We start from the raw sequence: 56,475 nt of genomic DNA on the forward strand, positions 1-56,475 counted from the left end.
TCTGCCGTGGCCACCGTGCGGATCTGGTCGGAGCTGATGAGCTCGATGATCGAGCCCTTCGCCTCGTCCCGGCCGTGCCGCTTGCTCAAGCCGCCGATCTCGTCAGCTGCAAGCACGAGCATCACCCAGGCCGTACCGCTGGGAAAGACGAACCGCGTGTTCGACCGCAGCAGCTCGACCGCCGCCGGGATCGCCGTCTCTCTCACCACGGAGGCCAGAAGCTCGTCGGGCTTCTTCTTCCGTTCCTTCTTCTGGCTGACCGCTGCCGCTCCCAGAATGCCCATTGACGCTCGACCCCTTCGCTAACAAAACACAGTTCATCTGGTTTATGAGTATCTTATCGCCGCCCTATAAGAGTAGGCAATCATAGGGCATTAAAGGGCTATTGACGCACGAGTCGACTCGTTCCCGCTGTCCTCGACCGGCTCATCGCACCGCGCTGACCTCGACGTAGGCGTCGGAGCTCAGCAGGTTCTTGTCGTCACTGACCAGGTCGCCGACGACGTCGATGCGGATCCGTCGTTCCGAGGGGTGCTCGTTAAGGAAGGTCGCCACCGCGGTGGCGACCTCGTCGGTCAGCTTCGCCACAGCCGCACGCGCACCGCCGGCATCAGAGTCGGTGTCGCCCTTGTCCTCGATGAGGTACTGCAGGACCCTCGCATCGACGTCGACCCGCACGTTGTGCTTGACGAACACCTCCTGCACCATCTGGCGCAGCTTCTTCCGCACGATCTTTTGCTGCGTCGGCAACGACAGCGGCTGGAAAGGCACGATCGCGTCGATACGGCCCAGCAGCTCGGGTGGAAACCGGTTGTCGCCCGTCGTCGAGGAGACAGAGCGGCGGATGAGCTTCTCGTACTCCAGCAGTTGCTTGCCCGACCCGGTGTCGTCCGCCGCGTACTGCGCGATGTCCCTGTAGATCTCCGAGCCCGCGTTCGTCGTCAGCACGATGTAGGTGTTGAGGAAGCTCACCTCGCGGTTGTTGTCGTCATTGAGTCGGCCGTCGTCGAGCACCTGCAGCAGCACGCGCGTGACCATCGCCGAGGCCTTCTCGACCTCGTCGAAAAGCAGCACCGCATGAGAGAGATCCCACACGCGCTTGGTGAGCTCAGAACGGAACGCCGCGAACGACGAGTCCTCGGCGTACTCCGTCATGTCGAACCGGATCAGGTGCCGCTGGTCGTCACCGAACAGCAGTCGCGCCAGCTGCTTCGTGAGCTCCGTGTTGTGCGTGACCACGAACTGGCCGGCCTGGTAGAGGTGCTCGTCATCGGCCACGTAGACGCACGAAGAGCGCTCCTGATGATCGAGCTTCTCGATCGACTTGACGCCCACCATGTCAAACTTCTTCACGCGCTCGCGCCCCGACGTCTCTCGCGCCGCCCGCGCAGCGATCTCACGCTTGCGCGGGAGCTCGAAGAACTGCACCTTGTCCGCGTTGCCCACCTTGACGTGGACGTCGTACTCGACCAGCTCGCGACGATCCTCCTTGGTCCGCCGCCACGTCTTCACAGAGTTCGAGACGCCGAGCGAGAAGAGCACGTTCTGCAGATCCTCGGCCAGGTCCTTCGAAGAGGTCGAGTACGACACGTTGAAGCGCCCAGACGTGCCGTCGATAGTCCCATCGGTATCGAACAGGCCCCGCACCAACGCCCAGCGCTGCTTGACCGAGGCGTGCTTGTACGCCTCCGGGATACGGCGGTCAGCGGAGTAGGTGCCCACGAGTTCCGGGACGGAAGCCAGAACGTCCTTCGTCTGGTGCAGAGCCTCGCCCCGGCCATTGGGATGCGCCCATCCGGCTGGGAAGTTCCAGCTGTAGCCGTTGCCTGCCTGCTTCGGCTCCGACCCCAGCCACTCGCCGACCGTCCACACGGTCTGATCCGCGTCGTCCGCGGCCGAGGACAGCGTCAGCTGCGACTCCGTAAGGCACCCATTGCCAATGAGCACACCGAGGACGTAGGGGTCGACCCCCAAGTTTTGCTCGGGCCATTCGACCGCCTCGTTGGCGGGAATGAAGAACTTGAGATGCTCGCGCGGGTCCCCGGCGTACGTGCGCACCACGCCACGCTCAAGCATCTCCAAGGTCGTCAACGTCACCGGCTCCACGTCCTTGCCGGCGTGCTTGTTGGAGCGCTGCTTAGCCGTGTAGACCGTCCACAGGTGCAGACCGCCGACGTCGAGCGTGCGGTCATCCCACAGCGTGACCTGGTAGACGTCCTGCATGCCCTGCGGGAAGTGACCGAGCACCTCGATCGGTCGACCGTGACGACCGAACACGAAGTCCCCGGGAACCAGATCCCCATGACGCTTCCACGCGACCGTGCCGTCCCACGAATAGACTGGAACACGCGTCGAATCGACGCAGAGCTTGCCGACGCCCGTGGAGCCCGTGAACAGCAGGCTCGCCATCGGCTTTCCCTTGTCGTTCAGGTCCGCCACCGACAGCTGCAGCCGTCTCGCCACCGCACGTGTCGCCAGGTCCTGGCTGAACACCTTCGTGTCCAGTTGCTGCTTGATCTTTGCGCCGTCGACCTTGAAGGCCACATTGACGCCGAGGGACTCCTGGAGTACATCCGAGAGCAGGTCCCGGTCCATCGGCCGATGAGTAAACCGGTGCCAGCCGACCATGGAGTCGAGCACGAGGATGGACTTGCGTGGCTGGGCGCTGGCCGGCATGTAGCGCTGGGTGTACTCGTAGATCTGCCGGAAGATGTGGTCGTCGTAGAACTCGTCGGCCACCCCGTAGCGCTCGGCCATCCCCTTGAGGATGGTGATCGTCGTCTCCTGGCCCGGCGGGTTGAGGTTGATGCGCTGCAAGCGCTCGACGAGCGGCTGGTTCGACGAAATGTGCTGGTGGAACTCCTCGTAGGTCGTCGCCGCGATGATCCTGATGCCACGGGTCCCCGAGGCGGCGAGGACCGGCTTGATCGCCTCGACGGCGGCGTCTGAGAGCTGGATGATCTGGTGGAACTCGTCGATGAAAAGGACCAGTTCGTGCGCTTCGTCCTTGACGAAGCGCTCAGCCTCGTCGAAGAAGCCCTTGAGTATCGCGGCCATGTTCTCGGCGTTGCCCGCCTCGGAGATCATGCGCGCCGGGTCCGCTTCGAGATAGAGGCGATCCGGATCCATGAACATCGTGGCCTGGACCAATGCGGTCTTACCCGTTCCGGCTTCGGCCAGCAGAAGCGCATTGCACAGCTCGGGCCGGCTCATCGAGGCCAGCAGCTGCATCGTCTCGTGCTCACGGCCGACGATGTCGCGCTCGGCCTTCTTCAGTGGCTCCGAGAGCTTGGACAGGAGTGGGTAGCGCTCATCGAGCTGTGCCTCGTGGAACATGCCGCGCAAGACCTCTCGACTGGACTGAAAATTCAACTGGAAAATCAGTCGAAATCCTATCACGAGTCGCATTCAATAGGGTATTGAATGGGGGATGCGAAAGGCCCCGGAGTCCACTCCGGGGCCTTTCGTTCCGTGCACTGGTCGCGGGTCGCTCACCCGTCGTACCCGGGCTCGCTGTCCTCCGGCGTCGGGGGCTGCTCAAACTGGTGGTTGAAGCGCTCGGTGGCGGGGGCCTTGTTGCTCCCCTCCGCGCCGGCCTTGCCCACCACCGCGCCCATACGTCCGACCAGGTCCGCGCCGAACGAGGGTGAAGCCTTCGGCGCGTCCGCGGAGGTGATCACCCCGGGAGCGGGAGCCGCTGGCTCCCGAGTCTGAGGCTGGCGCTCACGCACCACCGGGTTGAACCGCGATCCCGGCTTGCCCGGTGCCGGCGCCGACGGATAGCTGTGACGCGGCCCGCCGTGCGTTCTGGGCCCGGCCTGCGAATTCGCCGCTGGAGCCCGCAGTTTGCTGAAGGCAGGTGCAACTCTGCCGGACTGCTTGAAACCGCAGGTCAGAACGTATGCCGGGCACCAAAAAGTCCCCTGAAGTTCCAGGGGACTCCGGGCGTGTCGCAGGTCAGGGCTTCGGCCACTCCTCGCGGTAGCCGGTGAAGCCCTTGAGCGGTTCGGCGACCTCAAGCATCAGCTCACCGAGCGCCGTGGCGGTGGCGTTGTTGCCAGCGCTGACCGCCTCGCGGTAGCGCCTGACGATCGCCTTCACCACGGGCTCACCGGCGATGAACGAGGCGTTCTGCTCAAGGAAGTTGTCTACGCGGTCAGCCATGGCCCCATCCTGCCATCGGGGTACGGCAGAGCGTTCCCACACACGGGCACCAGGAGCAGGGGCGTGGCCGCGGGGGGGGGTGCCCCTATGTGTTTGGTCAAGGGAAACGGGGGTGCGGTGGGTCAACGAGCCGGGCAGCATGGCGGGGTGGCCGACCTGCTGTGGGATGACGTGAAGTGCTTCTTCGACCCGGAATTGATGGGGTCGTTGCCGGACGTGCGTGTCCCGAGCGCCTCGGTGGAGGACTGGCAGGCGGTCCTCGATCTTGTCGCGGAGAAGGGCTGGAAGTGCCAGTACTCCGAAGGAGAGACGGTGCTTCCGATGCCCCGGGCGGAGGCCGTGCTGTCCCGCCCGGCGGATGCCGAGTGCCCGGACCTGCGGGTCTGGCCGACGGCCGATGTGTTGGCGATCTTCCGTTTCCATGCCGACGATGAAGTCGACTTCGACATCGACCTGCGGGAGTTGCAGGGTCAGGACCGACTTGATGTGTTCTGCGGCTTCCTTCGGGAGATCGGGCGACGGTTGGGCAAGCCGGTGCTGATGGATCCGGAAGGCGACTATGGCCGTCCCATGCTCGGTTTCGACGTCGAGGCTGATCGTGTCGTTCTCCTCGCAGACCCGCAGGTCAGGTGACCGCGGCGGACGGCTGCGGTTCGTAGAAGGTTCCGTCGCGGAGCATGGCGAACAGGACGTCGGCCCGGCGCCTGGCGAGGCAGAGCAGGGCCTGGGTGTGGTGTTTGCCCTGGGCGATCTTCTTGTCGTAGTAGGTCCGGGAGGCCGGGTCGCCCAAGGCGGCGAACGCGGAGAGGAAGAAGGCCCGTTTGAGCTGCTTGTTTCCCCGTCGGGACGGCTGTTCACCACGCGTGCTTGGCCTTCAGCTTGGCGAACAGTTCGCGGAGCTTGGGCTCAGTGTTGGGCAGCCGCTTGTCGAACGCCTTCTTCCCGGCCGGGGTGACGGCGGTGGCGTGGTGTTCGCCCTTGCCGACGTCCAGGCCGAGGAAGACGTCGATGTCGCTGGTGTCGATCACGTGCAGGCCCCTCCATCACGCTTCGTCCGGCCTTGCCTCGGCACCGAGCTGCCACATCCACGTTACGGAGAGCTCTTCCAGCTCGGGTGAAGCCGGTGCTCAAGCCCCTCATCAGCGGTCCGTCGATGCCTCCGGACCCGGCGACACCACCCCCCGGATCATGAACAACAAGGGGGGGAAGTCATGCCGGGCCCGAAGGCCGGAGGCCCCATTGCGGAGCCGCGAAAAAGGTAACGGGGGGGGAAGTTGCTCCGCCCAGGCACCGAGCTCCGACGGCGAGGCGTTCTGCAGGTACCAGGCCGGCGGGGTGTACACGGGCTCGAACTCGTCCTCCGGCACGCCGCCGGGCCCACGCGGCTGCTGTCCGGACGTCTCGCGGCCGGTCACTTGGAACCCACCAGATTCTCTTCGGCGCCGAGCACGCGCGGCTTGCCGGTCGGGGACAGCGCCGCGAACGCCTGTCCCCGGTACACGTCGACGACGACGGGCCGGTCGGGTCGCGGACCGCCTCCTGCTTGCCCGGGACGATCGTCTCGCCGCTCATGTACCGGACGGCCGCGGGTGCAGTGCGACGCAGCGCGATCTTGTGGTGCAGCAAAACAGCTCCCTGTGTGTAGTGAGCCAAGTGGCCCGGAACGGAACAGAGGAGGGCGGCATGTCCGCCGCGTCGCTACCGCTGGGTGCTCGCGGAGCCCACTTGCTCCCACTCGCCGTCGATCACCTGCGCGCTCTGCGGGGTGAGTGCGGCCAGGAGCTGCCCCTGGTACGTGTCGTTGATCGAGTAGATCTCGCCGCTCCCGCTGGCGCCGAGGGCGATCTGTGCCTCGCCCGCATGGAGGTAGCCATTGGGGTACTGCGGCTTGACCACCGTCTTCTGGGTGTGCGCGGTCCCGGCGACAGCAAGGACTCCGCCGTTGGCCAGCCGCAGCGCGTACACCGTGCTGGAGGCCGGCTCCGCGGTGACGAACCAGCTGTCCGCGATGTTCTTTCCGGTCTGGTCGTCCTTGCCGGTGCCGTGCGACTTGTAGTGCCAGTAGCTGCTGATGGCTTCCTTGGTCTCCGCGGTGGAGGCCAGCTTCTTGCCCTCCTGCGCCCCTCCGGTTTCCCACAGGTCCTCGTACGCGGTGCGGAGCTGGTTCGGAGCCAGCGCACCGACCTGCTGTGCGGGGTCGACGCTCTCGGCCAGCCCGCGCCGGTCGACGGCGATCTTGGGCAGTGTGGTCTTCTTGCCCAGCCAGACCGCCCCGGACATCTTGTACGGGCCGCCGTCCGCCTTGTCGAAGACGAACACGCCGCGGGACTTGTCGCCGTCGGAGGAGGTGGCCGTCATGGCGAACCACGTGCCGTCGGCCGGGATGATGTACTGGCGGTTCTCGTACGCGAACGGGCTTGAGTGGGTCTTCTGCTTCTTCGCCGTCCACGTCTTCCACTGCTTGTAAACGCCCTGGTCCTGGGCGTAGGGAACCCCTGCTTCTACGGTGCCCAGCAGCTTGGCGTCCCGTGCGGCATTCGCGGCGTTGTTCACGGCCTGGAAGTGGTCGACCACCTGCTGGGCGGCCGCCTTGCTGATCGCTCCCTTGGGGGCGGGGGTGCGGCTCGCGCTCGGCGTCGGGCTGCCAGTGCTGCCGGCGCTGCCGGTGTCCGAGCCTGCGCTGCACGCGCCGAGGGCGAGCGCCGCGGCGGTGCTCAGGGCCGTGAGCGCCAGCGGACGCAGGTGGGCAAGGCGCGTGGATGGGGACATGCTGAGGTTCCTTCCGGGAACGGTGACGGTGGAGATGTTCTGTGCGGTGTGTTGCGTGCGGTGGACGTGGTTGAGGTTCAGGCCGGTGGCCTGCGGCGGCGGCGGACTCCGGCCGCGGTGGCGGCGAGCACGGCTATGCGACGTGCAGACATGTACAAACCTCCATAAAGGAGGTGCGGTTGGGGAGGGGTGTGCCTCGGCGAGAGGTAGGTGGTCAGGCAATGGACGCGATGTCGGGCGCCGGCATCGCCGAGGCCTGGAAGGCGGGGCCTGGCACGTGGTCAGGTCACGGCGCATCGGCCCCATCGCTCCGCGAGGGAGCGGTCTGGGGGCGCGTCGCGTCGGCGGTGCGCGGTGGTGCTAGAACCAGCTGGCGGCGACCCAGCCCTTCATGCCGTACGAGCCGCTGGACAGGGACTTGCCGTAGTACCAGCGGTTGCCGTACTTGTTCTTGGCGGAGCACTCCACCCAGAACTCGCCGGCGGAGTCGAGCTGGCCCTTCTTCTTGTAGGCCACGCCCGGGCCGGTGCGGATGGCCGGCCATTCCAGGTTGGGGCCCCAAACGGAGTGGTTTCGGTCGTTGCGGGTACAGCCGGCCGAGCCGACCGCGGAGGCTGGAGTGACCGCCGCGGCGATTCCGCCGAGCAGGACTGAGGTGGCCGTCGTTGTCATGACGGCGTTGCGGATGGCGGATCGCATGAGAAGAACCCTTCGGTTGGAGGTGTTCGTCGAGGTGCGGGGGCCGCTGGAGGCGCGGCCCCGCCCAGCGCAGCGGACGCGCTAGGGATCTGTGGATCAGCCGTGCGAAGCCGGCTGATCGCCCTGACGGGAGCGGTGCCGCGAGTACGTCGAGGCACCCATGGCAGCGAGGCCGACGGCGAGCATTCCGCTTGCGATGACGGCGAGTTCGCCAGGTGACATCCAGGGGCCTTTCGAATCAGGCTTGACTCGACCTCGGTCTCAGCCGACCGCCGGCTCGTCGACCTCGACCTCGGCTGCCTGCTCCTGCTTGACCTCGGGAGCAGGGGCCTGAGCCTGCGACTCCTTGGCCGCCGCCCGTGCCTCGCGGGCGGCGCGCATGGACGCGAACTGGTTGTCCAGCGTCTTGTCGTCGACCTTGAACTCGGAGGCCTCGACGGACTTGGTGTTGACCACCAGGCCAGTGCCGCGCGTCGCGGGCATCACGTTGCCCTTGAAGCCGTAGATGGTGCCGACCTCGTTGCCGTCCTTGTTCAGGATCGGCTCGGTGTTCGGACCCGCGGCCTTGATGATCTCCTCCATCTGACCGGTGGAGTACGGAGCGCCGTTGTTGTAGCGGACCTTGCCGCCCTCACCCTGAACCCGATCGGACTTCAGGTGCAGGTTCGTCTGCTCCGGACCGCGCGGATCTCGAGCGTCGAGCTGGACGTCGGCGTACTGGGACTTGCCGTCCTTGGTGACGCCGTTCTTGTAGACCTTCGCGATGAGGTTGACTCCGGTCATCGCGCCCTTGCCCTTGAGAAGTGCCATGATCTTTTCCTTCCGTTCGTTCCGACTGCCCTCTGACAAGTCGGCCGCGATCAGTCACATCGTCCGGACAGGGCATTGATCCCGCCGAACGCTCTTCACGCTAATACTGTTATAGAGCATTCGACAAGAATCACGACTAGTCTTTGTGTTCGCGTTGGAAGTCAGTCGAGATGGGAGGTGACTGCGAGTCGAATGCCATCCCGGTATCCGCTGTGGTCACAGCCTGATCGACCTGGGCCTGGACCCGCACGACGAGGCCGGCGTCCAGTGACGAAGCCTTGGACCGCCGCAGCCGCTCGGCCTGCTCGCGCTCGGCGCGCAGCTCCGCGATCCGGGAGCGCAACACAAGGGCGCTGGATTCCTCGTCCGTCGGCTGAGGTGTCAGCTCCCGGGAGACCCGTGTCATCGCCGCGACATCGTCCACTGGCAGATCGGGAATTGCCTCGGCCTGGCCGGACTGGTCCAGGTAGTCCATCGCCGCCAGCAGCAGCCGCCGGCGGTCCCTGGTCGTCTCGACGAAGGTCTGGTGTGCGTGCGGCCCGATCTCGACGTCGGTGACGAAGTCGTAGCCCAGGTGGTGCAGGTCCAGGGCCTTGACCTCGTCGAAGTCATACGCGGCACCGCCGACGATTTTGAAGTCCGTGCTGACCGCGTCCGTCTCCGTACTCGCCTGGTCCTCGGCGCTCGACCCCACGCGCAGCACCAGGCCGGAGGAAGCGAGGTCAGCCCGCAGGCCGTCCAGCTTCTGGTCGTAGGACTGCTTCATCGTCCGGATGCGCGCGTCCAGCACCGCCCGGCCGCGCTTGCCTTCGGTCAGAAGCCGGCCGCCGGGCTGATCGTAGATCGTCCGGCCCAGGTTCTCTGCCTCCTCGGAGTCTTTCATCCGCTGCAGGGAGGCATCCGCGCGCAGCGCCATGAGCGAGAGCAGCCGCTGGCCGTAGGTCGCCACGTCCTGCTGTTGCTCGTACCACTGGCCGGCGTCTCCGAGGAAGGGCAGGAAGTGCCGGTACTTGCTCATCAGCCGCCGGTGGTAGTTCTCCTCGAAGCGGTAGAAGTCGTAGAGCGGGCGCGAGTCCTCGGCGGCGACGCCGGCGTTCTCGGCCTGTTCCCACTGGTGCGTGAGGTCGCGGTAGACCCCGGCCTTCTCCCGGTGATGCTGCAGGCGTGAGGCGTAGCTGCGCAGTCGGAAGCCGAAGGAGACCAAGTCGGCCTCAGCATTCTCGTCTTCGCTCTGCCGGTCCGCGGCGAGCGCCGCCATCTGCTGGTAGTCCATCCCCATGACTTCGAGCATCGGCGTGCGCACCCGCAGCTCCGACTCCGGCATGGCCCGCAGCATCTGGTAGATGCCGTTGACGGCGCGCTCCATGATCTGCGTACGTCCCTGCTCGACCAGCTTCTGCCATTCCTCCGTGCTCAGAAACTCTTTCGCGCGGCGCTCGTTGGCGTAGTCGACGATGCGTTCCATGGCCTCCGGCATCGGGGACCCGGCACGGTCGAGTTGCTCTTTCACGAGTTCGGTCACCAGTTGGTTCGCCTTGCGCATGCGGGCGTCATTCGAGCCGGCGCGCCACAACGTTCGGTCTGCCGGCAGGCAGGCGAGCAGGAACTGCGGCAGGGACTCGGCGCGGATCCGCTCGTGCGCCCACCGCTTGATGAAGGTGGTGACGTTGCGCCGCTCGTAGCCGACGGCGCTGGAGAGATGAGCCACCGCCTGCTTCTCATCGAGCCAGGCGTCAACACCGCGGCGGAGCCTGGACTTGTGCCGGTCCAGGAGCTTGCCGCGCTGCGTACCGGTCTTCGTCACCTGGCCTCGGCCGGCGTCGACCATGGCCAGGTGGCAGTGCACGTGCTCGGTGTCGACCTGGATGACCCCGACGTAGCGCAGGTCGTCGAAGCCGCTGGTGCCTGAGCTCATCCGCTCCAGACCGTGCATGATCGCCAGGCGCAGCTTCATCTGGTCGATGTGGCCGCGGTAGTCGCCGCGAGCTTCGCAGTGGAAGTCCTGATCGACGATGCGGTGCTTCCTCAGGTACTCCTCGTCGAAGGACAGCACCGTCTTGAGCACGGTCTTGCCGTTCTCGAAGTGCTGTTGGATGTCGTTGCCTGCCGCGCGCAGCTGCTCGTCGGAGAGTGAGACCGAGCCGTAGCCGAAGGCCACGCCGCCGTCGCCCTGGGCCTGGCGCATCTCATGTTTCGCCGCACTCCGCGAGATACCGGCGCGCTCGACGGCCGACTCCCGCGCCATGTAGCGCATGATGAAATCGTCGGTGCGCAGGCGCTGGATGGGAGCCAGCGACTCGGTCGCCTGCTCGCGGGCCATGTACCGGGTGACGTAGTCACCCGGCGTCGCACCGCGCGATCCCTTGCCGCCGGGCAGCGGCACACTGAACTCGTTGACCACGATGATGTCCTGCTTCAGACCCATCGTCGCTCTCCCTCTTGTCTCGGTACCGATGCACTACGGCCCCGGCTGCTGTTCGCCCGCGGCCGGGGCCGTGCTCGTCATGCCTGATCCGTCCTCAGGACCCCAGGCTCTGCTCGCCGTCCTCGCCGAAGTCCAGATCGGCCGCACGCTGGGCCACGTGGCGCTTGCGCTCGTCCAGGCTCGGAGCGGGCTTGACCTCACGTCGTCGGGTCTCCTGTTCCTGCTCCTCCAGCTCCAGGTCGAGATCCAGGTTCAGGTCGCGCTGCGCCTCACGGGCCGGAACCGGGGGAGCGAACGGCTCCTTCTGCTCCTCGGCCCGGTGCAGAGCCCCAGCCACGCGCTCCCGGTAGAGGTTCTCCGTGGTGCCTTCGGTGCTCGCGCGCTCGGTCTGGTACTGCTCCCGTTCGGCGGCGATCTCCGCTTCGATCTGCTGCAGACGCGCGCTCATGCCGTCAGTGACCGGCGCTGCCTCAGGCACGAGCGCTCCGACGACCTGCTTGACCTCGGTGTCCAGGCCCAGCTCGTCCTCGGTGAACAGCGAGTTGATCGCGTCTGAACGTGCCTTCAGCCCGCGTGCATCGACTACGGCCTCAGCCCGCGGGACGCCGTCCGTGGAGTGGTCGGCGAAGTAGCCGGCGAGGTCGTAGCCGCTGGACTCGAGATCGATCTCCAGGCCTCCGATGTCGTGGATCTGGGTGAAGACCACGGGCGTATCGTCTTCGGTCTGCGCCCCCGACGGAGCGAGGACAAGCATGTCCGCCGTGGCCGGCAGCTCCCACTCGATCCCGGTGACCTGTTCGGGCACTGCGAAGCCGCTCGTGAAGTAGCCCTTGCTGGCGAGCACGACCAGCTGCTGGTCGTCGAACTCGTAGAAGGCGTCTACCTTCTCGCCCTGGCCGGGGGAGTAGGTCACCTGGGAGATGCCAAACGGCAGGACCTTGGCCGGGGTGACCGAGCGGAGCTCGCCCGTCATGTGTAGATAGGGGCGGTAGTTCTCCTCCTTGCCCCGGTGCTTGAGGTCGAGCGATTCGACCATGACGCCGAGCTCGGCGGTCACCCCCTCCAGCCGGTACGTCTCCACTCCTCGTTCACGCCGGACACGGCGGGCCCATACGTCGTTCATCGTCAGTCCTGCGGTGCGCATCACTTGCTCCTCTTGCGGTTGGTCTTGCTCTGGTTGGTGGTCCTGGTCGTGGACTTCGGTGTGACGTCGGCCCCGGTCGCCTCGCCCCGGGCGTCCCGGATCTTCGCGATCATCCGCGTTGCCCAGCGCCACATGCCGCGCATCACAACGATCTCGCCCGCGGCGAGCAGTGCGACCAGGAAGAGGAGCGGCATCAGCCACATGGCGATGGTTCCGTCCGCACTGAGCGCACCCCGGGATGCGCCCGACTGCTGGTGCAGCCATGCGCCCAGCAGCGGGATGATGACCGTGGCCGTGATGAACGCCAGCAGGTAGTCGGCGAGAAGGACGATGGCCCGGAAGAACCCCGCCCACACCACGACGGAGAACCTGCCGGTCTCCTTCTTCGGGGCCAGACGCCGCCATCCGGTGCGCAGCTTCGAGTCCTTCTGTTCCTTCGCGGGCTTCGCCGTGGTCTTCTTCGCTGTCGCGGCCGTGCTTGTCGGGGCGGTCGTCTCGGTCTTCTCCAGGGTCTGGGTCGACATGTTCGTGTCCTTATGTCTCGTCGGGGTCTTCTGGGGTGCGTGCTGAAGCGGTGGGCGCTTTGCTCACCCGGTCGGCTTGGGGGAGGGCTGTTCCTCGCTGGCGGCAGCGAGGGTGTCGCGGGTCTTGCTGGAGGCCCGATAGGCGTCCAGCGACATCACCGTGCCGTCGTGAGAGGTGGAGTAGGTGAAGACCAGGAACTCGCTCTTGGCAGCGCTGTTCTGATCCGGTCCGACGCGGACTGGATCGAGCCGGGCCACCCCCGTGTAGGAGTAGTTCAGGCCCTGCACCCGACTCACACCGATGTCCAGATCAGCGAGCGTGTACGTCGTCCCAGCGCCCTTCGTGGCTGCGGTCGCCGTCATCCACTCCGGCACGAACTCGGTGAGCACCCGGGACTTGTGGTCGAGGAAGTCGTAGCGCGCGTCGAGTAGTACCTGCTGCTCCTTGACGGTCCGGGTCGACGTCGAGCTGTCGGTGAGGCTGAGCAGGAGGGACCGGCCCGTCGCCCTGTCACGGTTCACCCGCTCGATGTCCATGCCCGGCAGCTGAACCAGCAGCGCCGTGTGCTGTGTTGCGAGCTTGGCCTGGGCGTCGCCGAGGTTGCTTTCGAGCTTTTGAACAACCGCATCGACCTGGGTGTCCGACGCGGCCGGGCCGTCGCTGAGCAGGCTGGCTCCGAGCGTGACCACCGAGAGCGCGAGCAGCGCCCCGGTACCGCCGAGCAGGATCTTCCCGGCGTGCTGGCGCAGCTTGTCCTTGATCTCCTCGTTCACGGTGCCTTCACCTCCTGCTTCAGGGCCTCGCCGGTGGCCGTCGTGTCGGTCTGGATGTTCACGAACGCCTTGCGGACCAGGTCGTAGTCGGCGCGGGCCCAGGCCAGCACCGCCGGCTTCTCGCCCGCACCGGTCCTGGTCTCCCTCGCCAGCCAGGTCACCGTGATGGTGCTGTCGTCGTTGACCAGGTAGGGCACCTGGGCGACCCACTCAAAGCCGGAGTTGAAGCTCATCGGGATCCCGACGCCGGCTGCCACGTCCCTGTCACTGGCGAGCAGGTACCACGGTCCCAGGTTCGCCTGGTGCACCGAGGGGGCGAAGTAGGGGATGAGGTTGCGCAGTGTCGACTGAGGCGTCGCCGTGTCGAGCGTGCCGCCGTCTGCTGCCACGCTGGGCGTCAGGTAGCGGTAGTTGTTCTGCAGCTTTGCGACCTGACCAGCCGCCGTCAGGGCCGCGGTCAGACCACGCTCGGCGTCGTCGGCCTTCGGCAGCGCCGCCGTCTTCGCCTCGGTGATCCTGATCTGCTCCTGCAGAGAGGAGATCTCCGGCGCAGCCGTATCGCTCACCGCGCTCTGACCGCCGGAGAACCCCGCGGAGAGTACGAAGCACAGCAGTGCGCCCACACCCATGCTCACGCCGGCCACGAGGGTGCGCTTGCGCAGGCCGCCCGCGGGCTCCGTCTGCTCAGGAGTGTCCGCGCCCTCCTGCGAGGACGCGGACGTCGCGACGAAGCGCGTCTTGCGGACTGCGCTCCCACCCGACTCATCGGTCTGTGTCGATGCCATTGGTCCTCAACTCGCCGCTTCACTCGAATATCAGTGCAACTCTATCAATGAGACGAGTCGAAAGGGAGTCTCGGTTATCCGGAATGGCGAGTCTCGCCACTCGCCGGGACGCCGGAGAGATTCGAGACCTTGCCCTGGGCGTCGACCGTGACGAAGAGCAGCGCGTGCCGGTGCGCCGTGACACTGGCTTTGCTCGACTTGTTCTGGGTCACTGCGTCGGAGGTGACCTCGACATCGGCCAGGGCGGCGTAGGTGTAGACGCCCGCCTTGACGTCGACGACTTCGATGTCCGGATCCGCGCCGAGGGCCGAGTTCAGGCCGACCGTGTCGATGTAGTAGTAACGCCGCCCCTGGGAGTCCTCGTTGAACCTCGACGGAGGCATGAATGACTTCAGGAACGTCTCGTTCTCGGTGAGGCCGAACCGGCTCTTCAGGCTCTCGCGCGCCGCCTCGTAGCTCTGTCCCGAGTCCCACGTGAAGGCCATCGAGAGCAGCGACTTGATGCGCTCACCGTCGGTGCTCAGCCGGTTCTGGCTGACACCCAGGGCCGCCATAACGTCCGCGTTCACCTGCTCGGCGTTCTTCTTCTGGATGCCTGCCAGATGTCCCTCGACGTCGTTGATCTGGGCTTCCTGCCCAGCCAGGGCCGCGTGCTGGCTGCCCCAGGTCACACCGGCAACTGTCGCGACGACCGTGAGGACCGCTGCCGTCACCAGGACCGAGAGGTTGCGTCGGAAGAATCCCCGCCGCGTGGATGCTGCCGTCTGCTCCGTCATCGCTTCCCGCCCTTCTTCTGTGTGCCCGTGCCGCTGAGTTCAGGGACTCCGGACCCGGCCGGCATCTTGATCGCGGGGTTCTCGTACTGAGCCCCAGCGGCGGTCATCACGAGCGCCAAGTGGCCGAAGGCCCCCGTCGTGGCGTTGCGCACGTAGCGCGCGCTCGCCCAGGCGAGCACCTCGCCGCTCTTCGTGTCTCGGCACAGCCAGACGACCTTTGCCTGGTTCGTCGCGCCCGAGCCGTCCTTCACGCTCAGATCGGGCATCACCGTCTCGACCTTCCATGCGTACGTGCTCGGGGCAGCTGCGTTCTGGCCGGCGTAGCGGATGTACCAGGCGTGGCGCGGATCGATCTCGGTGGTCGCATCGAACGGCGTCAGCGACGAGGTGCTGTACGCCTCCTTGTCACTGACCAGGAAGGAGTCCTTGCTGAACAGCGCTGCCATGTCCCGGCGGTGCTTGATGATCTCCAGCGTGGCCTGGTTCGGAGCCCCGTTGTTCCGGCTGGGCTGGACGCTGGCCTGGTGGTACAACGTGGCGAAGGTCTGCTCCCCGGTCGCGACCTCCTTCGCGTCGGCGGCTGCCGCCTCGGTGAGCCTGGACAACTGCGCGCCGGCGTCCGCCTTCACGGGCGTGGACCGGGCATCATCCAGCTGTCCCTTGAGCTGGACGATCTGGGCCTCGTTGTCCGCCGTGCTCGCCTTGAAGCTCTCGCCGGCCACGCCCGTGGCGACGACCAGGGCGAGGATCCCGACCCCCATCACTGCGGTCACGCTGCGTCGGATCAGGCGCGCGTTGTCCTCCGGGCTGCGTGTCTGGACCCGTTCGCGCTGGCGCATCGTCCAGCTCGCGAAGCGCTCTTCGAGCTCAGCTCCGGTGACCTTCTTGCGCGTCTTCGGTGCCGCGGGCTTCTCTTCGGGCATCGACCCGGTCTCCTGCTCGGGGCCCGTGCTCTCGGACTCGTCATGGGCTGTCGTCACGGAACGCACTCCTCACTCCACATTGCTCTCATAAACGACTCAAGTCTATCTATAAAGGCATTCGAGACCGACTCTGAATCCATTCGATAAGGGATCGGAAAAGCGAAGCCGGCACGCAGGGCCTGCACCGGACATGAAGAAGCCGGTGCCCAGATCGCCCGGCACCGGCTTCTCACTCCCAGATCAGATGCAATGCATCAGACCGTCTTGATCTTGCCGGAGGGGAGCATCGAATCCGACATGTCCACGAACTTCCAGCCCTCGGCCGCCATCCGCGCCGCGCTGTCGACGCGAACCCGACCCATGTAAGCGCAGTAGCCGGCCTCGCCGAGGATGACCTTGTCGCCCTGGATGCCGAGCACCACGAGAGTGTGGCCGGCGGGGGTGCTGCCCGGGGCGGAGCCCACCGAGTAGGCCGTCGGAGTCGAGGACATCTGCTTGCCGGTCACCCTGGCAATCGTGTACGCCGTCTCCTTGCCGTCACCGGCCGGGTAGGTCTGGAACGTCGTGTACTTGTTCACGAAGTAGGTCGAGAACGATGTGCAGTTCTGCGCGTGATTACTCCCGCACGAGCCAGGACCACCTTGGTCGCCGTAGCGGTCGTCGAGGAACTTGTCGCCCTCCTTGTTGAAGAGGTCTACGAGGGCCTGAGCCTCTTCCTGGGTCATCCCGCCGTCCTTCAATGAGACAGAAGTACCGCCCTTGGTACTGCAGTTGCCCAGGATCGTGTTGATGCCGTTGCCGATGTTCTCGATGATCCCGCCGACGATGTTCTTGACCCCGCCCACGATCGAGCTGTCGACCGACCAGCCGCTCATCTTGCCGAACCACATCTCGGCGTTGTCACCTCGTGCGGTGAGCCCCGCCGCGCCGTCAGTCGAGCGCTCCCAGTTCTCGTGGAAGTGCAGCGCGGCCGCACGCGGGGAGCCCTGCGACGTCTTGAGCATGTCCTTGAAGACCGTGACATCGCCCGGATTGTCCCCGTCGACCATGAAGGCCAGCTGGGCCTTGATCGTGAACCAGTCGATGCCCTTGCTCTTCGCGTATTGGCGCAGCAGCGTGTTGCGGCCGAACGTCCACTGCCCGAGACCGATGCCGTTGTCCGTGTTCTGTGCGGCGCTGGCCTTCCTGGCGGTCATGGCATACGTCCCCGTGGGGAAGTTCTGCACGCTCGTCGGGTCGATCCCGGACTCCTGCGACCAGTTGCCGAGGATGCCCGCGATGTTCTCCTTCGGCATCCCCCAGCTGCTGAGTACCGAGTAGATCTCCTTGGCGTTCTTTTCCACGTCCGCCGGGACGGTGGCCCCGGAACCGTTGCCGACGCTACCCGCGTTGACGACGCACGCCGTCCCGTTCGCGTCGATGCTGCCCTCGGTCAGCGCCGTCGAGTTGAGGACGCCGGTCAAGACCGTGCCCAACAGGGCCACGGTGGCGGTCATCGCGACCGCGCCCGACATGGCTGCCGCTACAGAGGTCGTCGTCGCCGTAACGGTGACGCCCAGGACCGCGCCGGCCCCCTTGGCTATAAAGCTGCCGATCGCCATGAACGGCGCAGCGATCGCATGACCGACCGCCTTGGCGATGTTGACGATGAGCGTCCACAGCAGCTTCCCTGCGTTGACGGCCATCGCCATGGCGGCGAAGAACATGGACTTCAACCAGTTCAGGAAGGCCATGGCCATGACCACGCCCATGGCCGGCGGAGCAGCAGCCGCGCCACCGCCGACGGCGACGCCCTTGGCCGCCTTCGAGCCCAGGCCCTCGTCGTCTTTCGACGCACCGCGCTCGTAGCCCGTGCCGCCGGCACCCAGCTCGCGCTGGTCGGCCGGCTTGGCGTCCGGGCTGCCGCCGGTGACCTTGGACACGCCCTTGACCGCGTCTTGGGCCCCCTCGACGCCGACGTTCTTCGCTGTGCCAACGGCGGCTCCCGGAAGCCCGCCAGCCTGTGCGCCGGCCACGGCACCGGAGACGGCAGCTCCTGCGTAACGCCCGGCGTTACGGCGAGTCGCGCTGCTGCCGTCTCCCTCGATCGCCTTCTGGGCCGCGCCTCCGGCCATGTTCCCGGCGACGCCGTTCATGCCCTGCTTGATCTTCGACCCGGCATTCGCGGCACCGGCCGCCTTGCCTGCGGTCTCTGCGGTGTCTGCCGCATCCGGCATCTTCGGCGCAGTGTTCGCCGCGCCAGAAGGACCAGAAGAAGCAGCTCCCGGCCCCGGGAGCTGCTTGGGCACGCTGGCCTTGCCCTCGGGAGGCTTCTCGATGCCCTCCTCGGGGCCGAGGCTCTTGGTCCCGCGACCTTGCCGGGGCATCGCCTGACTCACCGACGTGCTCGGCTGGTCCTTCGTCGTCCCCTTCCTGGGACTCCGATTTGGCTTGTCGGTGGCCATGTCGTTTTCCTTTCCGGATCAACGCCAGGTAGCGGGATGCGTCACTTCCTCGCCGCACTCAATGGAGAGTGGTGAGGAAGTCCTTGTCGTCGCGAATGGTGCTGTTGGACTGCACGTCCCGCAGACTCACGTCCAGTCGGAGCAGGTCGAGCGATAGATCGGACTCGTACTGCGACTTGTTCCGGGAGTAGTTCTGATACGCCTGTGAAAGGTTGTTCATGATGTTCATGAGCGGGCGCATCGTCACGTCAGAGGACTGGTAGTCCTTGGTGAGGCTGGTGCCGTCCGAGAGGATCCACTGCATGTCCGAGATCTGCTGGCTCGTCGGATCCGAGCCCTCGTCACGCTTCTTGGTGAAGAACTGGGCATAGCTCTGACCGGCCGGCACCAGGGCGTCGAGGTAGCCGTCGTAGACGTTGCCTGCACGCCAGTTGAGGTCGAAGCCGCCCGGGACGACGTGCTTGGTCTGCAGCGCCAGCGTCGAGACGCCGTCCTTGGCCGCAGCCGCGGAGACGCCCGTGATCTTGTCGGTGGCAATCGAGACCGGAACGGTCGGCGGACGCAGGAACAGGCCGTCGATCTTCGTCGTCTGCAGGTCGGAGGTGTACGACTGAATCTGCGTCAGATTCGTGCGCATCTCGACGAGCTTCTGGTCCAGGGCGTCCCTGGCCTCGGCCTCCATCTCCTTGAGCGCGACCTCGTAGTAGGCCTGCGCAGGGTCGAAGGTCAGAGCGTCGAGCGCCGCGATCTTCTGGACCCCGGACGCGCCGGGGTTGAAAAAGACCCGCCACTGGTCGTACTTGGAGAAGGTCTCGTCGCCGGCCAGCTTGCCGCTGCTGTGCGCCTGCTCCGCTCCGGGCGTGGTGAGTTCGGCGTTCGCACGGACCGTCAGGTTCAACACCTGACGGTCGAAGGGCCGGTCGGCGTTCAGGAGGACCCCGACGTAGCCGGTCGAACCGAAGGCGTAGAAGGAGCCCTTGATCCCGCTGGTGCTGACCGGCTCGCTGTTCAGCGAGGTGTCCGACCCGAGCAGGAACGCCCTGTAGTCCGCGGCGTTGTACGAGATCTGAGCGGTCGGACTGAAGTGCATCATCACGAGCGCCTTGTTGCCGCTCTTGTTGGTGTAGATCCCGTCGACGGTGCCGTCGAGATTCGTCTTCGACGTCTTGAAGTCGCTGGTGTACAGCGCCGTCTGCGACAGCGAGTCACGCCCCGCCTGGTACGCCGAGACCCCCGATGCGCCGATCACGATCGCGCCCGTGACCGCGAAGACGCCGAAGAACACCCCAAAACGCTCGATCGCGTGGTGCGAGTCGAGCTTGAACTTCCTGCTGAAGGCCAGCGCCTTGTCCTTGATCCCCATGTTCTGCTCTCTTTCGTGCCTGCACCGTGCTGCGGGCCCGGATATGGCGAACCGGGCCGGAGGAGGCCTTGCACCTCAACCGACCCGGTTCGCTCGACGCCTCTGTCCCCGGTCGTGTGCGCGGTCTGTGACGGCCTCTTACTTGGAAGGGCCACTCAGGAACCTGCTGAACTGATCGACGTTCTGGACGATCACCGTGCCGCCGCCGAGGTCCGTGATGGTCTGCTGGCCGCCGGAACCGACCGTCGAGATCAGCGACCACCCGCCGGTGCCCAGGGCTCCGCCGACGAGAATGAGGAGCGCGATCGTGCCCCAGCTCTGCTGATGACCCGCGGACTGCGGGTTGGCCATCAACTTCTTGACCAGGAGCACACCGCCCCAGACCAGGCCGACAGCACCGAGCAGCATGAGCAGAAGACCACCCCAGAGCTGAATCTGGGACTTGGCGTTCTGCAGGAAGCTGGTCAGGTCCCAGGCTGCACTCGGCAGGGAGGCCTGTGTGAGGACGGCTGCCTCGTAGATCTTCGTCATGGTTCTTTCCTCTCGCCTTTCGAATCATTCGGTGGCATGACAGTGAGTCACAAGGCAACAAGCGCAGCTCGCCCGCCCGGACGGGCAGTGATAGAAGCCGGAGTGGTCGGTGACATGCTGTCGACTTCCCCGCTGGCTCGTATACGTGCGCATCCGCAGTGACTAATCTACCCCATTCAAATGACTAGTCACAGGGGCATACGAAAGGGTCTATCGATAAAGAGCAGAAAAGGACTCGGAAACGAGGCGAATCGGCATCACGACGCGCGACCGCAGGGCCGTGGCGGACGCCTGTGGAATCCGCAGTGCGAGATGTGTAATGTGCCGCTCCAGCACTGCTGCGGCGCTGGCCTGCTCGATTTCGAGGCGGGCCACCCTCACGCACCCCGTCGATCGCGATCTTGACCAGGAAGTGCCAAACCGCCATGAACCCACTGCCCGGGGACCTTTTCGCCCGCCGACTTCGTCAAGAACGCGAACGCCTCGGCATCAGCCAGGCAGAGCTGGCACGCCGTATGGCCGCACTGCTCGGCACGAACGTCGACTCCACCGCCATCACGCGCATCGAGCAGCAGACCCGCGCGGTCAGGCTCGACGAGGCGGTCACCGCTGCCGAGGCTCTCGGGGTCCCTCTGGTCACACTGGTCAGCGACAACTACGCCCGCGAGAACGAGGCTGAGATCCAGAACCAGCTCGCTAAGCTCGCCCTTGCCGAGCAGGAATGGGAGAGACTGCGCCAGGAGATCCACCGGATCACCCAGACCATCCAGCAGCTCTCCGCCGAGCGGGAGGCCTTCCGCTCTCACGCGCTGGACGTCAACCCTGAAACCGCCGGCGACTACGAGCTCGACCCTGAGACCCAGGCCGCTCTCGACGCCCGGATGCGTGATGTCCGCAACAACTCGGCCGGAGAGGTCACAGACCCAGGCGCATGACGCTGTTGCGGGCGGCTGGGTTGAACTCCCGGTCGTAGTCGTCCACCGTCTCGGGTTTCCGTCACCGGCCGGCCCGCATGATCTCCTCGGTGCTCGCGCCGTTCCGCCTTGCCTGAGTGACGTGACCAGCTCGCAGACTGTGGAAGCCGTACGCCGACGGATCCATCCTCAAGGCCGCCGAGGAGGGGCCGTGGCCGAAGGCGAAGGACTGGCAGGTCCAGGACCTCGACACCGACTTCTTCGGCACCACGCTGCAGCAGCTCGTGGACGCGTACGACGAGCAGTTCACCGGCACCCCGCAGTTCCGCTACGGCGGCCGGCAGTACGACCCGCCAGGCCGATGCCGTTGCCGATCGTTCGGGCGATGCCGCCGGCCTCGTCCACGACGATCGGGAACTTCGGGGTGCCGTGGATGCCGTGCATCGACGCCGAAGCCCGCCGGGACTATCGTCCGTTTGTACAGCGGGATCGCGTCGACAATCTCGCGCTGCTTGCTCCGGAGCGACTCGCCAAGGACGTCCTTGATGAAACCGCTCGGGGAGTCGGCCCACAGGCCGTACAGGGAGCCGGTCTCCCGCTAGACCTCGGTGACGATCTGCGCCTGGTCGGCGTGCCCGAACTGACGGAACGCCTCGCGGCGGATCGGGACGGGGGCGTCGAGCAGCTGGGCGGCGAGGCTGCCGGCCTCCTTGGAACGTACGCCGGAACGCTGCTCCTTGGAGGCGACAGCCGCCGCCGCGACGACGGTGCGGGACGTGGGTGCGGCAGGCGTGGCGCGCCCGTGCCGCCCGGTACTGTCTAGTGTCTCGGGCTCCCGGCTGGTGAGGGCCTGGTGGTCATAGGGTGGCCGGCCCGCCGCAGTAGTGCGCTCACCGTGGGGCGATGGTTGCCGACCAGCCGCTGCGCTTGAGGTGACAGGTGCCGTCCGGGTCGATGCGCACCGCGGCGCCGGAGACAGGTAGATCACCGTCGATGACGAGCCAGGTGCGGATACGGTCCAGCTCGTCCCACAGGCGGCGGGGGCCGCCCTGCTGGACGGTGGGCAGCTCCCGGCGTCCGGATGCTTCGGCGCGGGCCCAGGAGCCGTCCGGGTGCAGCATGTAGGCGGTGCGGGTGCCGTCCTTGCCCACGTCCATGCGGTGCTCGATGCCGGGAACCGTGAGTTCGAGGGTGGAGCGCACATCCCACGTGTCGCTCACCCGCATCACCGGATAGCGGCCCGTGGTGACGCTCTCGCCTTCTGCGTTCTGCGCGGTCTCCCACAGGCCGGCGTTGTCGGGGGCGGGGGGGTAGTCGTCGCCGTGGCGCACGCTCATGAACGACGCCTTGTCGTTGGCGATGAAGCCGTGTGCGCCGCCGTCCTTCGTCTTGTCGGCGACGAGGATGAGCCCGGTGTCGGTGATGGTTGTGACCAGCCGTCCGCCTGGGCGCAGTGCGGTCAGCCAGGAGGGCGGGATGGGCCGCACCGACACGGTGGACACGATGCGGTCGACCTGGTCGGGTAGAGACTTCGTGATGTCGCAGACGGTGGTGTGCGGGTGCAGTCCGATGCTGCTGAGGCGGTCGGCTGCGGCTTGGACGAGGTAGTCGTCGATGTCGACGCTGATCACCTGCTTGTCGCCGAGCCGGCGGCAGGCGAGGGCGGTGCCATAGCCAGTTCCGGTCGTCACCAGCATCCGGGAGTCGTCGCCGGGCATCGCGTGCCGGTACATGGTGACGACGAGAGTGGGCAGGGTCGAGGAGGACGTCGGCCACGTTCCGTACGGGATGACCGTGCCCAGTTCTGCGTGATCGGCGTGCAGGGTTCCCAGGCGGGTCACGAGCGTGTCGTTGCTGTAAGCCGCTTTGAGCCATGCGTCGGGGTCGTCGGTGCCACGGCGGACCACCCGGCCGTTTGTGCCCCGTTCCCACCAGTGCGGAACAAAGATGTGCCGGGGCGTCGAGGTGACCGGGCCCCACCAGGGCGATTCCGGGCGCAGGTGTTGGTCGTCAGCCAGACGACGCGCGTGGGCCTCCCAGTCCAGGCCGATGTCACTCATCATCGGCCGGCCCGCACGGGCCGCTGTTGTCCGGCCCGCAGGCCGAGTCGTCGTTCGGGGCACAGTCCGGCGGGCAGAGGGTAGCGTCGAGACGGTGGGGGATGCTGGCCGCCACCTCGGCCCACCGGTCACTGCCCAGTACCGAAGCCAGGGACACGTCCTTGACGCTGCCCGCGGTCAGGAACCGACCGATCTCGCACGGTGCTACTTGCCCGTTGGGAAGGACCGCAGCTTTCTGATTGGCGCATTGCCCGCACAGGGATGACACGGACGGCAGCACGGTGCCCGCCGCGTTGCCGACGGCGCGTACCTGGCTGACTCGGACCTTGTGGACGCCGAGGGCCTGCAACTCGGCGCGCGCCTGCTCAGCGCGCTCGGGGTCGCCTCCGTCCAGGACTGCGACGGTCAGCCGGATGCCGCGTCGTACGGCCTCGACGACGTTGGCACGCGTCGCCGTGTGTGACCCGGTTCGCCCAGTGACCTCGTCGTGCTCGGTGGCGACGGTGCTGTGGTAGGTCGCCGCCAGGCTCACGTTGGGGTGCTCGAACAGTCGCCAGTGCTCTTCGCGGACCCGGAGGAGGTTGGTGTAGACGCGGATGCGGAGGCCTGCGTCGATTCCCCGCTGGAGCATCCGGGCGAACGCGGGGTGCATGGTGGGTTCGCCGCCGATGATCTGGATGCTCTCGACGCCGAGGGCGACGGCTTCGTCGATGATCCTGTTCCAGTCGTCGTCGGTCATGCTGCCGTGATCCCGCTTCGGCCCGGACTTGGCGTAGCAAAGCGACGGGCAGGACAGTTGACAGCGGCCGGTGATCTCCAGTGACAGGAACCGCAGTTTGGTGGGGGCCTCCGGAGCAATCGTCATGCCCCGAGAGTAGAGGTCGGCGCATACAACCCGGGTGGTTTTGGGCCTACTTGATGTGCGCGACGTGATGGCCTTCCACGACTGGCCGGATGTTGCGGCCCCCGTCCGGTCTCGTACCTCCGCCTCCGCGGGGAGGGTGCGGGGCGGCGCGTGATCGGGGACGGGGGGGGCAGTCCGCTCCGTCCGCCGGCGTGCGCGGCGTACTTGTCGTCGCCGACTGAACAGTCGGGCGTGACGGTCGAACCGTCCACTGAACTCTTTCGTGCGCAACTGAACGATCCACTGCGGCTCAACAAAGCCACCCCGAAGACGGGCGGAGCGGGGCAGACATTGGCAGGAGATTGGCGCTGACAGCACTACCGGAGTAAATAGCTAATTTACTCCGGTGATTGGGTAGGCTCCTGATCATGACGGCGGTGGCTGCGGACCCGTGCGGCGTCACGCTCGACGAAGCGTGTCGCGAATGGCTGGACGAGAGATTTGGCGACAAGCCGGGCACGTACCGGCAATACGAACTCACCCTGCGGCGCGTGAGCGCCTTCCTCGGCGCCGGCGAGCGCGACCTCGCCATAGTCTCGGGGCAGGACTACTTCCGGGCACTGAAGGCCTTGTGGGGCCAGCGCGCGGCCGCCACGTGGAACGCGAACCGGGCGGCCGTCTCCTCGTTCCTGAAGTGGGTGCGGGTGCTGGCCGAGTACGCCGACGTGAAGCTACCGCCACGGTGTACGTCGCGCACCGTCGACCAGGACGACACGAAGGCCGTTGACCGCGAGGACCTGGACGTGCTGTGGGAGCCGGAGACGGCCCCGCTGCGCGAGCGGGCCCTGTGGCGGTCGATGTACGACTCCAGCTCCCGTGCGAAGGCCCTGCTGAAGCTGAACATCCCCGACTTCGACCCGAAGCGGCGCCGGGCCCGCGTGCGCGTCAAGGGCGGCGGGATCAAGTGGCTGCACTTCGGGGAGCTGAGCACCGCCCTGCTGGTCGAGCTGATCGGCGATCGCACCGAGGGGCCCATCTTCCTCACCGACGTGAGGCCGTGGAACTGGCGGGACCGCGACCGCGCCGACCGGGGCCCCGGCGACCGGTGCCGCCTGTCGTACAACCGGGCCGAGGAGATCTTCAAGGCGACCACCACGGCGCTCGGCTTCTCCGGCGACGAGGTCACCTTCGAGTTCCTGACCCTGCACCAGCTCCGGCACTCGCGGCTGACGCACCTGTCGGAGGACGGCACCGACACGCCGATGCTCCAGCAGATCAGCAACCACAAGGACCCGCGGACCCTGCACCGCCGGTACACGAAGCCGTCCAGCGCGGCCGTCGCCCGGCACCTGGCCGCCATCGACAAGAAGGATGTCGAGCGGCGCCGCTCGATGTCCCGTCAGCGCCCCGCGCAGGCGCGGCCGCGTACCCGCGCAACGCGTCTCAAGTCCCGGCCGATACGGCGCTAAGGGGGAGAGGCGTCGGCGGCTCCCGGCAGTCTGTGTCGGCCCCGAGCCGCTCCCATCTCGAACACCAGCTGCGCGGCTCTGGTCTTGCTCAGGACCGGCGTGAACCGGGCTCCGGAATGGAACCAGTGCGCGCCCGGTCGGCAGCGCGAGCAGTAACGGATCATGGTGGCGCCGCCCCTGCGCTGGGCATCGGTTCACTCGCGCCTGCTGCTGACACAGGCGCGGCGGTGCGCTCGAAAGAGACGGACGGAGACACGGTTGCCCTCATCGGGCGCGTCGAGGACGTAGATCCGGTCAACGAGAAGGCCATTGTCGACGAGGAGGTCTTCCCACAACGTCGGTGAGAGTGTCCAGATCTGGACGGTCAGTGGGTCGCCGCCAGCCAGCGGCAGCACTTCCCGGCGTGGAGCGACGCTCGGTGAGGGGCCGCGGCCGTCGGAATTCGTGTGCAGGACGGAGAAGGCGAGGCGGCCACCGGGCTTCAGTGCGTTGCAAAGAGCGGGGAGAAGGCGGTGTGGGTCGATATAGGCGACGCCGTGGACGGAGTAGATCACGTCGTAGGGCTCAGCCTGCTTGAGGTGTTCGACAGCGTCGGCGTGGATCAGGTTGAGACCGGGCAGGCTGCCGTACCGGGCGACGGCGCGCTCGTGTTGGGTGGGTGAGGACTCGACGGCGTCCACCATGGCGTTGTGCTCGCGCACCAGGTAGGCGGCGAACTTGCCTAGCCCGGAGCCGAGGTCGAGTACGCGTCGGCCGGAGAGGTCGCCGAGGACTTCGGCGCCGGGCCCGCTGGGCCAGAATCCCCAGGTGAGGCGGTCGACGTCGGCAACTTCTGTTCCTCGCCGGAGGTGATGCTGGCCGTAGACCGTCCAGGCGCGCGTGTTCGCCGCTTCGTGCTCTGAACTGTGCATGCTGCTCCTGGTCAGGCGTTGAGGGAGGGGGAAGGGGGCCTTGACGAGTCCCGTCGCGGCAACCACCTTGTGGGGACCGTCCGTCAGTCTGCGCTCGATGCCGGCGACAGCCGCCCCGGCCGATCCCTCACCCGAGTCAGCAGGAGCAGGGGGTCCCGGCGAAGAGGACAGCGGGGCCGCGTCCGTGATGGGCGAGTGAACCCGCCACAGCACACGCCAGTCCGCGCCGTCTACTGCCATCGCGGCAAGCCCCACCGGCGCAGGCCCTCCATCGTCGCCACCGGCTCACCGTAGCCAACGCCCGCCGCGCGGAGGCAGGGAATGAGCACACGAGGCCGCCAGGCGCAGGAGAAGACAAACTGTCTTTCCGTCTGTTTTGCCGACTCGAGGAGTCCGCACGGGCGTGTCGGTCCGTGCTCCTCGCGACGGACGGCGTGAGGGTACGTACGATCGAACATGACCGCACATCCCGCAATTGCGGCTCTACCGTCACTCAGAGTGGCGGCAACCCGCGCCAGCCTGCGAGCGAGGCGCCGGTTCTCCATACGGTCTAGGCTCGTAGTCATGGGAATCGACTGGGAGAACATGCTCGGCACAAGCGGCAACGGCCTCAACGATGCCTACGACAGAGCGGTCTCCGCGGTCATCTACAGCGAGGACCCGGGGGACGACCGTCGGCTACTCCCAGTCGGCGAAGAGCACGACGATGCAGACGGCCTGCGCTGACCTGAGCGCACACACGAAAACGCCCCGGTGAGCCGGGGAGTTTTCGTTGCACTCGTATCAGGGGCCAGCCAGGAGGCGGCCGAGCTCGGCCTTGCGCTCCTCGGGGACCTCCGGCCAGTTGGCGACGAGCTTCGCCGCCAACACGTCGAGGTCTTCCTCGACCTGCCCATCGGAACGAGAAGCGTCGACCGGCTCGACAGACGGAAGCAGGTCCGACTCGCGGATCTTCAGTGTCGATGGAGCCGACATCGGAGACCTCTCGTTCATCGCTGAGATGTCTCGTGCGTCCGCGCCCTGCGCGGCGAGCTCCGATCGAGTCCGTCCCTCGTCCCGTGACCCTTGCGGGTCTAACGGTCTGGCATCTGCCTGGATCGGCAGCACCATCGGGTGCTGCCTTGATCCCCAGACTACTTGATTGCCCTGCGATTGCAACAGGTGGCAATGCGGTTGCTGCGATTTTCGCACCGATTCTGACTCGCTGTGCGCCGTGCGGTCAACGTGGACGGCGCGCCGGCCAGCCGCGCTGGTGCAGGCCGGTGACCTGGGGCAAAGCCGGAAGAAAGGATTTCGAACTATCGCGGCCCAGCCCGGAATTGGGCGCCCGCCAAGGTGGCTTGAAGTGCCGTCTGGCCCGGGCGCCGACCGGAGCGGCGCACCTGCGAACGGACCCACAGGCGGCTGGCATCAGCACCTTCGAGGTTGGCGTCCGCGCTGGTGTCATCCGCGTACTCCGCGCCGCACCCAGGGGATCGTTCGGTCCGTTCGACGGTTCGGCCTGCGACAGCCCCGTGGCGCCGCGCGCCCGTGCCCAGCGGCGAGGTGACCGCTCCGCCTGGCACCTCGGGGAGGTCGTGAAGTCCCTCGATGGCTTCCCGGTGATCGCCGTGGGAAAGACACGCTGGTGCGCTCAAATCGCCCGGGAGAATCTGCGGCCGGGGAGTCGTAGGGCGCCGGGGTGACGGACCGGGCGGAGGGCCCGGAGGACGGCTGGTGGAGGCCGCGGGCTGCAGCGTCATGCCGCTGATCGTGCCCTCGTGCGATGGCGGCATCTCGATCTGTTCACGTCACGTTATGGATTGCGCCACTGCTGCATCACGTGAAGTACTTCTGGACCTGCTGCGGGCGATACGCTTTCGGGGGTCGCGCGGCCGCGGTGGACGGTTGGTGCGACGGTCCTCCCGGTTGCCCCCCGTGCCGCGCATGGTGGGCCGCCTTGGCGCCGAAATCGAACGATAGGGACAACGGTGAGCAGGGAAGAAGCAGCCGCCAAACGTGCTGTCGACGTCGTGGTGCTCACCATGAACGACCGGGATCGCGAGTTCCGCGACGCGATGGACTCCGTCCTCGCGCAGCAGGGCGTTGATCTGCGTCTGGTGATCGTCGGCAATGGCGTTCGGCCCGACTATGTCCCGGACGGAGTGCAAAGCGTCACACTCCCAACGAACACAGGCATCCCGGAGGGCCGGAATGTCGGCACTGAAGCCCTGGCCTGCGGGAACGCCGAGTTCGTGCTGTTCTTCGACAACGACGCGGTCCTTCCTGACCCGCACACGCTCACGCGGCTGATCGAGGAGTTCGACCGCCACCCGGACGCCGCCTACGTGCAGCCGCGTATCGCCGACCCGACGACGGGCGAGACGCTCGGTCGGTGGGTTCCGCGGCTGCGCTCGGGTGACGCGCGCCGCTCGGGCGTGGTGACGGTGATGGCCGAGGGGATCGTGCTCGTACGCCGGACTGACTTCGCCGCGGCAGGCGGCTGGCCTGGGCATTTCTTCCTCTTCCACGAGGGTGTGGACCTGTCGTGGCGGCTGTGGGATCTCGGCCGGGTCGGCTGGTACGCCGGCGGCATTGAGGTGCACCATCCCGCGACGAATCCGGCCCGGCACAAGCCGTTCTACCGGATGGTGGCCCGCAACCGGGTTTGGGTGGCCCTGCGCCGTCTGCCGGCCCCGCTGGTGCCGGTCTATTTGGCGGTCTGGGTCGTGCTCAGCGTGTACCGGTTCCGCACGTCGGGCAGTCTCGGGGTCTGGTTCCGTGGGTTCGCGGAAGGCCTGCGGGGCGGGCACGGCGAGCGTCGGCCGATGTCGTGGCGCACGGTGTGGCGGCTGACGCGCGCCGGACGGCCCCCGATCGTCTGACTAGGCTGATCGAACGGAGTCAGGCTCCGCGCGGATCACGGTCAGCCCACGGTGGCGATGCGCTCGCGCAGATCGCGGACGGCCGCAATGTGCTGGTGCCCGTACATGGCCCGGGCGAGGTCCTGGAGGGGTGCCACTGTGCGGTGGGAGCTGATCTGGTCGGTGAGATCAAGGGCCTGGTGCGCGGTGCTGCAGGCCGCCTCGAGGTGACCTTGCTGCAGCTGGGCATCGGCCTGGCGGGCAAGGTAGAGGGCGTGGGTGCGTACGGCGCTCCCGTCGAAGGCCTTCGCGGCGGCGGCGAAGGTGGCCTCGGCGTCCTGGGCACGTCCCATGGTCAGCTGGCTGGAGGCGCGGGAGCCCTGGAACTCGCTGTGGTCGAACCAGTAAGCCCACTCCGGCTCCTCGCCGGGGCTCAGGTCAGCCTGGTGCAGATGCCGTTCGGCCTGGTCAAGGTCGGACCAGCAACCCGGGGCCTTCAGATGCGAGCGGGCTCGGGCACGCCGGGCGTACACCAGAGCCTCGACGCGGGGCGCTGCCCTGCCCCGTACCGCGCCGAGCGCGGTGGAGGCCAAGGTCTCCGCATCGGTGGGCCGGTCACAGTTGTACGCGGCGGCGGCCCAGAAGGTCAGGATGTGCGCACCCAGTGCCGGGTCGTCGGCGCTGTGCGCGGCGTGCAGGGCGGCCTGGAAGACCCGGTCGTCGCACACGCCGTCGACGTCGAACATGGCCCAGGCGCGCATCCGCTCCAGGTCGGCGGCGGCGCCGAACAACCGCCGCTCGTGGGCCAGGGAGTAACTGCGGTTCTCCAACAGGTCGGTGACGACGTCCTTAACGGCCGTAGTCTGGCTGAGTAGAGTGCCGCCGCCGTCTTCGTCGTCGGTCTGGCGCAGTTCGCGCACCCGGCGCTCGATCGCGGTGACCGCGGACGCGCCGATGCGACGTCCGCTGGCGAGTTCGCCGGCTGCTGCCGGGTCGGCCGTGAGCCAGGACAACAGGGAGCTGGTCAGAGCCGCCGAGCTGAAGATGAAGGACCGGCGATGCATGTAGCTACTCCCGACGGTGTCTTTGAGGGCGTCCAGGGCGCCGCGCGGGGTCCAGGGGAAGTCGGCGCACTGCTGAAGAGGATCGAAGTCGAGCCAGTGGGGCCACGGATGGATCGCGACGAGTGCGGGGTCGATGCCGAACAGTTCGGCCAGCAGCCTCTGGGTCAGGCCGTCGGGCCTTCGGCCTTCCTCTTCCCAGCGTAAGACGCCGGACGGGGCCGTTCCCAGAGGCGATCCACGTTCCTTGCTCAACCTCCGCAGGGCACGGGCGAGATCCGGCCGCTTCCAGTTGCGGACCTCACGGGCGTAGATCAGCCGGTAAATCCGTGGCACTGCGCCTCCTGCGTCAGCCTGCGGCCAGAGCGATATCCGGGCGACGGTACCGGCTCGCCCAGGGCCGGGGAAGCCGTCGGGCCAGTGCTCCAACGGTGCTCCTGAGCGCACGCGGAGGGCACGGCCCGCATCGCTTCCGGGCGTCCTTGTCACGCACCACGGTTGGCATCGCCCACTAGGCGCCGAACTGGCCCGGCCGCCTCGCCCGCGAAGCCGGCCCCTCAGTGAACCGCCTGGAAGTCACAGCTGGTTGCTTCGCGATCGGAGACGTCGTCATGTCGATCCTCGCCAGGCCGAACATGGATTTCCGCACCCCTGAGCTGGAGGACCTGGCAGCTCGAGTCATCCCCGAGGATCACTTCGTGCTCCGGGCCGAGGACGCGCGGGACAGCTACTTCACGGACGCCAGCAAGCTCGACGTCAAACAGCTCGCCCACGACCGCTTCCGCACCAGCCCCATGGCCCTGCACGATCACCTGCTCCACACGCTGGACCTGCGCGGCAACGAGGAGCTGCTGGACCTCGGCTGCGGAAATGGCGAGATCCTGGCACGGATCCGGCCTCACCTCGCCGCTGGCCACCTGGTCGGCCTCGACATCGCGCCCGCGATCCTGCAAGCCGCGCGCAAACGTCTGGATGGGGTGGCCACCCCATGCGATTTCGTCGAAGGCAGCGCGGACGACCTGTCGGTTTTCCCGGACCGCAGCTTCGACCGCGTGATGGCCGTCTACATGACCCACTACGTCACCGATCTACCAGCCTGCTTCGCCGAAGTCCGACGTGTCCTGCGACCGGGAGGCCGGTTCCTGCTCACCACCGACCGGCCTGACTCCATGGTCGAGCTGTACGACATCCACTTCGCCGCGCTGCGCGCCATGAACGCCCCGATGCACCTGTTTCGCGCCACCCCCAAGGCCCGGATCTCCCTGGCCAACGGCGCCGAGCAGCTCGACCCGTACTTCGAAACGGTCGACCGTCAGGACTGGCAGGACCAGCTGCAGTTCGCCAAGGCCGACCCCTTCATGGCGTTCTACCGAGCCTGCAACTACCTGTGCGCCGGCAGCAAACCGGGCGACGGCCTGCCGTCAGGATTCTTCGCCGAGCTCGAGGACCGTGTCCGTGACCGCGTCGACGCGGTCATCGACGAGACCGGCTATGTCGCCCTCACCAAGTACACCGGCACCTTCATCTGCTCCTGACCCCCTTACCCGACAGGGAGACTTCCGTGACGCCACAGCCTCACGACGGACTGCACGGCGCCCGCGTTCTGATCACCGGCGGCGCCGGCTTCATCGGCACCGCGATCCGCCAGACTCTGGACCAGGCCGGGGCCACCTGTGCCCTGCTGGACAACCTCAGCGCCTACGGCCCCACCACGCTCACCCTGCTGGGCACCGGCCCCGGCGATCCGCAGCTGACCGTCGGCGACATCTGCGACGAGCACCTCGTCCGCAGCCTGGTCGCCGACGCCGACTACGTCATCCACGCCGCCGCACACTCCACCGTCCACGGGTGCACGACCGATCCGCAGACCGCCTTCCACTCCAACCTCGCCGGCACCGACACGGTCCTGCGCGCTGTCGCGGCCAGTAGCGTGCGCCGCTTCATCCTGCTGTCGACCGCCCAGGTCTATGGCCACGGCGACCCGCATGCCAGCCCGGAGCAGCAAGGTGTCTTCACCGAGGACCAGCTGCTCAACCCGCTCAACCCGTATGCCAACGCCAAGCTGTGGGCCGAGGGCCACACCCGCCAGATCCTCGGCGCGGTCGGCCGGGACTTCACGATCGTGCGGCCCTTCAGCGTCTACGGGCCCGGACAGGTCCCCAAGCCGGGCGCCGCCTCTTGGGTCGTGGCCCAGTTCACCATGTACGCCGCCCTGGGCCAGCAGCTCCTGCTCAACAACGGCGGCCGCCAGGTCCGCGACTTCATCTGCCGCGACGACGTCGCCGCCGCCATCGCGCGCTGCCTGACTGCCCCGGGCGCCGCCGAGCAGATCCTCAACCTCGGCACCGGCACCCAGACGTCCGTCCACGAGGTCGCCGAGCACGTCCGGGCCCACTTCCCGGACGCCGCGATCCTCGACGCTCCCCGCGTCGCGCAGGACCCGCTCGGCGCGTGCGCCGACACCAGCCGCATGGAGACCGTGCTGGGCTGGCGTCCGCATACGACGGTGACGGACGGGATCGCCCGCTACGTGGAGTGGGTGCGCACCACGCCGAACGCGATCCCCGACTGGATGCGCGCGGAGACCAGCGCCAGCCGCATCGATGCCTGGAGCGCCCCCGCTCCGGCCGCCCTGTGACTCGGTGCCGGGCCGGTAGACCTGACGCGCCCGGCCCGGCACCGACCCGCCTTTCTCTGGGAGCCCTTGTGGTGAAGACTTTGCGTACCGCCGTCGTCGGCCTGGGCTGGGCCGGATCCGTCCATGCCCGCACCCTCGCCGCCTTGCCGGGCGTCGCCCTGGTCGCCCTGGCCGACCCCGACCCCGCCCGGCTGGCCGCCTTCCCCGGCCTGCCGACCGTCACCAGCGTCCGGGACCTGCTTCGGATGCGCCTGGACTACTGCGTCGTCGCCACGCCGACCGCCGCCCACGAAGAGTGCGCCCTGGCCCTCGCTGCCGCCGGTGTCCCCGCGTTGATCGAGAAGCCGCTCGCCCCATCGGCCGAAGCGGCTTGGCGCATCAGCGACGCCTTCGAGCAGGCCGGCACCCTCGCAGCCGTCGGACACAGCGAGCGCCACCACGCCCCACTGACCGAGCTCGCCCGCCGCCTGCATGCTGGCGAGTTCGGCGACCTGTGGCAGCTGGCCACCCGTCGCCAGGGCCCCTACTCCGGCCGCGTCCGCGATGTCGGCGTGGCCTTCGATCTGCTCGTGCACGACGTCGACCTCGCTTCCTGGCTCGCCCGACAACCTGTGGAGACGGTCACTGCGGCCGCCTGCGTCATCGCCGGACCCCACGAGGACACGGCGACCGCCACCTCGTATCTGCGCGGCGGGATCCTCGCCCACCACCACGCCGACTGGATCACCCCGTTCAAACACCGCACCCTCCAGGCACACACCGCGACCGGTGTCCTGACCGCCGACACCGTCGCGGGCACCCTCACCCACCACACCAACGCAGCCACCACTATCTCTTCCGGCCTGTTCCCCGGCGTGGTTGCCGGTGACGCGCGCGCGATCGTCCTGCCTGAGCGGGCGGCGCCGTTCACCCTCGAGCACCAACTGATGCGGGACGCGCTGCTCGGCGGTGATGCCGGGGGCCTGGTCACCCTCGGCGAGGGCGCGGCCGCCGTCGCGGCGACCGAGGCCCTGCTGACGGCGGCGCGCACCGGCGCCACCGTCCACGTCCTGAGCCGCCAGCCCGCGCTCACCTGACCGCTGCTCCCACACCCGGTCTTGGAAGGAGGAACACGATGCCCGACCGCGTCCCGCCGTCCTGTCTGCGGGCATTGGCCGCCGCCGGTCTGCTGTCCGACCACCAGGTCATGGACGCGCCGACGCTCGACTGGATCGCCGCGAACGCGCCGCCGGCGGTCCCGGGCGGGCCCGCGCTCGCCGCGGACGAGATCCTGCTGCTCGTCCCCGACGAGACGTGGTTCGCCGAGCCGCGGCTGGCCGACTCCCTCCACGGTGTCCGGCACGGCGCCCGCACGTGCGTCCTCGCCTTCCTGCTGGCCCGCGAGTACCGGCTCGACCGCCAGCACACCGCGGCGCTGTGCACCGCTGCGGCCGTCCACGACTGCCAGCGGCACGACGACCGCGCCGACCCGGACCACGGGCAGCGGGGCGCGGCCTGGTTCGCCGAGCACGCCGAGGCCGTCCTGGCCGCCTTCGACCAGGACGTCTCACCTGAACTGCGCGCCGCCGCGGCCACGGCGATCGCCGTGCACAACCTCCCCTACGACGCCTTCTCGCCCGAACACACCGCGGGGTACGAGCGGACGCCGCACCTGGTCGACCTGCTCAAGGCAGCCGACTGTCTGGACCGCTACCGGCTCCCACTCGAGCGATGGTGGCCCGCTCCCGTACGCCTGCGCGTCGAACTGCCCTCCTGGCTGGGGCCTTTCGCGCACAGTCTGGTCGTCCACAGCGAACGCGCCCGCCTCGACGGCGCCGGACACCGCGACGCGCTCAGCCAGGCCCTGGCCACTCTCATTGAGGAGGAGACCCGCCCGTGAGCACCGAATGGGACTATGCACACACCGACTTCGGGGCCCGCACGGCATTCCGGGGCCCGGCCGGGCTCGCCGACAGCCCCGACGACTGGCTCGCCGCCCTGCAAGCCGCTCCGCACGGCCGGCTGCTGCACGACAACACCATGATCGGCACGCTCACCAGCGGCCGGCCGATCCACCTCATGCACACCACCCTCGCACTGGACGCCATCCGTGCCACCGGCGAGCTCTACGGTGCCGCCGGTTGCCTTGTCGGCGCCCTGTACTGCGCCCCGCTCACCCCGGTCACCGGTGGCCTGCGCCCGCACAACCTCGGCGCGTACCTCCTGGAGACCAAGACGGACACGAAGACCCTCGTCTTCGAAATCCGTCCCGAGCAGCCGGCCCCTGCCAAGGGCCTGAACTACCTCCGCCTCGGCGGAATCCACCTGCGCACCTACCGGACCTATCGGTCGTTCCTGATCGAGGCCGAAGACGCCCGGCTCCGGAACGCGGCCGTGCAGCGGGTCCGAGCGGCGGCCGGCATCCTCGACCTGCTGCTCGCCGAGGCCTGCGGCACCCGCACCACATCGGAGACCGTCTTCTTCAACCAACTCGCCGCGGCCGTACCGCAGTTTCCGTTCCTGGGATACCTCTACTTCGAGGCACTCAGCGAGTACCTGCTCCTTCACTCCACCAGCCCCCTCACGCAGGCGTGCGCCGAGCTGGGGGAGATGAACAACCGCCTCTACAAGCAGCTGGCGTTCGCTGCGGTCGCAACCATGGGCCGCCTGTTCGACCTGGCGCGCTTCAACCCCGACCACGCCCAGCTCCTAGACCTGATCCGACAGATCGAGCCCGGCCTCGACCCCGGCGCCACAGCGCACACGCGGCGCCGACTGGCCCACCTGTTCGCGTGCGCTGCTCTCGGCCCGGACCGGGACGCGGCTGCCATCACCTTCCAGGATGCTGCCACCGACTTCGACGCCCTCGCCGGCGCCGCCCCGCAGCTGGCCGGGCAGCTCGTCTTCCGCGAGATGCGGACCCTGCCCCGCTACCCGGCCCTGTTCGCCGTGTTCGAGCAGGCCAAGGCCACCGAGGTGTACGGCTACTGGAACCGCGAGCAGATCGCGGCCCCGTTCAACGGGGTGCTGCCCAAGGGCGAGATCGGCATCAACCTCGCCTTCCCCCACGCGACCTGCACCGCGTGGGTGGCCGAGACCTGCGAGCGCGGTCTGCTCCATCCCACCGAGCAACTCGACCTGATCCTCGTCCCGCGGCTGATGGACCTGCGCGGGACTGCCCTGGGCCGCGCGGCGTTCCCCACCCCGGCCGCACCCGCGCACACCCCGGCCTTGGCCGGAACACCCGCGTAACCCACCCACTCCACTTCACTCCCGGCAAAGGAGCGCCCTGTGCGCATCACCCTACTCGGCGGCGCCGGCTATCTCGGCACCGTCGCCACCCGCCACCTGACCAGCCTCGGACACCACGTCACCGTCGTCGACGGCCTCATCTACCAGCGCGGCGACGACCCCATCCGCATCCTGCCCACCGCCAGCGCCTTCGTGAATGCCGACCTCCGCGATCCCGCCGCCCTGCGGGCGGCAGCCACCGGCGCGGACGCGGTCGTCCACCTCGGCGGCCTGGTCGGCGAGCCCGCCTGCGCCCTCGACGAAACTCTCGCCGTCGAACTCAACTACGCCGCCCCGGTCCTGGCCGCCGAGGCCGCCCGCGCCGCCGACGTCGGCCACTACGTGTTCTTCTCCTCCTGCAGCGTCTACGGCAGCCGCGAGGGAACCGTCGATGAGGACACTGCTCCCAACCCGCTCGGCATCTACGCCCGCACCAAGGTCCTGGCCGAACGCACCCTGGCCGGCCTCATGGACGGGCAGGACCTGACCGTGCTGCGCCTGGCGACTGTGCACGGCCGCTCCCCGCGCCAGCGCCTGGACTCCGTCGCCAACCGCATGACCGCCCAGGCCGTCGCCACCGGCCGGATCCCCCTCAACGGCGGCGGACAGCGGCGCCCGCTGGTCCACGTCGCAGACGTCGCAGACGTCCTCGCCAAAGTCCTCACCGCACCCAGCGGCCACCAGACCTTCAACGTGGGTGCCAACGCAGAGAACTTCACCATCGCCGACATCGCCCGCACCGTCGAGCAGACCGTGCCCGGCACCCGGATCGACCGCGGTCCCGAGCGCGACGAAGCCGACGCCCGCGACTACGACACCCGCTTCGACCGCCTCGCCACCGCCTTCCCCGGCAGCTGCCCCACCACCCTCGCCCACGGGGTACGCGAGGTCGCCGAAGCGGTCGAGTCCAAGGAACTCGACGACCCCGACCTGCCCGAATACGACAACCTCGTCGGCCTGAAGACCTCCCTGGCCGCGGGCCGTATCCACGCGCTCGGCAGCGACGACTGCACCCGGCTGAACGCCGACTACGCGACCACCGACTGGAGCGCCCGATGACCTCAACTCCCGCGCCCACCACCGCCGGACCGCTGCCGTGGAACCAGCCCCTGATCGGCGAGGAGGAGATCGCCGAGGTCGTCGACACCCTCCGCTCCGGCTGGCTGACACACGGCCCCAAAGCCACCCGCCTCGAGCACGCCGTACGCGACGCCCTCTCCGTCGACGACGCCTTCGCGGTGAGCTCCTGCACGGCCGCTCTCCACCTCGCCTTCCTCGCCGCCGGTATCGGCGACGGCGATGAGGTCATCACTCCCAGCCTCACCTTCTGCGCCGCACCCAACGCCCTGCTACGCGAGGGCGCCAGGCCCGTCTTCGTCGACGTCGACCCCGTCACCCTCAACATCACCCCCGAGGCGGCCGAGGCCGCGATCACACCGCGCACCAAAGGGATCGCCGTGATGCACTACGGCGGCCACATGTGCGACATGCAAGCCTTCCGCGCCCTCGCCGACCAGCACGGCCTGCTGCTCATCGAGGACGCCGCCCACGCCCTGTACGCCAGCCGGGACGGACTGCGCGCTGGCAGTGCCGGTGACCTGGCCACCTACAGCTTCTACGCCAACAAGGTCGCGGCCGCCGGCGAAGGAGGCGTCCTCGCCGGCCGCGGCGACCTGCTCCACCAGGCCCGGCTGCTGGGACGGCACGGCATCGACTCCTCCGCCTGGCAGCGGCACGGCAAACGCAACACCGCCGACTACGAGGTCGTGGTGCCCGGCCTGAAGTACGTCATGCCGGACGTGACGGCCGCGATCGCCGCCGTGCAGTACGAGAGGCTGCCCGACTTCACCGCGCGCCGCGCCGCCATCGCCGCCTCCTACACGCAGGCCCTGACCGATCTGCCCGGCCTGACCACCCCCACGGTCCTGCCCGGAGTCCAGCACGGCTGGTTCCTCTACCCGGTGCTCATCGACCCCGCCGACGCGCCTCTCGACCGAGATCAGACAGCCGCCACCCTGCTGCAGCGCCACCAGATCTCCACCAGCGTCCACTTCAAACCGGTGCACACCCTGGGCCCCTACCGGTCTCTGGGCGACCAGACGCTGCCCGTCACCGAGACCGCCGCCGCCCGGCAGCTGTCACTCCCGTGCTACCCGGCCATGACCGACGTGCATGTCGACCACGTCATCACCGCCGTCCGCTCCCTGTGGACGTGACGGCCAGCCGCGCACCGTAGCCCGCGGTCCGGGCGAGCAACAGCGCGTGAGGCGGTGCTCCTCCAATGCTCGTCGCAGCACTCCCGCCGCACCGCCTCAGCGCCTTCCCGCTCTCGCGCGCCCTGCCCAGGGTGGAACCGCTGGCAGGACGCCGAGCCCCGGCCGCTTCCACTCCTGCCACCGTGCACCATGCCCCGCCTTCTCAGGAGGTCACCCATGCCCGCGGGACTGCGCATTGCTGTCGGCGCCGACCGGGCCCTGCTCATCTGCCACACCGGCCTCGGCATGGCGATCGCCGCCAACAAAGTCGCCGGCATCCGCGCAGCCTGCGCCCACGACCGGCTGAGCGTGGAGCACGCGGTGACACACAACGACGCTCAAGTCCTGTGCCTGGGCGCCGGCGTCATCGACCTTGCGCTGGCCCGCCGCCTGAATCATCATCAGCGCGCCGACCTTCACCCAGTACCGGCACCGCCGGCAGCTGCTGGAGCGCATCCGCGCCTACCGCGACCGCGCCGCCATCCGAGGCATCAAGGTGAGCACCATCATGGGCTCCGTCCGGGCCGACGAGATGACCCCCGACTTCCTGCGCGACGTCAACGAACTCGGCGACTTCGGGCACCTGTTCACCGAACTGAGCCTGACCCAGGCCCGCGGCATCATCACCATCGCCCCCGAGTTCGCCGACGCCGACCTGATCTGGAGACCTGCTGCAGTCCCTGGCCGCCCACGGCCTCGACTTCGAGCGGCACCTGCGGCACTTCGACGATGCCATCCTGCCCTGGCACCCCGTCAACGAGGTCGACCCGGCGGAAGAACAAGGGCTGTTGGCCGCACTCGAGAAGCGGATGGCCACCGCGTGACCGGTCCGGCCCCGCACGGCGTCCCACGCTTCTCCGGCAAGCACACCGTGGCGTCGCTGACCGACCCCGCCGAGCACGCCGCGCACATCCGCCGCCGCCACCCCGACGCCGACCTCACCCACACAGCCGGTGCCGTTCTCGTCTTCCAGTCGTCCCTGGCCCGCGAAACCGTACGCCGTGACGGCGTATGGCCGCTCGGCCCCTGGGTGGCAGCCGACCTTCACCGGACCACCGACGGAGCCGTCATCTGCTCCGGCTTCGGCCGCGGAGCCCCGGCGGCCGCACTCATCGTCGAACAACTCATCGCCCTCGGCGCCCGCGCCATCATCACCATCGGAACCGCCGCCACCCTCACCGACACCCTGGCGGCCGGCGACCTCGTCGTCTGCCGTGAGGCCTTACGCGGCGAAGGGCTCTCACACCACTACCTGCGCCCCGGCCGCTACATCGCCCCCGACAGTGCGTTGACCCAGACGCTGACCAGGCACCTCACCCTGCTCGGCGAGAAGCCGCACACGGGCCGCGCCTGGACCACCGACGCCCTGTACCGGGAGACCGAAGCCGAGGTGTACCAGTACGTCTCCGAGGGAGTTCTGACCGCCGACATGGAAGCAGCGGGCGTACTCGCGGTCGCCGCCTACCGGGGGATTCCGGCCGCTGCTGCCTTCACGGTGGCCGACTCCCTCGCCCGGCGCACGATGCGAACGGACTCGCCGAGAACCGGCACGGGCCTGCGAGTCCTTTACGAGGCCGCCACCCGCACTCTGGCGGAGAGACCCAGCGCATAGGAACAGGACGGCGGACGAGCCGAGAGTACCTGCCCGGCAACCGGTGCGTGGCCAGTCGGCCCGGCCGCGGTGAAAGGGCGGAGGGGAGACCGGACGTCATGAATCTGGGGCGCTCGGCTGGGGAATGAGGGCGGTGGTGAGAAGACCGAAGGCATGACCGAGGCGGATCAGGTGAGCCTCGCTCTGCGCTCCCGCCTTCTCCAGCAGCCGTTCGACGGCATCGGAGAGGTCGAACTGGTTAACGCCTGCTGCCCGGGCGATCTCAGCGGATGCGTCGTGAAGCGCGAGCGCCCGCCACAATCTCTGCTCGGCGTCGTCGAATTCCTCTGGAGCCACCGCCGGATCGGGCGGGGTGAGTTGGCCGGCGACATACCCCATGTGGACCTTCACCGCGGCCCCCTTGACCTGGAGCTTCAATCCGATCTGAGTGGAGTGGCGATTGAACGTTGTTCGCTTCATGGACAGGGCGGCCGCGCCGGCATCGGGATCACACCCGAGGGACATCTGCTCAAGGACCTGCGTCTCCATTGGAGTCAGGGGCGTGATGACGATGTTGGTACCGGGCAGGCGAATCATGTCCATCTCCAGTAGTCGGTGATCAGCAAGGCATGCAGTGCGGCGTGGCCTCCCACGTGTGTCCGCGGACGACGTGACACGGCGAGTCCATGCAGGACGCCCCGCTTCGGCTCGGGACCGCCGTCGTTCTTCAGGTTCATCAGGACGACGACGAGCTGGTCCTCGCGCTTGGCCAGGGTGGGGCCGGCGAAGGCATGGGTCCTGCGCGCGCGACGTACTGCGCGGGGACGCGTGGCCCGCGGTCGGCAGATGATCACGAGAGTTCCTGAAGGCACTGGCGGACGCGGTCCTCATCCCGACGGCTCACGGCCGCGTAGATGACGATGGCTTCTTGGTAGAGACCTCGTGCCGGATCGGCGTCGCCGATCTCGCGAAGGGTGTGGCCGAGCAGCTCCCGGCTGTGGGCACGCCAGCGCGCTGATCCGGCAGCGTCGCACTCTGCGATGGCCCGCCGACCCTCCTCCTCGCCCTTGCCCGGGTCGCCCCCGGCGGCGTGCGCTCGGGCGAGCCACGCGAGCGCCCGGGCGGCATCGAAAGAGTCCTGGATTTCGAGCAGTGTCGTACGGGCGGCGCTCAGGGTCTCGATCGCCTCGGCAGGACGGTGGAGTTCGAGCTGGGCGTGGCCGAGGCAGACGATGGTGATCGCCACGGCCCGCGTGTACGTGAGCCGGTCGGTCTCGGACTCGCTCGTGCGGCCCAACTCGATGCGCTGCTGACGGGCCTGGAGCAGGAAGCCTTCCGCCTCGGCCGGATGACCGCCGTGCAGGTTCACGGATCCGAGTTCGTGCAGGGCCTGGGCCTCGGCACGACGGTCCTGTTCCTCGCGGGCGAGCCGCAGGACGGCCGCGAAGGTCTCGGCGGCGGCCTCGAACTTGCCCGCGCCGCGCAGCCCCACACCCCACGTGCTGAGCATCTCGACTTCGGCCTCACGGTCCCCGCAGCGGCGCGCGGCCTGAAGACCGAGTTCGTGGCTCTCGGAGCACAGCTCGTAGTCGTGGGACGAGCGGAGCAGCGGCCAGATGGCGTGGGTCAGCTGCCAGGTGGATCGGTCCAGGCCGGCGGCGACCGCAGCACGCACCGCGTGCAGCAGGTTGTCCCGCTGGGCATAGAGCCAGGCCAGACCGGCGTCTTCGCCCGCGAACACCATCAGTTCAGCGGGCGGGTAGACGTAGTCCCGGCGCAGGGGGCGGTGCGTGGGCGTGAGGATCTTCTCGGCCGCGCTCGCGGTCGTCAGGTAGAAGTCCAGGGCCCGCTGCAGGATCTCCTCTGCTTCCCCGAAGGTGGCCTCCACGGTGGCCCGGTCCCGGGCGTGGGCGCGAGCGGTGTCGTGGAAGCGGTAGACGCGGCCGCGGAAAGCGGACTCCTGGTGGAGTTCGATGAGGTTCCGCTCGTGCAGCTGTTCCAGGACGGTTTCCGCTTCCGCGCACGGCAGACTGCAGACGGCGGCCGTGAGCGGCACGTCGAAGTCCACGGTGAACACGCTCGCCATACGCCGGTAGACGACCGGGGCGGGGGTGCTGCGCGGAAGTGACCAGTACGACTGGTCGAGGGCTTGGTTCACGGCCGCCTCCTGACGGGCGATCTGGATGCGACGGATCTGCTGGGGCACTGCTCGGGGCGCCGGCGACCAGCTCGGCGAAGGGCCGGTCCGGGGCTGCGGCAAGGTGCGTCACGGTCAGAGCAAGTGCCATGGGTGAGCCGGCGGCGCGGCGGGTGATCTGTGTGGTGGCACCGGCTTCACGGGCTACGCGGTCCTCGCCGAGACAGCGGGTGAGGTACTGCCGGGCGGCCACGTCGTCGAACGGGGCCAGCCGGTGCAGTACGGCGCCGTCGGGGACCAGTTCGGCCAGACGGTCTCGGCTGGTCACGACGACCAAGTGGCCCCTCCCGCCGGGGAGGAGGTCCCGGACCTGGGCGGCGCTGCGGGCGTTGTCGAGGAGGACGATCGCGGGCCGGTCCGGCTGTGAGGCGGTCACCGACCGCCACCAGGCGGCCAGCTCCTCCACGGATGCGGGCTGCGCACCGGGACGCAGAGAACGCAGGAACCGGGCGAGGACCTCGCTGGTACGGGCCGGGCCCGCGGGGGCGTAGCCGCGCAGATCTGCGTAGAGCTGTCCACCGCCGTACGCGGTGGACACCTGGTGGAGCAGTCGGTTCGCCAGCGTGGTCTTGCCGACGCCGCCGGGCCCGCTGATCACCACCGTGCGCACGCCGTAGTCGGACAGCTCCCCGATCTGGGTGATCAGGGTGGCGAGGTCGGATTCCCGGTCGGTGAAGGTGGCGGGCACCGGCAGCAGTTGCCGGGGGACCGGCGGGGCGAACGGCGCTGCCTCGTGGAAATGGACACCACCGTGGATCCGGCCGGCCTGGACGCTGGGCCCGTAGAGCGTGCTGTCCGACAGCCTGTTGTCGGTGCCCGAACCCGGCGAGGGCTGCAAGAACGGCGGTGGGGCGCCGTCGCCCCCCGCGGGGCGTGCCGCGGTCACAGCCCACCTGCCAGGGCGCGAACCCGCTCGGCGTCCGCCGGTCGGATCGACACGTACAGGTCCGCGGCCTGCTGGAAGCACGCGCGTGCGGCATCGCGCTCGCCGCGGTCGAGGTGCGCTTGGCCGAGCAGCTCCAGGCCGCGGGCCCGCCACCGAGTGCTCCCGGCATCGGTGAGCACCGCCAGGGCCTCTTCCAGATCGCGGACGCCGGCGTCGCTGTCGCCGACGAGGACGCGGGCGTGGCCCTGGAGGACGAGCGCCCGGGTGGCGTCGTACGGGTCGTCGGCCTCCAGCAGCATGGTGCGCGCCCGGACGAACAGGTCCAGCGCGCGGCCGGGCTCGTCGGCGAGGGCGATCTCGCCCAGCACGATCGTCGCCAGGGCGACCCCGCGGGGGTAGTTGCGCTCCTCCCACAGGGTGATGGCCCGGGCCAGGAGCGGAAGGGCCTGCTCCGGGCGGCCGACATTGTGGTGGCACGATCCCAGGCCGAGCAGGGCCTGGCCCTCGTCCCGGGGGTCGCCGTCTGCACGCGCGGCGTCCAGGGCCTGGGTGTACCAGTCGGTGGCGTCCGTCAGGCGGCCTGCCGAGCTCAGTCCGATCGCGCCGGAGAGCAGCATCTGCCGGACGGCGGCGGGGTTGCCGGCGCGGCGGGCGGCGGCGAGCCCGATCTCGTGCGCCTTCGCCCACAGCGTGTAGGGGTGTCGGCGCAGGAATAACGGCCAGAAGGCGTCGACGAGCTGCCAGGCAGTCTCGTCCGCTCCGGCGGCGACCGCCGCCTGCAGCACGGCCAGGAGGCTGGTCTCGTGCGCCTCCAGCCAGGCCATCGCCTCCGCATCATCAGTGAAGACGGCCGGGGCGTCGGGGGAGGAGGGCAGTGTGCTGCGCAGGGTGGCCTGAGCGGGGGTGAGCCGCTCCTGTGCGTGAGTGGCGATTGCCAGCATCCACACGCACAGCCGACCGACCACGCCGTCTCGCTCCTCCGACGCGTCGTGCTGTTCGGCGAGGGCGCGGGCGTGCTCGCGGACGGCTGTGCCCATGCGGTAGCGCGCGGCCGAGCCGGGAGCAGACGCGCACGGCTCCAGCAGTTGCTCGTCGGCGAGGACTTCCAGCAGCCAGTCGGCCTCGGCCCACTCCAGTCGGCAGACCGCGGCCACCATGTCCGGGTCGACGGCGTCGACCGGCAGCAGGCTCAAGGACCGGTAGACATACTGCGCGGTCGCCTCCAAGCCGGTGTAGGTCTCGGTCAGTCCAGTGGTGATAGCCATCCGGGCGGGATCCTCACGAAGGGGGTGAACAAGGGCGTCGGCGGCCGCCGCGAGGCTGCGCGCGGGCCGGGACTTCAGGCGGGCGCCGGCCAGGACCAGCGGGAGGGGCAGGTGTGCACACCCGTGGACGAGGCGGGCAGCGGGCTCGGGTTCCGCTGCCATCCACCGCGTGCCGGTGAACCGGGCCAGCAGTGCGACTGCCGCGCGCGGGGTGAGCGGTCCGAGAGACAGGAGCGCGGCGCCGTCGACCGCCAGTTCCCACAAGGACCGTCGGCTGGTGACGACGGTCATGCTTGCGGTGCCGGCGGGCAGCAGGGGCCGGACCTGGTCGGCGTGGCCCGCGTTGTCGAGCAGGACCGCGACCGGGCGGTCGGCGGTGACCGAGCGCCACAGTCCGGTCAACTCCCTCTGCCCGGCCGGCGGCTGGTGGATACCGAAGGCGCGTAGCCACTGCTGCAGCACGGCCTCCGGCGCTGCCGGGCCGGCATGGCCGCCCAACTCGGCATGCAGTTGTGCCTCGTTCTCGGCCGTGCGGCCGGTGAGCCACCGTGCAGCAAGTGCCGTCTTTCCGACCCCGGCGAGTCCGCTGATCACGGCCAGTGCGGCACCGTCGAGGCGTGCCGCGTCCAGCGCGTCCGCCTCCTCCTCACGGTCGGTGAAGTGAGCTGGCACCAGAGGTAGTTGCCGGGGCGGAGGCAGCTTCTGCGCCGGCGGATGGTGGTGGGTCCCGCCGTTGACGTCGCGGGCCTGGACGATGAGGCCGGTCAGATGTGCGTCCCCGCCGATCTCATTCGTCGTCACTGCGATCTCCCGGGGCGGCAGTGTGCTGGAAGCCGCGCGGGCGGAAGGTGACCCCGGACCCTTGAGCAGGCGATGGATCGCGCCGTACGACCTCCCCGTTTCCTCACAGATGTCACGGATGGAGCCGCGGGAGCGGGCACGGCCTCGGTCAGGCCCAGTGCGAAGGGACGTGCATGACACTGTGAGCTGTCAGAAAATGTGGACTGCAACGGAGCTCCTGTTAGTGCGTCGAAATTCGGCTTTCAGGGTGGGTGCGTGTTCCCGGAATGATTTGGATCGCTGCGCCGGAAGGGACCTCCATACGTGGTGAGATTCAGCGGAATCGACCTCAGACCGTGCTGCCTTGCTGGCAGTAGGAACCGTCCGCGCCTATAGCGTTAAGTAGGCGGAAAGCTCATGCGTGAGCCTGTGTGGCGTCGAACCCGCCCTGGACAGTCACCGACAATTTGATCCGCCGGCGATCAGCGGGAGCGGCGCACATCATGGCTTACGGGCGATACCTCCATAGATGTCCGTCGGCTCTGGGGAGACGCGGGACTCAGGACGCCACAGGGGGCAGGAGACGATGCCGGGTTCCAGGACCTCGAGTCCTTCGTAGTAGGCGGCGAGCTGCTTGATGCTGCGCAGGGCGTACGGGACCGCGCCGGTCTCGTTGTAGCCCTGCTGCGCTTTCGTGAGTTCGGCGTCGGTGTTGATGCGGTCGTAGTGCATGAAGTAGCTGCCGGCGGGCAGAGCGGCCTGGAGGTGGCGGACGATCGCCTTTGCCTCCTCATAGTCGGGGACATGGCCGAGGATGCCCATGAGCATCAAGGCGACGGGTTGGGTGAAGTCCAGGATCCGGCGGGCAGCGTCGAGCATCTTCTCCGGGTCGCGGAGGTCGGCGTTGAGGTGGTCGGTGCTGCCCTGCGGAGACGTGTTGTAGAGCAGGGCCCTGGCATGGGCCAGGACGATCGGGTCGTTGTCGACGTAGACGACCCTGGCCTCTGGGGCGATCCGCTGAGCCACCTCGTGGGTGTTGTCGTATGCCGGCATGCCTGTTCCGATGTCGAGGAACTGGCGGATTCCGAGTTCCCCAGCCAGAAGGGTGACGCCGCGGATCAGGTACTTGCGCGACTCGCGGGCCATCGGCACGACCTGCGGGGCGATCTTGCGGTAGGCGTCACCCGCCACGCGGTCGACCTCATAGTTGTCCTTACCTCCCATCCAGTAGTTCCAGATGCGTGCCGAACTGGGGATTGAGGTGTCGATCTCGCTAGGCAAGGGGAGTCCTCCAGAGGGTCGGATCATCGGCGTCCTGCCTGTTGACGTGAGGCATGGGCGGGCAGACGCTCGCGGGCTTGAGTACCAAAGGGACGCTGCGGAGATTGGTGAGGAGTCGTCCGGTCTGTGCGTCACAGGAGCAGTGGCCTGGTGAGAGCTCTCTGGAAATCCCATCCACTCTCGACGAGCCTTCTGCGCAGCACGCCGTAGGCGACTGCGCAGCGGTCGTCCCCGGTCCAGTCGCTGAGGGTCTTGCTCTCCCCGAACGCGGCGTACTGCCGGGTGTGTGGGATCGGGCTCCTGCTGGCCGCCGGTGTGAGCAGTTCCTCGGGCTGGACTTCGGCGACGTCGTGTGTGACCAGCGTGCCCCTCGGACTTACTGAGCCGATGAGGTATCCCACGTGGACCAGCGGCTGGATAGCGCTGCGGAACGCGGGTGTGGCAAGGCCGAACTCGCGCGCGATCGTTGAGGTGCGGGGGAGGAATGTCCCGGGCTCGTAGACGCCGTCCGCGAGGCGCTGGCGCATCGCGCGTTCAACGAATTCGGGTGTCTGCTTCAGGGCCGCCTGCATGGGAACGTCGACGACGCGTGCGCCCAGGTGATGCACGTGGACCAGGCCCTCCCGAGCGAGACCGCGCAGGGCGGCGGCCACGACGTGACGGTCCGCCTTGTAGCCGCTCTCCAGGTCCCTGGAGGAGTCGAGGAGCGTTCCCGGCGGAATGATGCCTGCGGTGATCGCTTCTCGCAGGCCCCGGTATACGCGGTGGGCCTGACCAGCTCGCTTCGGGCTGAGGAAGTGAATCTCGTCGTCGAGGAGCTCCCTAACGGCGTCCAAGATCACCACTCCTCGGCGACCAGCGCCGACACCGACTGCGGATCGGTCAGCAGGGCCGACAGCCACTGCGGATCGGTCAACAGGTGTCCGGCCGGCTCGCGGGTGATCCACCGCAAGTGGAGATCATCACGGCGTGCGCTTCGAGGCGGCACCCACACGGAGGGACCGTTGACGTAGGCGGCGTACGACGGCCAGGAGCGGTCGTTGGAGCCCGGCGGGACGAAGAAGGTCCAGCAGTCGCCTTCGGCGGCCACGGCACCGCGGCGGGCGCCGAGCTCGCGCAGCTGGTCCAAGGCCGCAGAGGCGTACAACTGGGGTGCCCGTACGCAGTCGAAGCCGCGCCCGGTGTCGACGAGCCGCTCTGCAGAGCTGCGCCAGGCCGAGCCCAGCAGTGCGTACGCCTCACGACCCGGCTCCCCGCCGGGCAGGGTGGGGATCTCCCAGGCTGGCTCAGGGCTGGCGGACACAGGTGGCCGTACGAGGGTGCGGAACAGGGGAGTCACGAAAATGCCGTTCAGTACTGGAGGTCGGGTCAGGCAGGCAGGCGCTTGATCCAGCGGGCGGGCTGGCGGAGTTCGGCGACGCTGGGGAGCAGGCCAGCTGCCGTCCACACGTGGTTGAAGCGGTCCGTGCCGACGGCGGCGATGGCCTCGTCGACGAGAGCGGTGGCACGGGCCTGCTGCCTGGCCACTCCGAAGCCGAGGAGGGAGAACACCTTCTTGACGTGACGTTGCTTGCGACGGTCCTCGCGGACGACAGGGTGACCGAGTATCAGCGGGGTCGCCTTCTCGCTCGTCCACTGTGCGTGGCCGTGGCTGAGGAGCGTGTTGACATCCCGGGTGGCCAGGGTCTGCGGCCAGACCGGGGCCGGGACGAGGGTCCCACCACAGGCCGTGACCTGCGTCTGCTCGGCGAGTGCCCGGACCAGCAGTTCACACAGCCGGTCGGGGTCGGTCAGGCCCTGCTGCCCCAGAGCCTCGGGGATGAGGAGTGTCGACGGCCGTCCGGTGCTGTTGGCGATGAGGGTGTATTCCGTGCTCATCCCGACTTTCAGCGCCCTCCACCGCTCAGCCTGTGGCAGGGCGGCGGCCCTCTTCCGTTGCCATTCGGTGAGGTCGAGTTCGGCGGTGTCGCGTTCGATCTGGCGGCGTATGAAGGCGCTCCACGCTATGGCGAGGCCATCGACGTCCACGAGTTCGACGGTGACGGTGTCCGGCGCGGGCAGGCCGGTGACCTTCTCCACCGCTGGCATCGCCTGCGTGAGGAGCCGTTCGATTTGTTCGGCCAGTTCCTCACTGCGGGCCGACTCATTCTGGACGTACAAGTTGATCATGACGGGCTTTCGGCTGAGAGTGGATGAGGGACGTAGGGAGTCAGGTGGTTTGCGGGCGGGCCGCGTGCTGTGCGGACCACTGCGAGCGGTGCGGACCGAGGACGGATTCAGCGAGCCGCTTGAGCTGCAGGTCGTCGGGTCCGGCGGGGGCGTGGATGAGGTCGATGTCGCGGCGGAGCTGTTCGATGAGGCTGCCGGTGTGGGCGGCGTGCCCGCCGTGCAGCTGCTTGGCCTGCTCAGAAGAGGCCGCTCCTGCCCGGTGGGCGGTGAGCTTGGCGTAGTGCAGCCACGGGTCGCACGCTGTGCCCTGGTCGAGGAGATAGGCAGCGAAGTAGGCGGCCAACTCGGCGCTCATCAGGCCGGTCTTCATCTCGGCGATGCGGTGGCCGACGGTGTCCAGGTCGGACAGGTGGCCGTTGTAGCGCTTGCGGGTGGAGACCCGCCGGGCGGTCTCCTCCAGCATCCGCTGATGGACGCCGAGGGCGACGGCGGCCAGGTTGAGGCGGCCGTAGACGACGGATGCCTTCTGGGCGACGGCGAGCCCGTCACCGACCCTGCCGATGACGTGGGACTTGGGAACGCGGACCTTGACCAGCCGCAGCGTATCGACGCTGAAGCCGTGCAGCCCGTTGACGGGGGCCGGGATGATGTCGAGTCCCGGGGTGTCCTTCTCGACGAGGAAGGCGGTCAGGCTGCGGCGCTTGCCGGGCCTGCCGGTGCGGGCGATGACGCAGTGGACGTCTGCGATGCCCGCGTTCCCGATGAGGATCTTCTCGCCGGTGAGGACGTAGTGCTTGCCGCGCCGGCGGGCTGTGGCCTTCATCCCGAGGACGTGGCTGCCCTGTTCGGGGTCGGTCACGGCGATCGTCGGCCAGCAGCGGCCTGCGGCGATCTCCGGCAGCCACGTGCGCCGCATCTCCACGCTGCCGTACTCGGCGATGGGGGCGGCGCCCAGGATGGACGCTTGCAGTATCGCTCCGGCCGCGGGGCTGACGCGGGATATCGCCTGCAGGATCAGCGTCTTGGCGACGTGGCCTAGGCCGAGGCCGCCCCACTCGGTGTCGATCAGCACGCCGAGCCAACCCGTCTCGGTCAGGACCCGGCGCATCTCGTGGTCGGTGTGCGGGCCGCGCGCCTCAATCTCCGCAGCGAGAGGAGCGATCCGGGTGTCCGTGAAGGTTGTGACCTGCTGCTGGACACGGAGATGGTCCTCGGTCAGGAACGGGCTGGAGAGGAGGGCGGGCATGGTCGGATCCCCTCTTTCTGGGCAGGGGGCGGGGGTGCGTCCGCTCCGGTGCTGGGTTGCATCGGCGGGGCAGGGCGGTCCGGGATGTCGTCGAACCGGGAAGACAATCTGTCTTCCAGCGGCGTGCTTCTCGTGCCGCGCGATGTCGGTGAAATGCCGCCGAAGAGCGGGCGGTTAGGGGATCCGGGTACGTTCTTGGACGGCCTTCACGAGCAGGTCGCGGTGGTGCTCCATGAAGGCGCGCGAGGGCCGTCCCACGCTGCGAGGGCGGGGATTGGGCCCAATGCCGCAGATGGTCCCCCACACCTGGTCGGTGCGCGGGTCAATGAGTGGTGAGCCCTGGTAGGTGCGGATGCCGAACTCGTCGATGACCGGGTTGGTCGCGAATTGCGCGTAGGCCAAGGTGTCGTTGAGGATCAGCGTCCTGCGGTTCTCGACGACGTCGGGGCACCAGCCGTGGGTGAGCTCCGGCATGGTGCGGTCCGCCTGCGGCAGGTCCGTTCCGACGGGGTTGTACAGGCCGACGAAAAGCTGCTGATCCGGCATGACGCCGAACCAGTTGACCATCGCGTAGGGCAGGCCCGACTCGCCGGCGAGTAAGGCCGCGAAGGCGTCGAACGCTCCCACGGGCGGGTTGGCGAGGTCGATGACGTCGGGCAGGAGGGATTCCCAGTCACCTGGCGTGGGCTGGTCCAGCAGGGGTTCGTTGCCGGCGCTGTGAATCATGTCGAGGCTCCTTGGACTGTCGAGCGGAGAGTGAGTGCGTGCTCGATGGCGAGGTCCATGGCCCGGACGAGGACAGCGGTCGCCGAACTGCCCGTACGGGCGTCGCAGATCATGACCGGCACGCGGTCGGAGAGGCCCAGGGCCACGTGGACCTCGTCGGGGCTGTAGTCGTAGGCGTCGGGGAACTGGTTGACGGCGACCAGGAACGGTGTGCCGCGCCCCTCGAAGTAGTCGATGGCGGGGAAGCAGTCGTCCAGGCGGCGGGTGTCGGCGAGGACCACCGCGGCGATGGCCCCTTCGGCCAGCTCGTCCCACATGAACCAGAAGCGGTCCTGCCCGGGAGTCCCGAAGATCATCAGCACGGCTTGAGGGAAGGTCCGCCTGCCGAAGTCCATAGCGGCCGTGGTATGGGACTTCTCGGGCAGCAGGCTGAGGTCGTCGATGCCTTCGGACGCGGAGGTCATCAGAGCATCTGTGCGCAGGGGGGTGATCTCCGAGACAGAGCCGACGAAGGTGGTCTTGCCGACGCCGAAGCCCCCCGCTACGACGATCTTCATCGCGACGAGACCGGCGGCCGTATCAGAGGGACCGTTGAAGCCCGTCACGGACAGCCTCCAGGAGAGTGACGAAATCATCGGGGGTATGGGTGGCGGGTTTGTCGGCGACGGCCAGCGCGCCGGCATCCATGAGGCGGGACAGCAGAACCTTGGTGATCTGGACGGGAAGGTCCACCAGCGCGGCGATCTCGGCCACCGACGACGGCTGTCCCCGGCACAGGGCGATGGCCTGTTCCGCCTCGGGGATCTGCGATCCCGTCGGCGGCGCCGGGTCGTGAGCCGTCAGCAGGGTCTCGACCCTCAGGTCCCGGCTCGGCCGGGTCTGGCCGCCGGTCAGGATGAAGTGAGCCGGGCCCTCGGAGGCCTGCCGCGTCCATGACCGACCGGCGAAGGCTGCCATGTCACTGGCCGTCAGTGAGGCCGGGTTCGGGTCGGCGAGCCGGCGTCCGCAGGTGGCGGTCCATGCTCTTGACCAGCTTCCGCATCTCGAACCCGATGGCTCCTTCGTCCGCTCCCGGGCTGGTCAGGACACCCAGGGTGCATTCGATGTCGCATGGACGGCGCCCCGGGCCCAGCGGTGTTCCCTCGGGCACGCCCCTGCCGGCGCTCACTACGTACAGCGTCCAGTCCTTGTGCTTGAGCACGCCCAGCTGGAGATCCCGCGCCGTGCCTCCCCTCATAACGGCCATGCCGTTGGTGAGGGCGTACATGCCGCTGATCACCGACGCGACGCGGTCAGCGGTGTCCACGTCGAAACCCTGGTCCGCGAACTGGCTTTCCTGGCGGGTGTAGGCCAGCTTCAGACCGTCCTGGGCGGCGAGCAGTGCTCCGGTCACTCCCGGCACGCCGAGCAGGTCGCTCAGCAGCCATTCCAGGCTCTGGACCCCACCCTGCTGGGGTGTGGTCGTGTTCTGCGTCATCACAAGCTCCGTCTCTTCGTACGGGTCGTGCCACGGCGCGGGGGCCGGGCACCGGTGGGGGTCAGTGGTCAGTGCCGGACGGCGGGGGTTCTGCAGGCGGTTGTGAGGCGGGGGCTTCTTCCCGCTCGAAACCGGTGGTGAAGTTCGCCATGAAATCGGCTGCGACATCGGGGGCCGGCTCGGGTCCCGTGCGCTCTGCAGGTGCGGGCGGCGGCTGCTGGTCGACGGCTTGCCGTGGCCGCCGGGGCAGATCTGGCCTGGTCACGCCGCGCTGCGGTTGCCCACCCCCGGCCGGTGGCCTGCGCTGCGGGCTGCGGCGAGGGAGGGACCCCGTACCGGAGGCCGCCACCGGATTAGAGGGCGGGTCGCCGGACGGACGCGGGCCCGGCGAGCCCGGCCGGGGGGCCACAGGTGCGTTCGCCGCGCGGGACGGCTGCCGTGGGCCGGGCCTTTGCAGCAGGGCCTTGGGGATCACGACGTATGCGGTGGTGCCCTCGAACATGTTCCGCTTGAGGTGGACCGTCACCTTGTAGCGGGCGGCGAGCCGGGAGACCACCAGCAGGCCGGTCTGATGCTCGGCCAGCCGCTCCGCCATATCGCCCTCCCGAGGAGAGGTCAGAAGCCGGTTGAAGTAGCGCAGTTGTGTGCTGTCCAGGCCCAGCCCGCGGTCCTCGATCTCGACGAGCAGACCCGCCTGAACCTCACTGGCCGCGACGGTCACCTTGTTCTGGGGCGGTGAGTACTTCGTCGCGTTCTCGATCAGCTCGGCGAGCAGATGTATCAGGTCAGGCCCGACGCCTCCCGCTGCGATCTGCACATCGAACTTGGGTGTCGGGATCTTCGCCTGGTCGTACCGCTCGACCTCGGCGACCGCGCCGCGTACCAGGTCGAGCAGCCGGATCGGCTCATCAACCACACGGGCCAGCTGACCGCCCAGCACAGCGAACCGGGCTGCATGCCGCCGGATGCGGCGCAGCAGGCTGTCGACGTCCAGCAGGTCGTACATGGTCTCGGGGTCCTCGACCGTGGCCTCGCGCTGCGTCACGATCCCCAACGCCCGGACGACCAGCCCGAAAAGGCCGCCTGCGAGGTTGAGGAAGATCTCCGACAGGTCGGAATTCGCCTGCCGACGGCCGACCACGGAGTGCCAGGCGATGGCGTAGGAGCGGCGCAGCGTGGCTTCCAGCTCCCGCCACGGATCGTGCTTGACCGTCTCGTTGTTCGACGGCACCGCGGGCATGACCGGGGTTTCCCCTCGGGCCAGCTGCTCAAGGGCAAGGCTGAGGTTCTTGCCGCTCTCCGCGGCCATCGCCGTGTAGTACGTGAGCCATTGCTGAGTCCGCTCCTCGACCTCGGCGCGCTGCTGCTCCAGGGCGTGCGCCGTCTGCTTCGCCCAGCGGTCCACCACGGCAGCGACGGCCGCGCACGCCGCTCCAGCGGCCGGCACGGCCCACCAGCCGGACATCACGCCGGTGGCGTAGGCCGCCGACGCCGCTGCCGCGACGAGGGCCGTGGACGCCCCGGAGGCCAAGGGCAGTAACCGCAGTCGCGCCCTGAGGCCCGCCTGCGTGCACAGTGCCTCTGCACCCGGCGAACGGCGTCGTCTTCGGCTGCGGCGGTGGCCAGCCGGTGGCGAAGGTATGACAGTTAAAGACATCAAGAACCTCGGGGATCAGCGAGGATGCGCGGGGGGGGGGGGATGGGGTTCGGCAGGAGCGTGGAAGGGCCGCCGGGGCTCGATGATCCGCCACGGGGGAACGACGGACCTCAGCCCCGGCGACCCGGCTACAGGGGCGGCCGGACGGCGCGGACGCAGGGCGGCGGCGTCAACAGCCGGACCACGGTGGTGTCTCCTCGTAGATGAGTCGTTTCAGGTGATCCCTGCGGAAGTCCCCGAGCGGCAGGGGGAGTTACCCGCAGGACGCCGTGCCCGTGACGGGTCACAGCTGTGCTCCGCTGGGCTCGGCCGTGGCGCGCAGGGCCGACGCCAGGGCTCCGAGCAGATCGCCGCCCGGGATCAGCGGCAGCGGGTCTTGAGTCTGCTCGTGCCACGGTGGGGTGTCCCATCGGGCACCGTGGGAGGGCGGCAGGGCGATCCACTGCTCAGGGCCGGACCGGACCTGAACGGTCGACGGGCTTGTCCCCTCGGGTACTGCGTACCGGCCGGTGGCCGGCAAGACGAGCAGTACAGCGTGGTCCTCGCCCTGCAGGAGGCACGGCACTGTCGTGCGGCGGGCGATCCACATCACTACGGAGAGACCGGTCCACCGTGGCAGCACGAGGGCATCGAAGGGGACCGTGGGGGCGATCAGCGCGGCCCCCGGCGACGCATCCAGCTCGGCGGCCAGGCCGTCCGCAGGGCTGGGGGTCAGCGGTCCGGGCAGCGGGTGTGCTCCGGATCCGGGGCAGGTCTCGGGGTTGCCGCACGTGCAGCCGCCCCTGGGCCTGTGCCTGTGCCCAGGGGCGATCGGCCACCCAAGAATGCTGGTGTACGCAGCACCGCAGGCGGCCGGGTTTCGTGTGTCGATACGCTGCATGGCAGTCCCTCGCTGTGATGGGTCGTCAGCGACGCACATCACAATGGGCCACGAGAGCGCCTGCGACCCCTCAAAATTTGAGGGGTCGATTTTCAACTTCCGCCTCAGAGCGGGAGTTTGGCGTTAGCGCACCAGTTCCATGCTGCGTACGAGGGAGGACAGCGCCCCCTGCTGGGAGGGAACACCGACCTGGGCCAGGTCTGTGACCAGGGCGCGGGCCATCGGGTCGGAGTGCGTGTAATAGGGGGCCTGGGAAGCCGCCTGCTTCAGCGTTGTCACCGCGGACGGCAGCCGGTTCATGCGGCGCAGAGCTCGCGCCTTGTCGATCTGGTAGTGGACCTGCCGTTCCTTGCTGGGGACTTCATCCACGGACACGTCGGGCACCTTGGACAGACCTGCGTCGGGTTCGTTGATCTCGACGCCGACCTCCGCGGCGTGAACAGCGACGGTTCCCCTTCCGAAAACGGTGTGGGCGTCCAGGTCGTACCACTCCGAGCCGAGGCGGTCAGCGTCCTCGAGGGCCGCATCGACACGGCTCCAGGCGTCCGCTCCCCTGGACCCGCGGGCATGAGCAATCGCGCAGCGCAGGTGGAGCGCGCCCCGCAGCGACAAGACCTCGCTCGCCGGCCGGGGAGCCGTGGCGAGCGGTTCCAGGTCGCGCAGCGCCGCCTCAGCCACGGCGACGGTCTCCGAGAGGCTTGCCTGGTGCAGCAGAGCGCCGCAACGGTCCCAGGCGACTTCGGCCTTCACCATCGGGTCGTCGAGCTGGGTCGCGGCGTTGGCGGCGACCTCGGCGCTGAACCAGGCGAAGTCCGGGTATCCCAATTGATTCAGCAGCATCCTGGACGTGCGGGCAGCGTCCACGAGGAGCCGCAGCGCTTCCTCCTTGTCCTGGCCTTCGCTGACGAGCAGGGCGGTGTTGAGATCCTCGACCATGCTGGGCAGGAGCATCGCGACCTTGGGCAGGTCCGCGTTCTGCCGTGCGGTGTTGGCTTTGCGGGACCTCGTCTGCAGCTGCTCCAGGGGGACGGGGGTTCCCTGCGGGCCCAGTTCTGGGTGGCCGGAGAGGATGAGGCCGGATCGGCGCATGCCGGTGCGCAGGGCGTAGATGTAGGAGTGGGCCAGGTTCCCGCCACCGTTGTGCTGCAGCCGGTAGGGCTGGCCGAGCAACCAGACCACGTCGACATCGCACTGGTCCGCGATGGCCGTGATCAGCGAGTACCGGTCGAGGCGGACTCGGCCGCTCTCGATGTTGCCCAGCCAGGATTCCGAGCGTCCGAGGAGTCCGGCCAGCTCCGGTTGGGTGAGGCCTTTCGCGTTGCGGGCGACCTTTACGCGAGCACCGATGTGAGTGTCCATGTCTTCGGGCATACTGAAGCTCCGTTCTGCGTCGACAACAGAACGGTACCCGGGGCGCCGCCCTGGTGAATGCGCTCGGCGGCCTTCGCCTTTGGCGAAGGCCGCTGTTGCGTTCCCCAGGGCTGTCTGACCCATGCCGTGTACGTAGGACCAGACCTGGGCCTCCAGGAATTTCACGGAGCGAAGCGATCTCGCGGGGTACGCTGCCATGGCCTATGGGTACAGAAGTACGTCGAGGCCCGTCTCCCCCAGATATGGGATGGGGGAGACGGGCCTCGACGCGTGTGTTGAGCGGGTCAGACGTCGAACTCGCCGTCTCGAACGTCCGCGAGGAACCCTGCGACCGAGGACTCTGGAAAGACCAGCGCGGAGCCATCCGGGTTCTTCGAGTCCCGGAAAGCCCGCATGCCGGCGAACGGCGCGGCCGTCAGGGCAGCAACCTCGACGCACTGCCCCTGGGAGTCTCCGCTGTACGAAGACTTCTTCAAGACAGCCCCCTCAAGCTGTGGTCCGGTGAGAGAGCGTCCGTTGTTGGTGGTCACTGGGGAGGCGAATCCCTTCGTTC

At 68.3% G+C, this 56,475-nt stretch carries 54 protein-coding genes and 5 pseudogenes (1 of these 59 cut by a window edge); 16 read left to right on the plus strand and 43 right to left on the minus strand.

The window, feature by feature from the left end; genetic code table 11:
* The 4 genes from FE633_RS10925 to FE633_RS10940 all read right to left on the minus strand — a co-directional run.
* Window positions 1-284 carry the beginning of a hypothetical protein gene (locus tag FE633_RS10925; protein WP_138044926.1) on the minus strand. Its footprint begins 1,783 nt before the window's first position, so the window shows 284 of its 2,067 coding nt (coding positions 1-284); it begins with the start codon at window positions 282-284; its stop codon lies beyond the left edge, outside the window.
* 142 nt (window positions 285-426) lie between these two features.
* The gene (locus FE633_RS10930; protein WP_138044927.1) at window positions 427-3,336 is read right to left on the minus strand and encodes an AAA family ATPase; all 2,910 of its coding nucleotides are present in this window, start codon (window positions 3,334-3,336) and stop codon (window positions 427-429) included.
* Window positions 3,337-3,491: 155 nt separating this feature from the next.
* Window positions 3,492-3,680, minus strand: coding sequence for a hypothetical protein (locus FE633_RS10935; protein ID WP_138044928.1), 189 nt, complete (start codon window positions 3,678-3,680; stop codon window positions 3,492-3,494).
* A 277-nt stretch (window positions 3,681-3,957) separates the two neighbouring features.
* Complete coding sequence (locus FE633_RS10940; protein ID WP_138044929.1) at window positions 3,958-4,164, minus strand: hypothetical protein; 207 nt, start codon at window positions 4,162-4,164, stop codon at window positions 3,958-3,960.
* 147 nt (window positions 4,165-4,311) lie between these two features.
* Between FE633_RS10940 and FE633_RS10945 the strand changes: the two genes are divergently transcribed.
* A complete protein-coding gene (locus tag FE633_RS10945) occupies window positions 4,312-4,797 on the plus strand; it encodes a hypothetical protein (protein ID WP_171059894.1) in 486 nt (161 codons plus the stop codon).
* On the opposite strand, the pseudogene FE633_RS48265 reads toward FE633_RS10945, so the two are convergent.
* From FE633_RS48265 to FE633_RS11015, 15 genes and pseudogenes are all read right to left on the minus strand, one after another.
* Window positions 4,790-5,032: pseudogene (locus FE633_RS48265) on the minus strand (IS110 family transposase); the annotation flags it as partial. The gene FE633_RS10945 and the pseudogene FE633_RS48265 sit on opposite strands and share 8 nt — an antisense overlap.
* Window positions 5,019-5,192 (minus strand): IS110 family transposase, encoded by a 174-nt coding sequence (locus tag FE633_RS48270; protein WP_246113553.1) that lies wholly within the window; start codon window positions 5,190-5,192, stop codon window positions 5,019-5,021. The gene FE633_RS48270 and the pseudogene FE633_RS48265, both read right to left, overlap by 14 nt.
* Window positions 5,193-5,862: 670 nt before the next feature.
* Window positions 5,863-6,933 carry a DUF8094 domain-containing protein gene (locus tag FE633_RS10955; protein ID WP_138044930.1) on the minus strand — a complete coding sequence of 357 codons (1,071 nt, stop codon included), beginning with the start codon at window positions 6,931-6,933 and terminating at the stop codon, window positions 5,863-5,865.
* A gap of 360 nt (window positions 6,934-7,293) precedes the next feature.
* Window positions 7,294-7,632: a hypothetical protein gene (locus tag FE633_RS10960; protein ID WP_138044932.1), complete on the minus strand. Its 339-nt coding sequence runs from the start codon at window positions 7,630-7,632 to the stop codon at window positions 7,294-7,296.
* 261 nt (window positions 7,633-7,893) lie between these two features.
* Window positions 7,894-8,442, minus strand: a complete 549-nt coding sequence (locus tag FE633_RS10965) for a hypothetical protein (RefSeq protein ID WP_138044933.1) — start codon at window positions 8,440-8,442, stop codon at window positions 7,894-7,896.
* A 136-nt stretch (window positions 8,443-8,578) separates the two neighbouring features.
* A complete protein-coding gene (gene mobL / locus FE633_RS10970) occupies window positions 8,579-10,867 on the minus strand; it encodes a relaxase MobL (RefSeq protein ID WP_138044934.1) in 2,289 nt (762 codons plus the stop codon).
* A gap of 94 nt (window positions 10,868-10,961) precedes the next feature.
* Window positions 10,962-12,011 (minus strand): hypothetical protein, encoded by a 1,050-nt coding sequence (locus FE633_RS10975; RefSeq protein WP_138044935.1) that lies wholly within the window; start codon window positions 12,009-12,011, stop codon window positions 10,962-10,964.
* On the minus strand, window positions 12,011-12,535 hold the full coding sequence (locus tag FE633_RS10980; RefSeq protein ID WP_138044936.1) for a hypothetical protein: 525 nt from the start codon (window positions 12,533-12,535) through the stop codon (window positions 12,011-12,013). The genes FE633_RS10975 and FE633_RS10980 overlap by 1 nt, the downstream gene beginning before the upstream one ends.
* A 63-nt stretch (window positions 12,536-12,598) precedes the next feature.
* Window positions 12,599-13,309 carry a hypothetical protein gene (locus FE633_RS10985; RefSeq protein WP_138044937.1) on the minus strand — a complete coding sequence of 237 codons (711 nt, stop codon included), beginning with the start codon at window positions 13,307-13,309 and terminating at the stop codon, window positions 12,599-12,601.
* Window positions 13,306-14,094 (minus strand): hypothetical protein, encoded by a 789-nt coding sequence (locus tag FE633_RS10990; protein WP_138044938.1) that lies wholly within the window; start codon window positions 14,092-14,094, stop codon window positions 13,306-13,308. The genes FE633_RS10985 and FE633_RS10990 overlap by 4 nt, the downstream gene beginning before the upstream one ends.
* Before the next feature lie 74 nt (window positions 14,095-14,168).
* The gene (locus FE633_RS10995) at window positions 14,169-14,870 is read right to left on the minus strand and encodes a hypothetical protein (protein ID WP_138044939.1); all 702 of its coding nucleotides are present in this window, start codon (window positions 14,868-14,870) and stop codon (window positions 14,169-14,171) included.
* The gene (locus FE633_RS11000) at window positions 14,867-15,850 is read right to left on the minus strand and encodes a hypothetical protein (protein WP_138044940.1); all 984 of its coding nucleotides are present in this window, start codon (window positions 15,848-15,850) and stop codon (window positions 14,867-14,869) included. Before FE633_RS11000 ends, FE633_RS10995 begins: the two co-directional genes overlap by 4 nt.
* 197 nt (window positions 15,851-16,047) lie before the next feature.
* A complete protein-coding gene (locus FE633_RS11005; RefSeq protein ID WP_138044942.1) occupies window positions 16,048-18,009 on the minus strand; it encodes a phage tail tip lysozyme in 1,962 nt (653 codons plus the stop codon).
* A 286-nt stretch (window positions 18,010-18,295) separates the two neighbouring features.
* Window positions 18,296-19,600: a hypothetical protein gene (locus FE633_RS11010; protein ID WP_138044943.1), complete on the minus strand. Its 1,305-nt coding sequence runs from the start codon at window positions 19,598-19,600 to the stop codon at window positions 18,296-18,298.
* Between the two features lie 138 nt (window positions 19,601-19,738).
* Window positions 19,739-20,131 carry a hypothetical protein gene (locus FE633_RS11015; protein WP_138044944.1) on the minus strand — a complete coding sequence of 131 codons (393 nt, stop codon included), beginning with the start codon at window positions 20,129-20,131 and terminating at the stop codon, window positions 19,739-19,741.
* A 425-nt stretch (window positions 20,132-20,556) separates the two neighbouring features.
* Between FE633_RS11015 and FE633_RS11020 the strand changes: the two genes are divergently transcribed.
* Window positions 20,557-21,066, plus strand: coding sequence for a helix-turn-helix domain-containing protein (locus FE633_RS11020; protein ID WP_138044945.1), 510 nt, complete (start codon window positions 20,557-20,559; stop codon window positions 21,064-21,066).
* Window positions 21,067-21,430: 364 nt separating this feature from the next.
* Window positions 21,431-21,868, plus strand: a complete 438-nt coding sequence (locus FE633_RS11025; RefSeq protein ID WP_138044946.1) for a hypothetical protein — start codon at window positions 21,431-21,433, stop codon at window positions 21,866-21,868.
* Window positions 21,869-21,935: 67 nt separating this feature from the next.
* On the opposite strand, the gene FE633_RS11030 is transcribed toward FE633_RS11025, so the two are convergent.
* Window positions 21,936-23,105 (minus strand): methyltransferase domain-containing protein, encoded by a 1,170-nt coding sequence (locus FE633_RS11030; protein ID WP_138045065.1) that lies wholly within the window; start codon window positions 23,103-23,105, stop codon window positions 21,936-21,938.
* On the minus strand, window positions 23,098-23,970 hold the full coding sequence (locus FE633_RS11035) for a radical SAM protein (protein ID WP_138044947.1): 873 nt from the start codon (window positions 23,968-23,970) through the stop codon (window positions 23,098-23,100). Before FE633_RS11035 ends, FE633_RS11030 begins: the two co-directional genes overlap by 8 nt.
* Before the next feature lie 407 nt (window positions 23,971-24,377).
* On the opposite strand from FE633_RS11035, the gene FE633_RS11040 reads away from it, so the two are divergent.
* On the plus strand, window positions 24,378-25,418 hold the full coding sequence (locus FE633_RS11040) for a tyrosine-type recombinase/integrase (RefSeq protein WP_138044948.1): 1,041 nt from the start codon (window positions 24,378-24,380) through the stop codon (window positions 25,416-25,418).
* Between the two features lie 194 nt (window positions 25,419-25,612).
* On the opposite strand, the gene FE633_RS11045 is transcribed toward FE633_RS11040, so the two are convergent.
* Complete coding sequence (locus tag FE633_RS11045; RefSeq protein ID WP_138044950.1) at window positions 25,613-26,329, minus strand: class I SAM-dependent methyltransferase; 717 nt, start codon at window positions 26,327-26,329, stop codon at window positions 25,613-25,615.
* 564 nt (window positions 26,330-26,893) lie between these two features.
* On the opposite strand from FE633_RS11045, the gene FE633_RS47115 reads away from it, so the two are divergent.
* Complete coding sequence (locus FE633_RS47115) at window positions 26,894-27,055, plus strand: hypothetical protein (protein WP_171059896.1); 162 nt, start codon at window positions 26,894-26,896, stop codon at window positions 27,053-27,055.
* A gap of 57 nt (window positions 27,056-27,112) precedes the next feature.
* On the opposite strand, the gene FE633_RS11050 is transcribed toward FE633_RS47115, so the two are convergent.
* Entirely contained in the window at window positions 27,113-27,304 is a 192-nt protein-coding gene (locus tag FE633_RS11050) for a hypothetical protein (protein WP_138044951.1), read from the minus strand.
* A gap of 995 nt (window positions 27,305-28,299) precedes the next feature.
* Here FE633_RS11050 and FE633_RS11055 point away from each other — a divergent pair.
* Window positions 28,300-29,193, plus strand: coding sequence for a glycosyltransferase family 2 protein (locus FE633_RS11055; RefSeq protein ID WP_138044952.1), 894 nt, complete (start codon window positions 28,300-28,302; stop codon window positions 29,191-29,193).
* A 41-nt stretch (window positions 29,194-29,234) separates the two neighbouring features.
* Here the strand turns inward: FE633_RS11055 and FE633_RS11060 are convergent, their stop codons facing one another.
* On the minus strand, window positions 29,235-30,569 hold the full coding sequence (locus FE633_RS11060) for a helix-turn-helix domain-containing protein (protein ID WP_138044954.1): 1,335 nt from the start codon (window positions 30,567-30,569) through the stop codon (window positions 29,235-29,237).
* 275 nt (window positions 30,570-30,844) lie between these two features.
* Here FE633_RS11060 and FE633_RS11065 point away from each other — a divergent pair, with 275 nt between their 5' ends.
* The 10 genes and pseudogenes from FE633_RS11065 to FE633_RS11110 all read left to right on the plus strand — a co-directional run bounded on the left by FE633_RS11065 (window position 30,845) and on the right by FE633_RS11110 (window position 40,008).
* Window positions 30,845-31,768 carry a class I SAM-dependent methyltransferase gene (locus tag FE633_RS11065; protein WP_138044956.1) on the plus strand — a complete coding sequence of 308 codons (924 nt, stop codon included), beginning with the start codon at window positions 30,845-30,847 and terminating at the stop codon, window positions 31,766-31,768.
* Between the two features lie 26 nt (window positions 31,769-31,794).
* Window positions 31,795-32,871, plus strand: coding sequence for an NAD-dependent epimerase/dehydratase family protein (locus FE633_RS11070; protein ID WP_138044958.1), 1,077 nt, complete (start codon window positions 31,795-31,797; stop codon window positions 32,869-32,871).
* A gap of 71 nt (window positions 32,872-32,942) precedes the next feature.
* The gene (locus tag FE633_RS11075; protein ID WP_138044960.1) at window positions 32,943-33,947 is read left to right on the plus strand and encodes a Gfo/Idh/MocA family protein; all 1,005 of its coding nucleotides are present in this window, start codon (window positions 32,943-32,945) and stop codon (window positions 33,945-33,947) included.
* 38 nt (window positions 33,948-33,985) lie between these two features.
* A complete protein-coding gene (locus tag FE633_RS11080) occupies window positions 33,986-34,750 on the plus strand; it encodes a hypothetical protein (protein WP_246113554.1) in 765 nt (254 codons plus the stop codon).
* Entirely contained in the window at window positions 34,747-36,102 is a 1,356-nt protein-coding gene (locus FE633_RS11085) for a hypothetical protein (RefSeq protein ID WP_138044961.1), read from the plus strand. The genes FE633_RS11080 and FE633_RS11085 overlap by 4 nt, the downstream gene beginning before the upstream one ends.
* Before the next feature lie 39 nt (window positions 36,103-36,141).
* A complete protein-coding gene (locus FE633_RS11090) occupies window positions 36,142-37,200 on the plus strand; it encodes an NAD-dependent epimerase/dehydratase family protein (protein ID WP_138044962.1) in 1,059 nt (352 codons plus the stop codon).
* The gene (locus FE633_RS11095) at window positions 37,197-38,357 is read left to right on the plus strand and encodes a DegT/DnrJ/EryC1/StrS family aminotransferase (protein WP_138044963.1); all 1,161 of its coding nucleotides are present in this window, start codon (window positions 37,197-37,199) and stop codon (window positions 38,355-38,357) included. Before FE633_RS11090 ends, FE633_RS11095 begins: the two co-directional genes overlap by 4 nt.
* 246 nt (window positions 38,358-38,603) lie before the next feature.
* A pseudogene (locus FE633_RS11100) lies at window positions 38,604-38,789 on the plus strand (RpiB/LacA/LacB family sugar-phosphate isomerase); the annotation flags it as partial.
* A gap of 1 nt (window position 38,790) precedes the next feature.
* Window positions 38,791-39,057 (plus strand): annotated as a pseudogene (locus FE633_RS49730) (radical SAM protein); the annotation flags it as partial.
* Between the two features lie 159 nt (window positions 39,058-39,216).
* Entirely contained in the window at window positions 39,217-40,008 is a 792-nt protein-coding gene (locus FE633_RS11110) for a nucleoside phosphorylase (RefSeq protein ID WP_138045067.1), read from the plus strand.
* Between the two features lie 96 nt (window positions 40,009-40,104).
* Here the strand turns inward: FE633_RS11110 and FE633_RS11115 are convergent, their stop codons facing one another.
* The 19 genes and pseudogenes from FE633_RS11115 to FE633_RS11195 all read right to left on the minus strand — a co-directional run bounded on the left by FE633_RS11115 (window position 40,105) and on the right by FE633_RS11195 (window position 56,452).
* Window positions 40,105-40,584 (minus strand): M24 family metallopeptidase, encoded by a 480-nt coding sequence (locus tag FE633_RS11115; protein WP_138044964.1) that lies wholly within the window; start codon window positions 40,582-40,584, stop codon window positions 40,105-40,107.
* Entirely contained in the window at window positions 40,581-40,841 is a 261-nt protein-coding gene (locus FE633_RS11120) for a hypothetical protein (RefSeq protein WP_138044965.1), read from the minus strand. Before FE633_RS11120 ends, FE633_RS11115 begins: the two co-directional genes overlap by 4 nt.
* The gene (locus tag FE633_RS48275) at window positions 40,838-42,145 is read right to left on the minus strand and encodes a hypothetical protein (protein ID WP_246113555.1); all 1,308 of its coding nucleotides are present in this window, start codon (window positions 42,143-42,145) and stop codon (window positions 40,838-40,840) included. The genes FE633_RS11120 and FE633_RS48275 overlap by 4 nt, the downstream gene beginning before the upstream one ends.
* 394 nt (window positions 42,146-42,539) lie before the next feature.
* Window positions 42,540-43,151 (minus strand): annotated as a pseudogene (locus tag FE633_RS49470) (AAA family ATPase); the annotation flags it as partial.
* On the minus strand, window positions 43,067-45,136 hold the full coding sequence (locus FE633_RS11130) for a tetratricopeptide repeat protein (RefSeq protein ID WP_138044966.1): 2,070 nt from the start codon (window positions 45,134-45,136) through the stop codon (window positions 43,067-43,069). The pseudogene FE633_RS49470 and the gene FE633_RS11130, both read right to left, overlap by 85 nt.
* A gap of 63 nt (window positions 45,137-45,199) precedes the next feature.
* Window positions 45,200-45,316: pseudogene (locus FE633_RS49735) on the minus strand (helix-turn-helix domain-containing protein); the annotation flags it as partial.
* Between the two features lie 300 nt (window positions 45,317-45,616).
* Complete coding sequence (locus FE633_RS11135) at window positions 45,617-46,423, minus strand: SAM-dependent methyltransferase (protein WP_138044967.1); 807 nt, start codon at window positions 46,421-46,423, stop codon at window positions 45,617-45,619.
* A 104-nt stretch (window positions 46,424-46,527) separates the two neighbouring features.
* A complete protein-coding gene (locus FE633_RS11140; RefSeq protein WP_171059897.1) occupies window positions 46,528-47,232 on the minus strand; it encodes a GntR family transcriptional regulator in 705 nt (234 codons plus the stop codon).
* A gap of 2 nt (window positions 47,233-47,234) precedes the next feature.
* Entirely contained in the window at window positions 47,235-47,699 is a 465-nt protein-coding gene (locus FE633_RS11145; protein ID WP_171059898.1) for a hypothetical protein, read from the minus strand.
* 65 nt (window positions 47,700-47,764) lie between these two features.
* Window positions 47,765-48,565: a zinc-dependent metalloprotease gene (locus tag FE633_RS11150; protein WP_138044970.1), complete on the minus strand. Its 801-nt coding sequence runs from the start codon at window positions 48,563-48,565 to the stop codon at window positions 47,765-47,767.
* A 40-nt stretch (window positions 48,566-48,605) separates the two neighbouring features.
* On the minus strand, window positions 48,606-49,811 hold the full coding sequence (locus tag FE633_RS11155; RefSeq protein ID WP_138044971.1) for an acyl-CoA dehydrogenase family protein: 1,206 nt from the start codon (window positions 49,809-49,811) through the stop codon (window positions 48,606-48,608).
* A 174-nt stretch (window positions 49,812-49,985) separates the two neighbouring features.
* Window positions 49,986-50,537 (minus strand): GAF domain-containing protein, encoded by a 552-nt coding sequence (locus FE633_RS11160; protein WP_138044972.1) that lies wholly within the window; start codon window positions 50,535-50,537, stop codon window positions 49,986-49,988.
* Window positions 50,534-51,094 carry a GTP-binding protein gene (locus FE633_RS11165; RefSeq protein ID WP_138045068.1) on the minus strand — a complete coding sequence of 187 codons (561 nt, stop codon included), beginning with the start codon at window positions 51,092-51,094 and terminating at the stop codon, window positions 50,534-50,536. The genes FE633_RS11160 and FE633_RS11165 overlap by 4 nt, the downstream gene beginning before the upstream one ends.
* 22 nt (window positions 51,095-51,116) lie before the next feature.
* Window positions 51,117-51,494 carry a DUF742 domain-containing protein gene (locus tag FE633_RS11170; protein WP_138044973.1) on the minus strand — a complete coding sequence of 126 codons (378 nt, stop codon included), beginning with the start codon at window positions 51,492-51,494 and terminating at the stop codon, window positions 51,117-51,119.
* Between the two features lies 1 nt (window position 51,495).
* The gene (locus FE633_RS11175) at window positions 51,496-52,014 is read right to left on the minus strand and encodes a roadblock/LC7 domain-containing protein (RefSeq protein ID WP_171059900.1); all 519 of its coding nucleotides are present in this window, start codon (window positions 52,012-52,014) and stop codon (window positions 51,496-51,498) included.
* Window positions 52,015-52,075: 61 nt separating this feature from the next.
* The gene (locus FE633_RS11180; protein WP_171059901.1) at window positions 52,076-53,545 is read right to left on the minus strand and encodes a sensor histidine kinase; all 1,470 of its coding nucleotides are present in this window, start codon (window positions 53,543-53,545) and stop codon (window positions 52,076-52,078) included.
* Between the two features lie 409 nt (window positions 53,546-53,954).
* On the minus strand, window positions 53,955-54,551 hold the full coding sequence (locus tag FE633_RS11185) for a hypothetical protein (protein ID WP_138044976.1): 597 nt from the start codon (window positions 54,549-54,551) through the stop codon (window positions 53,955-53,957).
* 123 nt (window positions 54,552-54,674) lie between these two features.
* Window positions 54,675-55,910 carry a helix-turn-helix domain-containing protein gene (locus FE633_RS11190; protein ID WP_246113556.1) on the minus strand — a complete coding sequence of 412 codons (1,236 nt, stop codon included), beginning with the start codon at window positions 55,908-55,910 and terminating at the stop codon, window positions 54,675-54,677.
* Between the two features lie 296 nt (window positions 55,911-56,206).
* The gene (locus tag FE633_RS11195; RefSeq protein WP_171059902.1) at window positions 56,207-56,452 is read right to left on the minus strand and encodes a DUF397 domain-containing protein; all 246 of its coding nucleotides are present in this window, start codon (window positions 56,450-56,452) and stop codon (window positions 56,207-56,209) included.
* Window positions 56,453-56,475 lie beyond the last annotated feature (23 nt).

Origin of the sequence: Streptomyces montanus (assembly GCF_005786655.1) — a bacterium.
GTDB classification, from domain to species: Bacteria; Actinomycetota; Actinomycetes; order Streptomycetales; family Streptomycetaceae; genus Streptomyces; species Streptomyces sporangiiformans.

Coding starts and splice junctions, on each gene's coding strand:
- FE633_RS10930 (WP_138044927.1), bottom strand. CDS start 3,336: ATGTTCCACGAGGCACAGCTCGATGAGCGCTACCCACTCCTGTCCAAG.
- FE633_RS10940 (WP_138044929.1), bottom strand. CDS start 4,164: ATGGCTGACCGCGTAGACAACTTCCTTGAGCAGAACGCCTCGTTCATC.
- FE633_RS10955 (WP_138044930.1), bottom strand. CDS start 6,933: ATGTCCCCATCCACGCGCCTTGCCCACCTGCGTCCGCTGGCGCTCACG.
- FE633_RS10960 (WP_138044932.1), bottom strand. CDS start 7,632: ATGCGATCCGCCATCCGCAACGCCGTCATGACAACGACGGCCACCTCA.
- FE633_RS10965 (WP_138044933.1), bottom strand. CDS start 8,442: ATGGCACTTCTCAAGGGCAAGGGCGCGATGACCGGAGTCAACCTCATC.
- mobL (WP_138044934.1), bottom strand. CDS start 10,867: ATGGGTCTGAAGCAGGACATCATCGTGGTCAACGAGTTCAGTGTGCCG.
- FE633_RS10975 (WP_138044935.1), bottom strand. CDS start 12,011: ATGCGCACCGCAGGACTGACGATGAACGACGTATGGGCCCGCCGTGTC.
- FE633_RS10980 (WP_138044936.1), bottom strand. CDS start 12,535: ATGTCGACCCAGACCCTGGAGAAGACCGAGACGACCGCCCCGACAAGC.
- FE633_RS10990 (WP_138044938.1), bottom strand. CDS start 14,094: ATGGCATCGACACAGACCGATGAGTCGGGTGGGAGCGCAGTCCGCAAG.
- FE633_RS10995 (WP_138044939.1), bottom strand. CDS start 14,870: ATGACGGAGCAGACGGCAGCATCCACGCGGCGGGGATTCTTCCGACGC.
- FE633_RS11005 (WP_138044942.1), bottom strand. CDS start 18,009: ATGCCGGATGCGGCAGACACCGCAGAGACCGCAGGCAAGGCGGCCGGT.
- FE633_RS11010 (WP_138044943.1), bottom strand. CDS start 19,600: ATGGGGATCAAGGACAAGGCGCTGGCCTTCAGCAGGAAGTTCAAGCTC.
- FE633_RS11015 (WP_138044944.1), bottom strand. CDS start 20,131: ATGACGAAGATCTACGAGGCAGCCGTCCTCACACAGGCCTCCCTGCCG.
- FE633_RS11020 (WP_138044945.1), top strand. CDS start 20,557: ATGAACCCACTGCCCGGGGACCTTTTCGCCCGCCGACTTCGTCAAGAA.
- FE633_RS11025 (WP_138044946.1), top strand. CDS start 21,431: ATGCCGCCGGCCTCGTCCACGACGATCGGGAACTTCGGGGTGCCGTGG.
- FE633_RS11030 (WP_138045065.1), bottom strand. CDS start 23,105: ATGAGTGACATCGGCCTGGACTGGGAGGCCCACGCGCGTCGTCTGGCT.
- FE633_RS11035 (WP_138044947.1), bottom strand. CDS start 23,970: ATGACGATTGCTCCGGAGGCCCCCACCAAACTGCGGTTCCTGTCACTG.
- FE633_RS11040 (WP_138044948.1), top strand. CDS start 24,378: ATGACGGCGGTGGCTGCGGACCCGTGCGGCGTCACGCTCGACGAAGCG.
- FE633_RS11045 (WP_138044950.1), bottom strand. CDS start 26,329: ATGCACAGTTCAGAGCACGAAGCGGCGAACACGCGCGCCTGGACGGTC.
- FE633_RS47115 (WP_171059896.1), top strand. CDS start 26,894: ATGGGAATCGACTGGGAGAACATGCTCGGCACAAGCGGCAACGGCCTC.
- FE633_RS11050 (WP_138044951.1), bottom strand. CDS start 27,304: ATGTCGGCTCCATCGACACTGAAGATCCGCGAGTCGGACCTGCTTCCG.
- FE633_RS11065 (WP_138044956.1), top strand. CDS start 30,845: ATGTCGATCCTCGCCAGGCCGAACATGGATTTCCGCACCCCTGAGCTG.
- FE633_RS11080 (WP_246113554.1), top strand. CDS start 33,986: ATGCCCGACCGCGTCCCGCCGTCCTGTCTGCGGGCATTGGCCGCCGCC.
- FE633_RS11095 (WP_138044963.1), top strand. CDS start 37,197: ATGACCTCAACTCCCGCGCCCACCACCGCCGGACCGCTGCCGTGGAAC.
- FE633_RS11115 (WP_138044964.1), bottom strand. CDS start 40,584: ATGATTCGCCTGCCCGGTACCAACATCGTCATCACGCCCCTGACTCCA.
- FE633_RS11135 (WP_138044967.1), bottom strand. CDS start 46,423: ATGATCCGACCCTCTGGAGGACTCCCCTTGCCTAGCGAGATCGACACC.
- FE633_RS11150 (WP_138044970.1), bottom strand. CDS start 48,565: ATGATCAACTTGTACGTCCAGAATGAGTCGGCCCGCAGTGAGGAACTG.
- FE633_RS11155 (WP_138044971.1), bottom strand. CDS start 49,811: ATGCCCGCCCTCCTCTCCAGCCCGTTCCTGACCGAGGACCATCTCCGT.
- FE633_RS11160 (WP_138044972.1), bottom strand. CDS start 50,537: ATGATTCACAGCGCCGGCAACGAACCCCTGCTGGACCAGCCCACGCCA.
- FE633_RS11165 (WP_138045068.1), bottom strand. CDS start 51,094: ATGAAGATCGTCGTAGCGGGGGGCTTCGGCGTCGGCAAGACCACCTTC.
- FE633_RS11170 (WP_138044973.1), bottom strand. CDS start 51,494: ATGGCAGCCTTCGCCGGTCGGTCATGGACGCGGCAGGCCTCCGAGGGC.
- FE633_RS11175 (WP_171059900.1), bottom strand. CDS start 52,014: ATGACGCAGAACACGACCACACCCCAGCAGGGTGGGGTCCAGAGCCTG.
- FE633_RS11185 (WP_138044976.1), bottom strand. CDS start 54,551: ATGCAGCGTATCGACACACGAAACCCGGCCGCCTGCGGTGCTGCGTAC.
- FE633_RS11190 (WP_246113556.1), bottom strand. CDS start 55,910: ATGGACACTCACATCGGTGCTCGCGTAAAGGTCGCCCGCAACGCGAAA.